Genomic DNA, 57,671 nt, shown 5'->3' on the forward strand with positions numbered 1-57,671 from the left:
TCCAGCTCCGCGGCGAGGTCGTTCATCAGCCGCTCGATCGCGAACGTCGCCTCCGGACGCCCCGCCCCGCGATAGGCGTCGGTGCGCACCGTGTTGGTGAACACGTTGGTGGTCTCGAACCGGTAGGCGTTGAACTTGTAGATCCCGTTGAACATGTTGGCGCCGAGGATCGGGATGGCCGGCCCGACGATGCCCATGTACGCGCCCATGTTCGCGAGCAGGTCGACGTGGAGGGCGGTGACCTTGCCCTCCTTCGTGGCGGCCAGGGTGAGCCGCTGCACCTGATCGCGACCGTGGTGGGCGACCTGGAGCGATTCGCTCCGGGTCTCGGTGTACTTGACCGGCTTGCCGAGTCGCTTCGCGATCGCGAAGGTGACGAACTCCTCCGGCGTGACCTGTAGCTTGCCGCCGAAGCCGCCGCCGACATCGGGGGCGATCACCCGCACTTTGCTCTCCGGCGTCCCGGTCGCGAGCGCGACGAAGATGCGCAGGAAGTGCGGCACCTGAGTCGCGGACCAGAACACGTACTGCTCGCCGGTGGGGTCCACCAGCAACGAGCGAGGCTCCATGAAGGCCGGGATCAGCCGCTGCTGTCGAAACGTCCGCTGCAGCACGATGCCGTCGGCTCGCGCCTTGTCGATCTCCTCCTCGACGTTGCCGCCGGTGCCGTGCTCGGCGGAGTCGTAGACCCAGTGGGTCGACACGTTGGTGCCGAAGTCCTCGTGCACGTACGGCCCGCCCGCGGCCGCGGTCTCGAGATCGAGCACCACCGGCAGGTCGTCGTACTCCACGTCGACGCCTTCGCTCGCGTCCCGGGCGGCCGCCGCGCTGCGGGCCACCACCACCGCGACGATCTCGCCGGCGAAGTTGACCTCCTCCGCGGCGACCGGCTTGTATTCCGGCACCTTGTCCTCGGCGGTCAGCGGCCAGGCGCAGGGCAGCGCGCCGACGTCGGCGAGATCCGCACCGGTGTAGACGGCGACCACGCCCGGCGCCCCCTTGGCCTCGCTGACGTCGATCGAGGTGATCTTGGCATGGGCCAGCGGGCTGCGGACCATGGCGAGGTGCAGCATCCCGGGCACGGACAGGTTGTCGGTGTAGCGGGAGCGGCCGGTGATCAGCCGCCGGTCCTCCTTGCGCAGCCGACCGCGGCCGACCTCGGCGGGCGGGCGCTCGTCGACGGCGGTCATCGGGCGCTCCCCGCTGCCTGGCGGACGGCCTTGACGATGTTCTGGTAGCCGGTGCAGCGGCAGAGGTTTCCCTCCAGCCCGTCCCGGATCTCCTCGTCGGAGGGGTCGGGGTTCTCGCGCAGCAGGCAGACCGACTGCATGATCATCCCGGGCGTACAGAATCCGCACTGCAGACCGTGGTTCTCGTAGAACGCCTGCTGCATCGGGTGCAGGTCACCGTCGACGGCGAGGCCCTCGATCGTGGTCACCTCGGCACCGTCGGCCTGCACGGCGAGCACCGTGCACGACTTCACGCTCAGCCCGTTCAGCAGCACGGTGCAGGCACCGCAGCTGGTGGTGTCGCAACCCACCAGCGTGCCGGTCTTGCCCAGGTTCTCCCGCAGATGTTGCACCAGCAGCGTTCTGGGCTCCACCTCGTCCTCGTAGGTGACCCCGTCGACAGCTACCGAAATCCGCATGCCCCACCCGCTTCCGAACCCACTGTCGCCACGGAGCGCGGGAATGCGCGGCTGGCTGGCGACGTCGCCGGCCTGTTACAGCGTCAATCTAGCCCGACCGAGATGATCATGCAGCCCCGGTGGATTATCCCGGGGGGCGAACCTCCGAGGCCACGTGGTGGATGCGGCCGGTCACCTCGGTCAGCCGGCTGCCGTTCCCGCCCCAGCGCTGCCCGACGATCTCGGCGGCGATCGAGACCGCCGTCTCCTCCGGGGTCCGGGCGCCGAGATCCAGGCCGATCGGGCTGGACAGCCGGGCCAGCTCCTGCTCGGTGAGCCCGGCCTCGCGCAGCCGCTGCAGCCGCTCGTCGTGGGTCCGCCGCGAGCCCATGGCTCCGACGTAGCCGACCTCGGGCAGGCGGAGCGCTATCTCGAGCACCGGTACGTCGAACTTGGGGTCGTGGGTGAGCACACAGATGACGGTCCGGGCGTCGATCCGGCCCGCCTCGATCTCGGCCGCCAGATAGCGGTGCGGCCAGTCCACCACCACCTCGTCCACCTCGGGGAACCTCGCCCGGGTCGCGAACACCGGACGAGCGTCGCAGACCGTCACCCGATAGCCGAGGAACGTCCCGAGCCGGGCCACCGCCGCGGCGAAGTCGATCGCACCGAAGACCAGCATCCGCGGCCGGGGTGCGTAGCTGGCGGCGAACACCCGCATCCCGGCACCACGCCGCTGCCCGTCCGGGCCGTACGTGAGCAGCTCGGTCTTGCCCGCCGCCAGCAATCCGCGGACGTCGTCGGCCACAGCGGCGTCGGCGCGCGGGCTGCCCATCGTGCCCTGCGGCGCGGAGTCCTCGGCCGGCCTGATGATCATCCGCGCGCCCAGCCGGGCGGGGTCGGGATGATCGACGACCGTGGCCACGGCCACCGGACGGGAGCCGTCGATGTCGGCCGCGACCTCGGCCAGCTGCGGGAACGTCTGACGCGAGACCGGCTCGACGAACACGTCCAGGATCCCGCCACAGGTGAGGCCGACCGCGAACGCGTCGTTGTCGCTCACCCCGTAGCGCTGCAGCACCGGCCGGCCCGACCGGACGACCTCCTGCGCCAGCTGGTAGACGGCGGACTCGACGCAGCCGCCGGACACCGAGCCGACGGCGGTGTCGTCCGGGCCGACCAACATCGCGGCCCCGGGCTGCCGCGGCGCGGAGCTCCAGGTGCCGACCACGGTCGCCAGCCCGATCGCGTCGCCACCTTTCCACCATCCGACCAGGTCCGGCAGCACGTCACGCATCGGCAAGCACCCCCAAGAGCTCGGCGAAAGCGGCCAGGGAGTGCCCGGCCACCAGTGCGTCCAGATGGGGCAGGCAGGCCCGGATCCCGGCCTGGATCGGAGCGTACCCCGGCTTTCCCCGATGCGGGTTCATCCAGATCACGGCGTGCGCGATCAGCCGCAGCCGGCGCAGCTGCTCGCCGAGCAGCTCCGGGTCGCCGCGCTCCCACCCGTCGCTCGCGATCACCACGACCGCGTTGCGGGCCATCCCCCGCCGCCCCCACCGGTCGGCGAACGCGCCGATCACCTCGCCGAGCCGGGTGCCGCCCGACCAGTCCGGGACGAGCCGCCCGGCCGCGGTCAGCGCGTCGTCCGGCCGCCGCAAGCTGAGCGCGGTAGTGACCCGGGTCAACCGGGTGCCGATGGTGAACACCTCGGCCTGTCCCGGCAGCGCCCTGACGATCCGGTGCGCCAGCCGGAGCAATGCGTCGGCATAGGGCTCCATCGACCCGGAGACATCGACCAGCAGCACGATCCGGCGGGGCCGTGGGGCCGGCCGCCGATAGCGGAGCCGGGCCGGCTCGCCCGCGGCCCGGAGCTGGGCCCGCAGGGTCCGCCGCAGATCGATCGCGCCGCGTCGGTACGGCCTGCGGCGCATCGAGCGGCGTACCGGCGGCACCACCACGAGGGTCTCGAACAGCTGCGCCAGCCAGACCCGCTCCGGCTCGGTCAGCTCGGCGACGTCGCGGTGACGTAGTCGCTCCGCGTCGCTCGCCCGGGCCAGCAGGGCGTCCGCGGGCTCCGCGCCCGACGACATCTCCAGGCCGCCGGCAGTTCGCGGTCGCGACGCAGTGGAGGCCGGTTGGGCGGGCCTGACGTCGCCGGGCAGCTCGGAGAACCAGGCCGCGAACGCCCGATCGTAGAGCTCGTTGTCGTCGGGCGAGCAGCACAGCGTCGCCCGGCCGGCCCAGTACGTCGCCGTCCGGTCGTCCAGGCCGACCAGCGATACCGCCTGCAGGAAGCCGCTGGTCCGATCGGGGGTCACTGCCATTCCGGCTCTCCGCAGCGCCGCGGCGAAGCCGACCAGCAGCTCCTCCGGCGCCCGGGACCCCGCAGCGTCGGGCACCGCTAGCCCGCCAGGATGGCCGCCAGCGCGCGGCGGGTGCGCTCGGCGTCCTCGCGGTACTTCAGCACCGCACCGAGCGTCTCGGCCGCGGCGGCGACGTCGAGCTCGGTGCGCCCGAGGTGGTGCAGCGCGCGCGCCCAGTCCAAGCTCTCGGCCACCCCCGGCGGCTTCAGGATGCCGTCGCTGTGCCGGATCCGCTGCACCGCCGCCGCCACCTGGGCCGCCAGCCGGGGGCTGACCTCGGGCAGCCGGGTCCGGATGATCTCGATCTCGCGGTCCAGCGTCGGATGGTCGATCCAGTGATAGAGGCAGCGGCGCTTCAGCGCGTCGTGCAGCTCTCGGGTCCGGTTGGAGGTGAGCACCACCGCGGGAGGGACGGCCGCCCGCACCTCGCCGTACTCGGGAATGGTGACGGCGAACGTGGACAGCACTTCCAGCAGGAACGCCTCGAACTCGTCGTCGGCCCGGTCGATCTCGTCGATCAGCAGCACGGAGTTCGGCGTCCGGAGGGCCCTCAGGATCGGCCGCTCCAGCAGGAACCGCTCGTGAAAGAGCGACTCCTCCAGCGAGGACTCCTGAGCCTCCGTGCCGGTCGACGCCTCGACCACTCGGATGTGCAGGATCTGCCGGGCGAAATCCCAGTCGTACAAGGCCTGGCTGGCGTCGATCCCCTCGTAGCACTGGAGTCTGATCAAGGTCGCGCCGGTCGCCGCCGCCCAGGCCTCGGCGAGCGAGGTCTTGCCGGTCCCCGGCTCGCCCTCGAGCAGCAGGGGCCGGCTCATCGTCGCCGCCAGATACACGACCGTCGACAGCCCCTCGCCGGGCAGGTAGCCGGTGCTGCGGAGCGCCTCGTCGACACCCGCCGGTCCGGCCGGGGCGGAACTCACCACGATGTCGTCACGCCCGTCCCCTCCCCGCCGGCCACGCTGGACTCGGTCGCCGGACCGGCATCACTCGTCGCGATCCCGGCCGGTGGCCAGGTCCCCACATTCCACACCATCGAACCCGTGTCGGGCGAGGTAGTCGCCGGCACCACGATCCCCGGCGAGCTCGGCGACGACGGACGGCAGATGGTCCCGGCCGAGCAGGACGGGGTGTCCCGGGCGGCCACCGTACGTCGCCCGGGCCAGCACGCCGGTATCGGCCGGCGCCCGGTCCAGGACTCTGCGCACCACCGGCACCGAGACGTCCGGGAGGTCGACCAGGTGCACCAACGCCGCCCGCCACGGCCGAGCGCCGACGGTGACGAGGCCGGTCCGGAGCGAGGCTCCCATGCCCGACTCCCAGTCCGTTGCGACCGCGACGGTGACGCGCCGGTCGGACTCCGCGTCGTCGATGATCGCCAGGGCCTGCTCGGCCGCGCAGCCGAGTACCACCAGCACGGCCGCGCATCCGCCGTCGAGGAGAACCGCGATCGAGCGCAGCAGCCAGAACGTCCCGCCGGGGTCGACGCGGAGCGCCTTGGGGCCACCGGCGCGCCGGCCCGCACCGGCCGCCAGCAGCACGCCGACCACCTCGCCGGAGTCCTGATCGCCAGTGGGGCCGGAGCCGTTGGGATGCTCGAGCGGCGCGGTACTCATCCAGACGATGGTGAGCCGACCACGCGGGAACGGCAAGCGGTGGAGGCGCGCATGTCGGTGCCCTCGGCCAGAATGAGCGGCATGCAGCTACCCGTGATGCCGCCGGTCGCACCGATGCTGGCGAAGGCCGTGCCGCAGATCCCGACCGGTGAGCTCTCCTACGAGCCGAAATGGGACGGGTTCCGCTCGATCGTGTTCCGCGACGGCGACGAGGTGGAGATCGGCTCGCGCAACGAGAAGCCGATGACCCGGTACTTCCCCGAGGTGGTCGAGTCGATCAAGGCGAACCTGCCGGAGCGCTGCGTGATCGACGGCGAGATCGTCGTGGTGGTCGGCGACCGGCTGGAGTTCGAGGTGCTGCAACAGCGGATCCATCCGGCCGCCAGCCGGGTCAAGCTGCTCAGCGAGACCACCCCGGCCCGGTTCATCGCGTTCGACCTGCTGGCCCTGGACGACGAGGACTTCACGAAGCGGCCGTTCGCCGAACGCCGGGCGGCGCTGGAACGGGCGATGAGCGCGGCCCGGGAACCGATCCACCTGACGCCGACCACCCGCGACCCGGCCGAGGCCCAGGACTGGTTCTCCCAGTTCGAGGGGGCCGGGCTGGACGGCGTGGTCGCCAAGCCGCTCGCGGGGACCTACCAGCCGGACAAGCGGGTGATGTTCAAGATCAAGCACCAGCGGACCGCGGACTGCGTGGTGGCCGGCTATCGGGTGCACAAGAGCGGTCCGGACGCGATCGGCTCGCTGCTGCTGGGGCTCTACAACGACGCGGGCGAGCTGGCCTCGGTCGGGGTGATCGGTGCCTTCCCGGCAGCCCGGCGCAAGGAACTGTTCGCCGAGTTGCAGCCGCTGGTCACCACGTTCGACGACCACCCGTGGGCCTGGGCGGGACAGCTGGCCGAGCCGGAGGGGCGGGCCCGGACCCCGCGCAGTTCGGAATACAGCCGGTGGAACGTCGGCAAGGACCTGTCCTTCGTGCCGCTGCGGCCCGACCTGGTGGTCGAGGTGCGCTACGAGCACATGGAGGGGACCCGATTCCGGCACACCGCCCAGTTCAACCGGTGGCGGCCGGATCGGGATCCGCGCTCGTGCACGTACGAGCAGCTGGAGGAGCCGGTGCGCTACGACCTGGCCGACATCCTCTCCGCACCGAACTAGCGGCACTTCTGCCGGGTGGTGGGGGTACGTCAGGGCGTGGTCGGGCGTTCCGAGCGGAGCCTGCGGAGCGAGGAGGGCGGGACGTACCCCCAGCACCCGGCAGAAGCCCACTGACTCAGCCCGGTCTGCTCTCCAGCGACTCGCGGGACTTGGCGATGGCGAAGCCCCAACCCTGGGCCAGCGTCGGCTTGGGCGGCACCGCGACCTCGTCCGGGTTGGTCACGACGTCCAGCAGGACCGGCCCGGCGGTCGCGAAGGCCCAGTCGACGGCCTCGTCCAGCCGGTCGGGCTCGGTCACCCGCCGGCTGGTCAGGCCCATCGCGGTCGCCACCGCGGACAGGTCCGGGTTGTCCAGCTCGGTGCCGAACTCGGGCAGTCCGCCCTGCTCCTGCTCCAGCTTGACCATCCCGAGCCGGCCGTTGTCGAAGACGATGATCTTCACTGGCAGCCGGTAGCTGACGGCCGTCCGCAGGTCGCCGAGCAGCATCATCAGGCCGCCGTCGCCGCTGAACGAGACCACGGTTCGGTCGCGGTCCAGCGCCTGGGCGCCGAGCGCCATCGGCAGCGCGTCGGCCATCGAGCCGAGGTTGAAGGAGCCGACGAGGCGGCGGGTGCCACGCATCGCCACGTAGCGGGCCAGCCAGGCCGTCGACATCCCGGTGTCGGCGGTGAAGATCGTGGAGTCGGGCGCGATCCGGTCGACCGCGGCGGCCACCGCTTCGGGCCGGATCCCTTCGGACGGGTTGTCGAAGACGGCCCGGACCTTGCCCACGAGCGTGTCGTCGTGATCGGGGTTCAGCAGCGACTGCTGGCGCTCGTGCCACTCCCGGAACGCCTTGGTCGCCCGCTCCAGGTGCGACCGCTCCTCGCGCCGGGTCAGTCGCGGCACCAGCGCGCACAGGGTCGCCGTCGCGTCCCCCACCAGGGCATGGCTCACCGGCGTGCGTCGGCCGATGTGCTCGCCGCGAGCGTCGAGCTGGATCACGGTCTTCCCGCTCGGATACCAGTCTCGGTAGGGAAAGTCGCTGCCGAGCACCACCAGCACGTCGCAGGAGTCCATCGCCTTCGCCGCGGCAGGGTTGCCGATCAGTCCCGACTGGCCGACCTGGAACGGGTTGTCGCGCTCGAGGCCCTCCTTCGCCTTGAGCGTGAGCACCATCGGCGCGCCCAGGATGTCGGCCAGCGCGAGCACCTGCTCGCGGGCGCCGAGCGCCCCGTGGCCGACCAGCAGGGTGACGTCACCGGTGTCCAGCGCCTGCACGGCGGCGCTCAGCTGGTCCTCCGGCGCCGCGGCCGGCACCGAGCGGGGGGCGAAGCTGGGCAGTGGCGTATGCCGCGGCAGGTCGAGCTCACCGACGTCGCCGGGCAGGGTGAGCACGGCGACGCCGCGCAGTGCGTACGCAGCGTTCACCGCCTGCTCCAGCAGGTGCGGCAGCTGCGATGGCGACATCAGCGTGTGCGCGAACACGGACACGTCCGCGAACAGGATGTCGTTGTCGACCTCCTGGAAGAAGTCGGTGCCGATCTCCCCGCTCGGCACCTGGCCGCAGATCGCCAGCACCGGAGCGTGGGACTTCTTCGCGTCGTACAGGCCGTTCAGCAGGTGGATCGAGCCCGGCCCGACCGTACCCATGCAGACCCCGACGGTGCCGCTCAGCTGGGCCTGGGCGCTGACGGCGAAGGCCGCGGCCTCCTCGTGCCGCACCCCGATCCACTCGATCCGGCCGTCCGCCCGGATCGCGTCGGTCAGCGAGTTCAGCGCGTCGCCGACCACGCCCCACACCTGCCGAACGCCGTGCTCGGCCAACGCTCCGACGATCAGTTCTGCCACCTTCACGGCAGCACCTCCCCGTTCTCGATGCCTTCGGCCCCGCGCACCGCCGTGGGTCCGAAATGGTCCGCACTGGCCGCGGCCCACTCCGCCGCCCAGGTGGCCGGCGGGTCGGACAGCAGTTCCCCCGGGCCGAGCCACTCGTACAGCTCGGCGTAGGAATGCGTCCGCGTGGCCGTGACGTTGCGGCGCAGGTGGTGCGGCGTGAGGTCCGCCGGAGTCCGGCACCCCATCGCGGCCATGATCTTGACCGCCCCGGCGACGGTGCCCTGCTGGTATCGGTAGACGCGCTCGCTCTTGTCGGGCACGTTCAGGGCGCGGGCCCGGCGCGCGTTCTGCGTCGCGACGCCGCTCGGACACTTGTCGGTGTTGCAGCGCTGTGCCTGGATGCAGCCGGCCGCCATCATCATCGCCCGTGCCGCATTGGTGTAGTCCGCACCCTGGATCAGTCGCTTGACGATGTCGTTCGCGGCCGCGACCTTGCCGCTCGCGCCGATCCTGATCCGGTCGCGCAAGCCGGTGCCGACCAGTGCGTTGTGCATGGTCATCAGGCCGTGCGTGAGCGGCGTCCCGACGTGGTCCTCGAACTCCAGCGGCGCCGCACCGGTGCCGCCCTCCGAGCCGTCCACGATGATGAAGTCCGGCGTGGTGCCGACCTCGAGCATCGCCTTGCAGATGGCCAGCACATCGGTCCGCGAGCCGACGCAGAGCTTGAAGCCGGCCGGCTTGCCACCGGCCAGCTCGCGCATCCGGGCGATGAACTCGATCAGCTCGACCGGGGTGGAGAAGACCCTGTGCGACGACGGGCTGACGCACTTCTCCCCCATCGGCACGCCGCGGATGTCGGCGATCTCCTTGGTCACCTTCGGGCCCGGCAGCACGCCGCCGATCCCGGGCTTGGCGCCCTGGCTGAGCTTCAACGACACGGTCTTGACCGCGTCGTGGGCCGCCTTCTCGGCGAACAGGTCCGGGTCGAACCCACCGTCCTTCGTCCGGGCGCCGAAGTAGCCGGTCCCCAGCTCCCAGACGATGTCCCCGCCGTTCTCCAGGTGGTAGTCCGACAGCCCACCCTCGCCGGTGTCGTGGGCGAACCCGCCCTTGGCCGCCCCGGCGTTCAGGGCCCGGATCGCGTTCGCCGACAGCGCGCCGAAGCTCATCCCGGACACGTTCAGCAGCGCCATCGAATACGGCCGGGAACAGTCCGGGCCGCCGATCATGATCCTGGGTGGGTCCTTCGGCTCCGGCACCGGCGCAACGGAGTGGACGAGATACTCATACCCCACCTCGTTGACGTCCCGTTCGGTGCCGAAGGGCTTCTCGCCGTGGATGCCCTTCGCTCGCTCGTAGATGATCGAGCGGGTGTTCCGGTCGTACGGCCGGCCGTCCCAGTCTCGCTCGATGAAGTACTGCTGCAGCTCCGGCCGGACGTCCTCCAGCAGATAGCGCAGGTGCCCGACCACGGGATACCTGCGAAGGATCGTGTGCTTGCGCTGCAACAGGTCCCAGGCCGCCAGCCCGGTGACCCCGGCCGCCGCGGCGACCCCGGCCCAGCCCAATGCCCGGCTTTGCTCAGACTCCATTCCGACTCCTCCACCCCTCCCGAGGCCCGGCGGACCCCATCTCGACCTACCCAGCGCGGGCACGTCGAGACAGCTAGCCGGGCTATCGGTCGGCGTTGGCGGGCTCGGAGCGGTGCTCGGATCCGTTCGGCGCGGTCCAGCCGTGCTGGGTCTGCGGCCTCGCGAAGAACGCCGCGGCCACGGCGCCGACCAGGACGACCACTGCGGGCAGCACGATCGCCTGGGCCATCGCGGTCGCGAAGCCGGCGTGCAGGAACTCGGGCAGGCCCTGCTCGCCGAACTGTGCCGTGCTCGCACTGCCGCCGCCCGGCCGTTTCGGCAGCTCGGCGGCCAGCCGGGCCTGGATCAGTGCGGCGATCGACGCCGAGCCGAGAACGCTGCCGACCTGCCGGGTGGTGTTGTAGACGCCCGAGCCGGCACCGGCCTGCCGCGGCGGGAGGTTGCGCGTGGTGGCGTTGGCGATTGGCGCCCAGACGAACGCGTTCGAGAAGCCCATCAGCGCGGCGGGCAGCAGCAGCCACAGCACGCCGGCCTGCTCGTTGATCAGCCAGGCGTACCAGAACAGGGCCGCGGACAGCAGCACGACGCCCATCACGGCGAACCAGCGCGGGTTGTACTTGTCGATCAACCGGCCGCTGACCGGGGCGAGCACCAGCGCGAGGACCGCGGTCGGCACCATGATCAAAGCCGACTGGGTGGGCGTCAGACCCCGGACCAGCTGGACGTAGAAGATGATCGGCAGCGACATGCTGGCCACGGTGAAGCCCACGGCGGTGATCGCCACGTTGCCGAGCGAGAAGTTGCGGTCGGCGAACAGGGCCAGCGGCAGCAGCGGTTCACCCTTCTGGAACCGCTGCCAGAGCAGGAACGCGACGAGCACGACGATGCCGGTGATGATCAGGCCCCAGACCGTGATGGGGCCGACGATCGTGCCCCAGTCGTACGTCTCCCCCTCCTGGATCCCGAACACCAGCAGGAACATGCCGATCGCGGACAGCGCCACGCCGAGGAGATCGAAGCGGTGCGCGTTGGTCGGCAGCACCGGGACGAACCGCGACGCCAGCACGAAGCCGACGATGCCGACCGGGACGTTGACGAAGAAGATCCACTCCCAGCCGAGGCCGTCGACCAGCAGGCCACCGGCAATCGGCCCGACCAGCATGGCGACGCCGGCGGTCGAGCCCCAGATCGCCATCGCCGCGCCGCGCCGGTTCGGCGGGAAGATCCTGGTGATCACCGCCATCGTCTGCGGCGTCATGAACGAGGCGCCGAAGCCCTGCAGGGCCCGGGCGGCGATCAGCAGCCCGATGCTCGGGGCGAGCCCGCAGAGCAGCGAGGCGATGGTGAAGACCGCCAGCCCGCCGAGGAACATCCGGCGCGGCCCGAACCGGTCGCCCAGCCGGCCCGTGATCAACAACGGAACGGCGTACGCCAGCAGGTAGGCGCTGGTCACCCAGATCACCTGGTCGATGCCGGCGTCGAGGCCCTTCATGATCGCCGGGTTGGCGACCGAGACGATGGTCGAGTCGACCAGGATCATGAAGAAGCCGATGACCAGCGACCACAGGGCGGCCCAGGGTCGGTCGACGGCCGGGGCCTGATGGTGGACGGTGCTCATGGCTGTTCCTTCTGGTGGTGATGAGTCTGTGGATTCGAGGGGTCCTCCGGCCAGGTCAGCTCGCCGGACTCGAGCCGCGCCACCGTCCGCTCCAGCCAGCGCACCTCGGCGGCCAGCACGTCGCGCAGGTAGGTCAGATCCAGCCAGTAGGCCTCGGGTAGCCCCTGCGCCGTCACCGACTCGAGCCCGGCCTCGTAGGAGGCCAGGTCGCCCCGCACCCGGAACAACCGGCGGCGGAGCAGATCGGCCAGCACGGCGGGCTCCACGATGTCCGCCTCGGTCAGCGCCAGCGGGAACGCCGGATACTCCTCCTCGGGGATCGACAGCAGCCCGATCAGCTGCTCGCGGAGCACGTCGCGGCCTTCGTCGGTGATCTCGTAGCTGGTCCGCTCCGGCCGGTTCCCCTCCCGCTCGGTGCCGATCGCCCGGACCAGGTCGTCGTCGGCCAGCCGGGCGACGGTGTGGTACAGCGAACCGGGCCGTACCTTCACCACCCGGTCGACGTGTCGAGACAGCAGGGTCTGGAACATCTCGTACGGATGCATCGGACGCTCGGTCAGCAACGCGAGCGCCGCGATCCCCAGCGGCGTCAGCTTGACCTTCCGGATCCGCATCTTCATGACAGGCTACTCCTCAACGATTATTCCAGCTGGAATATACCGCGTGAAGCATGCAGAGACCAAATGCAGCTCGTGCTTCTCTCGCAAGACCGAAGTGGCCGTCTCCGTCGAGGCGGGCTACCTGGCGGCGCCGCCGGCCTCCGTGCCGCGTCGCCGGTGGATTCAGACCCGCGGCACCAGGATCTGGGCGAGGAACGCGCCGTACAGCCATTCGCAGAACCGCTCCGGCGCCCAACCCGCCTCGACCACCAGCCGGTGATACAGCGCCGGATCGACGAGCACCCAGAACACGGCGGCGGCCTCGTCGGGGGTCAGCTCCGGCCGCAGCACGCCTTTGCCCAGCAGGTCGCGGACCGGCCCGTCCCGCATGCCGTCCAGCCGCTCCCGCTCCCAGCGCCGGTAGAGCTCGCGGGCCTCGTCGTCCACCTCGGCGGCCCCGCGCAGCGCCAGCCACAGCGCGCTGACCCGGCCGCCCGTCTCGGTGACGAAGGCGGCATACAGCCGGAGCTGTTCGTACGGATCCGGCTCCGCGATGACCGCCCGGAGGCCCTCGCGGTCGATCATGGCGACCGGCTCGTCGTCGCCTGCCATCGCGTAGTCGTAGGCCAGCTTGAGCAGCGCGACCTTGCCGCCGACCGAGGTGAACACCGTCTTGCGACTGACCCCCGCCTCCTCGGCGATGGCGTCGACGGTCGTCGCGGCGAACCCCTGGCGGGCAAACAGCCGGCCGGCCGCGGCCACGATCTCGCGCCGCGTTCGGCGGGCCTGCTGCTCACGCAGGCTGCTGACGTACGTCCGCTTCTTGCCGTCTTCGATCATTTGGAGTTACTCTCAGTGTCATGAACTCACCTTGAGTGTGTTCATATTGACCCTAGCAGGAGGCGGCGATGCACATCGTCATCATCGGGTCCGGCCCGGTCGGGATGACCGCCGGGCTGCTGCTCGCCCGGGCGGGCCACCGGATCACCCTCGTCGACCGGGACGCGGGCCCCGTCGCCGGTGACGACTGGGAACGGGTCGGGGTGATGCAGTTCCGGCTCCCGCACGGGTTCCGGAGCCAGTGCCGGACCCTGCTGCGCGATCGGCTACCGGACGTGTACGAGGCCATCGTGGACGCCGGTGCCGTCGTCGTCGCGCCGCCGGGCGCCCCCGACGACGCGGCCATGCTCAGCGTGCGCCGCTCGGTGCTGGAGCGGTCGATCTGGGAGTCCGCCTCCCGCGAACCGGGCATCAGTCGCGTGGTCGGGCACGTCGATCGGGTCGAGGTCGTCGACGGCCGGGCGGTCGGGATCGTGGTCGACGCCCGCTTCCTCGCGGCCGATCTGATGGTCGACGCGAGCGGACGGGCCGGGCGGCTCAGCGCGCCGCACCGGCCGATCCGGCGCCGGGTGGACTGCGGCATGGCGTACGCGGCCCGGCTGTATCGGCTCCGCCCGGGCGCAGAGCCCGGACCCGGGGCCGAGTTCGTGTTCAACGCCCAGCACCGCGGATTCCTCATCCTGGTCTTCCCGCACGACCACGGCACCTTCACCGTGTTGTTCGTCCGGCCGAGTGAGGACCGGGAACTCGCCATGCTGCGCGACGCCGGCGCGTTCGAGGCGGCCTGCCGGGCCGTGCCGGGGCTGGCCGAGTGGACCGACCCGGAGCGCAGCGAGCCGATCGACAGGGTCCGCGCCGGCGCGGGGCTGACCAACGAGTACGGCCGCCAGCCGACCGTGGCGGCGCTGGTGGCGATCGGCGACGCCGTCTGCACGACGAATCCGGCCGGCGGCCGGGGCACGGCCCTCGGCCTGCAGAGCGCCGCGGCGCTGGCGGACCTGGTCGCGGCGGACGTACCGATCGAGAAGCTGGGCGCCGAGCTGGACCGGTGGGGCGAGGCCGAGCTGCTGCCGTGGTATCTGGACCACGTCGAGTGGGACACCACCCTGTTGGCGAGCTGGGCCGGCCGGCCGGTGGACCCGGACGGGCCGATCGGGCTGGAGGTGCTGGTGGCGGCGGCACGGGACCGGCACCCGGAGTGGATGGCGACGCTGAACCTGTTCTTCGGAATGGCGGTCAAGCCGGCGGCGCTGGCGCCGCTGCGCGACGAGGTGCGTGCGATGGTGCGCGCCGGCTGGCAGCCCGCCGAACCGGACGGACCGACCCGCGACGAACTGGCCGCGCTGATCCGGGCGCAACTCGAGCAGCCGATCCCGGCCTGACCCGGCGAGTTGTCAGGTTCTCAGCGTGCTATGGCTCGCCGAGAACCTGACAACTGGCGGGAATCGCGCTGTGACAGGCTGAGCCCGTGGCTGATCTGCCGGTGCTCGATCCGGTCGAACGGCGGGTGCTCGGGGCCCTGCTGGAGAAGCAACGCACGGTGCCCGACACGTACCCGCTCTCGATGAACGCGCTGCGGACGGCGTGCAACCAGACCACCAGCCGCGACCCGGTCACCAACTACGACGAGGCGACGGTGCTGGACGCGCTGAACCGGCTGCGCGACCGTGAGCTGGTCCGGTTCGTCAAGCCGACCGGCCTGCGGGTGGTGAAATACCACCAGCGGCTGGAGGAGCGGCTCGAGCTGGACGAGGAGCGGGCGGCGCTGCTCACCGTGCTGCTGCTGCGCGGTCCGCAGACCCCCGGCGAGCTGTTCACCCGGGTCGAGCGGATCCTCGTCTACGCCGACAAGGAGGGCGTCGAGGAGGTGCTCCGCGAGATGGCGGCGCTGGACCCGCCGCTGGTCGCCGAGCTCGATCGCCAGCCCGGGCAGCGGGACCGCCGGTGGACCCAGCTGCTGGGCGCCGAGCCGGTCGAGGCCGCCGCGCCCGAACCGGCCGTCGACCGGGAGCAGGTGCTGGCCGGCGGTGCCGTGGTGCGGGACCGCAAGGTGGTGGCGGAGTACGACCGGTTGGCCGAGACGTACGCCGTCGCGCTCGGCGACGAGCTGGACGAGAAGCCGTTCGATCGGTGGTTCCTGGACCGGCTGGCCGCCGACGCCGGCGACGGTCAGGGCCTCGACGTCGGCTGCGGTCCGGGGCAGGTTGCCGGCTATCTCGCCGGGCGGGGCACGGCGATGACCGGGCTCGACTTCTCGGCGGCGATGCTCGTCCAGGCGCGCGAGCTGTTCCCCGAGGTGACCTTCAGCCAGGGCAGCTTCACGGTGCCGCCGATGCCGCGCGGCGGCGACCCGCGCGACCCGGGCTGGTCGCTGGTCACCGGGTGGTACGCCTTCGTCCACCTGGCCGCGTCCGAGCTCGGCCCGACGATCAGCGCGCTGACCCGGGTGCTGCGCCGCGGCGGGGTGCTGGCGCTGGCCACCCACGTCGGCAACGCGGTCGAGCATCCCGGCGAGCTGTGGGGTGAGCCGACCGATCTCGACTTCGTGCTGCACGACCGCGACGCGGTGGTGATGGCCGCCGAGGCGGCCGGGCTGACCGACCTCGAGTGGTACGTCCGCAGCCCGCTGCGGACCGAGGCCCAGACCCAGCGCCTGTACCTCCGCGGCTACCGCGCGACCTGAGCTTGACGCGTTTCCGCCGCTCGATCGCCGTTTCGAGGCGAAAAACGACCTGGAAGCCGTTCGAGCGGCAGATTCGCGTCAAACTCGCGACCGGAGGCGCCGGACCGACCAGGCGGGATCGGGGAGAGAATGACCAGATGCTCGTGGCCTTCTCGATAGCTCCCAGCGGTACCGGTGACGCGTCGGTCGGCGACGCCGTCGCCGAGGCCGTCCGGATCGTCCGCGCGTCCGGCCTGCCCAACGAGACCAGCTCGATGTTCACCACGATCGAGGGCGAGTGGGACGAGGTGATGGCGGTGATCAAGGACTGTGTCGACGCGCTGGCCGCCTCCGCGCCGCGGGTGTCGCTGGTGCTCAAGGCCGACATCCGGCCGGGCTACACCGGCCAGCTGAGCGCGAAGGTCCGGCGGGTCGAGGACGCCCTGGCCGGCGGGAACGGCTGAGGGAGATCGGCGAGCCGGCGACGTACGCCTGGGTGGGCGTCTCCGCAGCGCCTCGCTGGCTCGGATCCGTCGCCGCGGCGTCCTAAACTGCTCCGGTGCCGCCCAACTCCGACCCGGTCGTCGCCGCCGACGCGGTCACCGTCCGCTTCGGGTCGACCGAGGTGCTGCGCGGGCTGTCGCTGCGCGCGGATCGAGGACGGGTCACCGCGCTGCTCGGGCCCAACGGGGCCGGCAAGACGACGTTCCTGCGGTGCTGCACCGGGCTGATCGCGCCCAGCGGCGGCTCGCTCCGGGTGCTGGCCGAACGGCCGGGCACCCCGGCGGTGACCGCTCGAGTCGGGTTGATGCCGCAGAGCACCGGCGCCTGGTCCGGAATCAGGGCGGCGGACCTGCTGCGCTACCTCGCCGGGCTGTACGCCCACCCGTTGCCCGTCGAAGCGCTGATCGAGCGGCTCGGCATCGGGACGTACGCGGACATCCCCTACCGGCGGCTCTCGGGCGGCCAGCAGCAGACCGTGAACCTGGCCGGCGCCCTGGTCGGCCGGCCGGAGCTGGTCTTCCTGGACGAGCCGACCGCCGGGCTGGACCCGCACGCCCGACGGACCAGCTGGGACCTGGTCCGCGAACTCCGGGCCTCCGGGGTGAGCGTCGTCCTCACCACCCACGCCATGGACGAGGCCGCCGCGCTCGCGGACGAGGTCGTCATCGTCGACCGCGGACGCGTCGCGGTGAGCGGTACGGTCGCCGACCTGACCGCCGACGGGACCTCGCTGGAGGACGTCTTCCTGCGGCATACCCACGCGGAGGCCGGCCGGTGACCGCGCTCGATCTCAGCCCCGCCCCGGGCGCTGCGCCTGCCGGGCAACGGGTCCGGGTGCACGCCCTGACCGAGGCGAAGCTGTTGGTCCGCAACGGCGAGCAACTGCTGCTGGCACTGGTGATCCCGATCGGGATCCTGGTGCTCGGCCGGATCCTGGGTGGTGCGTTCGGCGAGTTGTCGGTGCTGGCGCCGTCGGTGCTCGCGCTCGCGCTGTGGTCGTCGGCGTTCACGTCCCTGGCGATCGCGACCGGGTTCGAGCGGCGCTACGGCGTGCTGGAACGGCTGGCCGCCACCCCGCTCGGGCGGAGCGGACTGCTGACCGGCAAGGCGATCAGCGTCGGCCTGATTGCGGTCGGCCAGGTGCTCGTCTTGGCCCTGGTCGCGCTCGCCCTCGGTTGGCGGCCCGCGTGGTCGGCCGCGTCGCTGCTGGTCTCGGTCGTTGCGGGCGTGCTCGCCATTGCCTGCTTCGGCGCGCTGGCACTGCTGCTGGCCGGGCGGCTGCGGGCCGAGGCGACCCTCGCGCTGGCGAACGTGATCTATGTCATCGGTCTCGCCGGCGGGGCGTTGCTGCTTCCGGTGAACCGCTATCCGGCGGCCGTCCGGCCGGTGCTGGAGCTGCTGCCGACGGCGGCGCTGGGCGAGACGTTCCGCGCCGGCGCGGTCGGGATCGCGCTCGGCTGGCCGCTGGTCGTGCTGCTGGTCTGGACCGTTCTCGCCGGCGTGGCGGCCCGGAGAGGATTCCGATGGATGTCATGACTGTGTTCGATGGCCGCGCTCCGCGCTCCGCGTCGGCCACGGCCTGCGCGAAGTCTGGCTCCGTCGTCGCGAATTCCGACGACGGAAAGACGTGTCGCCAGAGTTCGCTCCCCACTCCCGAGAGGCTTCGCCCGTGACCCACCCAGCTCTCCGGGTGGTCGGGGCGCCGCGCGCGCTGCGGCGGTGGGCGATCGCCAGCCTGGTGGCCAACATCGCGCTGGTGGTCACCGGCGGCCTGGTCCGGCTCACCGGCTCCGGCCTGGGCTGTCCGACCTGGCCGCGCTGTACGTCCGACTCTTATGTCAGTCATCCGGCCCTCGGCATCCACGGGGCGATCGAGTTCGGCAACCGGATGCTCACCTTCGTGCTGATCGTCATCGCTGTGCTGACCTGGGTCAGCGCCATGCTCTACCGGCCACGGGACCGGCGGCTGCGCTGGCTCACCGCTGGGATGGCGCTCGGCATCCCGGCCCAGGGCGTGGTCGGCGGCATCACGGTGCTGACCAAGCTGAACCCGTTCGTGGTGGCCATCCACCTGCTGCTGTCGTTGGTGCTGGTCGCCCTCGCCGTCTGGCTGGTCCGGCTGACCTGGGCGCTGGGCGCTGCACCGGCATCGCCCTGGGGGGTGCGGTTCGCCCGGATCGCGTTCGTCGGGATGTGGATCGCGGTCTGGCTGGGCACGGTGGTCACCGGCAGCGGCCCGCACGCCGGCGACGAGCACTCGGTCCGGACCGGCTTCGACCCGGCGCTGGTCTCCCACATTCACGCGATCGCTGTCTATCTGACCATCGCGGCCACCTTCGGCGCGGTGTTCGTGGTCCGCAACACCCCGTCGCTGCTGCTGCTCGCGGTCGAGGTGGTGCAGGCCGGGATCGGGCTGAGCCAGTATCACCTCGGGCTGCCGATCGGTCTCGTGCTGCTGCACCTGCTCGGGGCCGCGCTGGCCATCGCAGCGGCGACCAACCTGATGCTGTCGGTCACCGGCCGCGCGGGCGATGACCGCTCCGGATCGGTCCGCCCCGACGCCGTCACCGACACCGTCCCGCGCTGACGCAGGGCCCTGCCCGCCCTCTCCCCCGGCGCCTTCGCCCCCGGCGGCCCTCTCCCCCGCCGCCCGTCCGCCTCGTCACCCGCCCGCCTCGTCACCCGCCCGCCTCCTCACCCGCCCATGGAAACTGTGCGGCTGTTGCGTCGCCGGCCGGCGTGTCGCTGCAACAGCCGCACACTTTCCGCGACCGGGGTGGGTGTTGGGTGGGGCGGTGTCAGGCGAACAGGCGCTGGGTGATCGAGGCCGGGGTGGGCATGGCGGCGATCTCGGCGCGTACGTCCTCCGCGGCTCCGCGGAAGACCGGCTCGTGCAGCAGCCGGTCGACCAGCCCGCGGACTGTCGGCGGGTCGATCGTGGCCGGGTCGTGGGACAGCCCCACGCCGCGGTCCACGACCCGCTGCGCGGACAGCGGGTTGTCGGCGAACGCCGGCAGCACCAGCTGCGGCACGCCGTAGAACAGCGGCGCCGCGGTCGTACCCGATCCGCCGTGGTGCACCAGCACCGCACACCGCGGCAGGAAGGCCGACAGCGGCAGATAGCCCACCGAGCGGACGTTCTCGGGAAGCTGCCCCAGCCCGCTCAGGTCCGCCTTGCCGGCCGCCAGCACCACATCGACGTCGAGGTCGGCGAGCGCCTCCACCACCACTCCGAGACTGCTCGTCCCGCTCACCGACGGGACGACGGTGCCCAGGGTGACTCCGATCATCGGCCGCGGCTGCGGCTCGAGCGCCCAGGCCGGGAGCACGGTCCCGCCGTTATAGGGCACGTACTGCATCGGCCACCACGGAACCTGGTCGACGTCGTCCGGCTGGTCGGCAGCCAGCCCGCCCATGCTCGGGGCGCGCGGGTCGATCCGGGCGACGAGTCGCGGCGGGTCGTCCGGGATGCCCAGCCGGGCGCGGAGCGGTCCAGCGACGTCCTCGCCGCCGAACGGGTTGCCCCGAGCCCGCCAGCCGGCGTCGCGGGAGGACCATCCGACCCGGTTGCCGATCTCGAGCGCAGGCAGACCGAGCACGGAGGCGGTGAGGGTGCCGGTGAGGTGGTCACCGGTGTAGGCGATCAGGTCGGGCTCGAACGCCCGCGCGGCCGCGATGGTCGGCTCGGTCATCACCGCGCAGAACATCGCGAACGGCGGTCGCTGCCGGCTGGCCGCGACGATCTCCGGCGGGGATCCCGCCGGTACCGCATCGGGTCGGCCGATCAGGCCCATCAGCGCGGCCCAGCGCTCCCGGTCCGGATGGACGTCGACGACCGGCAGGCCGGCCTCGGCGCCGACCTCGGCCATTTCGCCGGCGGTGGCGAGCAGCACCTCGTGCCCGGCCGCTCGGGCCGCCCAGATCAGCGGGACGATCGGCAGCATCAGGCCGTACGCCGGCGCCGCCGCGAAGAAGATCCGCACCCGCCCCAGTCTGCCCGCCCGCTCAGCCCGGCTCGCCCGGCCCGCCCTAGTCTCCCCACTCGCTCAGCCCGGCTCGTCCCACTCGGGCCGCCCCGCTCGGCCCGCCGCCCCGGTCTCCTGCCCCGCTCGGCCTGCCTGCCCGCTCGGCCAGCCTGCCCCGCTCGGCCCAGGAAAGTGTGCAGCTGTTGCATGCTTCGCCGGCGTGTCGATGCAACACCTGCACAGTTTCACGTTCCGGGGTCGGAGGTTCCGCGTTCCGGGTCGGGGGGGGTTCCCGTTCCGGGGTCGGGGGGTTTCCCGTTCCGGGGGGCGGGCGATTTCCGTTCCGAGGGGTGGCGGACAACCTGGTCAGAACCGGGTGCGGGTCAGCTCACGGAGGCTCGCGCTCAGCTCGGTCGCGACGATCCAAGGATCGGCGAGCACGTCAGGGTCGGCGACGACGGTGATCCCGAGCGTGCCGGCGTACGACAGGGTGGCGAAGCTGACCGCCACGTTGCCGGGCGCCACCGTGATGGGCACGATGCCGCGCACCGCCGAACCGGCCAGCCGCAGCCGCTCGCCCGGCCCGCGGAGATTGGTCTCGAAGGTGTGGACGAAGCGCTGGTGGTCGATGAAGAGCCGGAACAGACCCACGCGGGCGAGCAGCCGGAAGGCGACGCCGAGCGGGCCGCTGGAGGAGGCCCGCGGGACGCCCCCGATGTCCCGGCCGAGCGACACGATCGCGGCCAGCCGGGCGGCGTCGTCGGTCAGGGTGGGTACGGCGACGGCCCGGACGCCGGTGACGTTGCCGAGCTCACCGGCAGTGGCCGTACGGCGGCCGGAAACCGGCACGGACACGACCAGCCGATCCGGGGTCGGGCCCCGCAGCCCGATGGTCCGCGCCAGCGCGCCGGTGACCGCGGCGAGCACCACGTCGTTCACGGTTCCGCCGGCGAGCCGGGCAGCGGCGACCACCTCCGCGAGCGGCACCTCGGCGACCGCGACCCGGCGCCGCGGGCCGGTCGGGACGTTCAGCCAGGTCCTCGCAGCCAACCGGGGACGTCCGCGGCCGATCAGACCCAGCTCACGCAGACCGGACACGGCGGCGCGCGCACGGGGAGGTCGAGCCGAGGGCCGATCCGGTGGCGAAGCCGCGGGCCGCGTCGGGAAGGGCCGATCAGGTGGGTCGGCGAGCGCCGCCAGAACCGCCAGGCCGCCGAGCCCGTCGGTCAGCACGTGGTGCAGCACGATCACCAACGCGCCGACCGTGCCGTCGTCGCGCAGCACCAGCGTCGCCGACCACACCGGCCGATCGTGGGGTAACCGGCGCGTCGCGAGGTCGGCGGCCAGATCCAGCAGGGCGGCTCGCCCGCCGGGCGACGGCCAGTGAGCGGTTGCCAGCTGCCGGTCGAGATCGAATCGAGCGTCGTCCACCCAGCGCGGCGACCGCGGCCATCCGGGCCGGTCGAGCCGCTGCAGCAGCCGAGGCACCCGTCCGATCCGGTCCAGCAGGAGGCCGGTGATCGTGGCGGGCGACACCGACCCGCAGGGGTCGAGTTCGATCAATGCCGCGATGTTCATCGGTGCCGGACCGCGGTCGGTGGCGAGGACCGTGCGGTCGCCCGGGCCCAGCCGTGTCGTCGCGGGCGCTGTCACGACTCCAGCGGACATCGCGCCGCGGGGTGTCCACCAGGGTCCTCGGTCCCTCAGGCCCAGGAAGCTGGTCGCAAACCGGCCGCGAGAGCCCGCCGCCGCCCGGGCAAGATCCCGCCTCCCCCGGCGAAACTGTGCAGCTATCGCAGTCGCGCTCGGCGTGTCGATGCAATACGCGCACAGTTTCCGCGCCCGGGGGGCCGGGGGCCCAGGAGTGGCCGGCGGAGCTCAGGGATGGGCGACGGCGCGGACGGCGGCGGCGACCCGGGCCACGCCGTCCGGGCGGAGCACCAGCGTGTAGTGGTTCAGGTCCGGCACGGTCTCCATCACCAGACCCGGCTCGGCGGCGGCCCAACGCTCCCGCTCGGCCGGCGGGTACAGCCCGGGCGGCTCGTTCATCAGCCCGCGGTCGACCAGCAGCAGCCGGGCCGGTCCAGCGAAGGCCCCGAACAGACCGCCGCCATCCGGCCGGACGAACTCGTCCGCGAGATCCTGCAGCGCCGACTCGGCCACTACCGACGACCTGAGCTCCGGCTCGTCGCCGACCAGGTCGTAGTCCAGATAGGTCTCGATCGCGGTGCCCCAGGCGGGGTCGAGCGCGGGGTGCGGGCGCCAGAACTCGCGGTACGCAGACCGGCTCGGGAACGTCCTCCGCAGCCGCGCCATCGCCGGCCCCAACCCCTGCTCCGCCACCGTCGCGAGGTCGAGCCCGGCCGGCAGCACCAGCGGCAATCCGCCGTCGATCAGCACCACACCGCGCACCAGATCCGGTCTGGTCCTGGCCACCTCGGTCACCACGAACCCGCCCATCGAGTGCCCGGCCAGTACCACCGGCCCCGCGTTGTCGATCGGGGCGTTCTCGATCAGGGCGATCACGTCCGCCGCGTGCCGGGCCATCCCCCACGGACCCGGCAGCACGCTGCTCCGGCCGCGGCCGCGGAGGTCCGGCGCCAGCACCCGGAACTCCGGCAGTGCCTCCGCCACGACGGCGAGGCTGAGATGGTTGGAGGTGATCCCGTGGATCAACACCACCGTCGGCGCACCCGGCGGACCCCAGCCGCCGACCGTCAGCTCGCCGCCGTCCACCGGCACCGTGAACCGTTCGTACGTGCTCACTGCGCCGTCCACCCGCCGTCCATCGTGTACGAGGCACCGTTCACCATCGCCGCGTCCGGGCCGGCCAGCCAGCCGACCAAGGAGGCGACCTCGTCCGGCTCGACCAGCCGCTTGATCGCGTTGTGGGCCAACATGATCGTCTCCACCACCGCGGACTCCTCGATCCCGTGGATCCGCGCCTGGTCGGCGATCTGCTTCTCCACCAGCGGCGTCCGGACGTAACCGGGATTGACGCAGTTGCTCGTCACCCCGTGCGGCCCACCCTCCAGCGCGGTCGTCTTGGACAGCCCCTCCAGCGCATGCTTGGCGGTCACGTACGCGGACTTGAACTCCGAGGCCCGCAGCCCGTGCACCGAGGAGATGTTGATCACCCGGCCGAAGCCGCGGTCGTACATCCCGGGCAGCGCGGCCCGGATCAGCCGGAACGGCGCCTCGACCATGATCATCAGGATCCGGTGGAACGCCTCCGGCTCGAACTCGGGGATCGGGCTGACCCGTTGGATACCGGCGTTGTTGACCAGTACGTCCACGTCGATCGTGCGCCCGTCCACCGTCCCCGGGTCGGAGAGGTCCACCACCCAGACGTCCCCGCCGATCTCGTCGGCCACCGCACGCGCACCGGCCGGATCGAGGTCCGCGATGGTCACGTGCGCGCCGAGCGAGGACAATCGGCGCGCGATCGCCGCCCCGATCCCGCTCGCGCCCCCGGTGACCAGCGCCGACCGTCCGGCCAGCGCCGCGATGTCGGAAGTTGTCATGATCGACATCTTGCCGCGCCGCCGAACTGCCGTGCCGGCTGGATACGATCCGGCCCGTGAGCACCGATCTGTTGCCGGGCATCGCCGCCCGGGCCGTCGAAACCTCCCGGCTGACCAGCAACGTGTTGTATCGCAGCGAGGTCGAACCGGGCGGGACCCCGCTCGTCTTCGTCCACGGCAACTGCTCGTCGGCGCTGTTCTGGCAGCCGCTGATGCTGTCGCTGCCGGCCGCGATCGACGCCTACGCTGTAGACCTGCGCGGCTTCGGCGACTCCGAGACCGCGCCGGTGAACGCGACCCGCGGGCTGTCCGACTTCAGCGACGATGTGGCCGAGGTGGTCGCCGCACTCGGGCTGGCGACTCCGCACCTGGTCGGCTGGAGCATGGGCGGCGGGGTCGTGATGCAGTACGCGCTGGACCATCCGGTGGCCGGCCTGACGCTGATCTCGCCGGTGTCGCCGTACGGCTTCGGCGGCACCGCGCTGGACGGGAGCCTGCTCACCCCCGACGCCGCCGGCACCGGCGGCGGCGGCGCGAACCCGGACTTCGTGGCCCGGCTGGAGTCCGGTGACCGCGGCGCGGACGCCCCCACCTCACCCCGCAACACCTATCTCGGGACGTACGTTAAACCGGGCTTCACCAGCCCCTTCGACGAGCTGTGGGTGACCTCGATGCTGAGCACCAAGACCGGCGTCGACAACTACCCCGGCGACAGCGTCGGCAGCGAGAACTGGCCCGGCTTCGCTCCCGGCACCCGTGGTGTGCTGAACACGATGGCGCCGACGAACCTGAACCTGACCGGGCTGGTCGACCTCGAGCCGAAGCCACCGATCCTGTGGATCCACGGCGTCGACGACGTGATCGTCTCCGACACCTCGCTGTTCGACCTGAACTACCTCGGCCAGCTCGGCGTGATTCCCGGCTGGCCGGGGCCCGACGTGGCCCCGCCGCAACCGATGGTCAGCCAGACCCGCGCTGTCTTCGAGCGGTACGTCCTCGCCGGTGGATCGTACGAGGAGATCGCCGTCGAAAACTGCGGGCACTCCGCCCATCTCGAGCATCCCGACGCCGTGCGGACCGCGTTGCTGGACCTGCTGGCCCGAGTCTGAGCCCGCCCAGCCGCCCGGATCGGAACAGCGGAGTAGATCCTCGGTCGAGTAACCCGAAGGATCTACTCCACTGTCGGCAGACCTATCAGAAGAACGTCCGCAGATCGCCGACCAGCACGTCCGGCGCCTCCAGCGCGGCGTAGTGGCCGCCGCCGTCGAGCTCGGACCAGTGCACGATGTTGGCGTTGTCCCGCTCGGCCAGCGGCCGGATGGTCTGGAAGTCGTGGGCGAAGACGGCCACCCCGATCCGGCCCGTGCTGACGGTTGGCTCGGCACCGGAGTGCGCCTCCGCGTAGTGGTATCGCACGGCTGTGGCGGAGGTGTTGGTCAGCCAGTACAGCGACACCTGGGTCAGCACCTGCTCCTCGCTCACCCGGCTGGTGCCGTTGCCGAAGCTCTCGAACAACTCGTTGTAGGCCAGCTGGCCGACCGGTGAGTCCGACAATGCGGCGGCGATCGTCTGTGGCCGAGTGCCGTTCATCTGGTTGTAGCCGGCCACCGACGCGAACCAGCCGGCGAACTCGAGCGCGGCGTACTCCTTCGGTCCGAAGGCCTCGAACTCGCTCGGGTCGCCCGACGGGAACGAGAACAGCTGCAGCACGTGCGCGCCCAGGAACCCGGGCGGGTCCAGCACGGCCAGCTCGCGCCCGACCATCGCGCCGCCGTCGCTGCCGTGGATCCCGTAACTGTCGTAGCCCAGCCGCCGCATCAGCGCGTCGTACGTCCGCGCGACCTTCGCCATCGTCCAGCCGTCGCCGACCAACGGCGTACTGAAGCCGAAGCCCGGCATCGACGGGATCACCAGGTGGAACGCGTCCTCGGCCCGGCCGCCGTGCGCGACCGGGTTCACCAGCGGGTCGATCAGCTCGATGAACTCGACGAAGGAGCCGGGGTAGGTATGGGCGAGCAGCAGCGGGGTCGCCTCGGGCTCGGCGGAGCGCACGTGCACGAAGTGGACGGTCTGACCGTCGATCTCGGTGACGAAGTTGGGCACGGCGTTCATCCGCGCCTCCTGGGCGCGCCAGTCGAAGCGTTGCCAGGCGGCCACCATCCGGCGCAGGTACGAGACCGGGGTGCCGTAGTCCCAGCTGTCGGCGGGCGCCTCCGCCGGGAAGCGGGTGTGCTCGAGCCGGTGGTGGAGGTCGTCGAGAGCGTCCTGCGGGACGGCGATGGTGAAGGGGCGGATGGTGCCGGTCTCGGTGTTCGTCATGTCTCGACGGTAGGGTGCAATTAGGTACGTTTCCTTCCGCATTAGAGCGACGATCTCGAGGAAGTTGTCGATGCAGAGCACCTCCGGCCGCCTGCTCGCCCTGCTGGGCCTGCTGCAGTCGCGCGCGCACTGGACCGGCGCGGAGCTGGCCGAGCGACTCGGCGTCACCCCGCGAACGGTGCGCAACGACATCGACCGGCTGCGCGAACTGGACTATCCGGTGGAGGCGGTCCGGGGGCCCGCCGGGCACTACCGGCTCGGCGTCGGCGCCAAGATGCCCCCGCTGCTGCTGGACGACGAGGAGGCGGTCGCCGTCGCGGTCGGCCTGCGCGCCATCACCGGGATGGCCGGGGTCGAGGAGACCGGCGCTCGTGCGCTGGCCAAGCTGGAGGCGGTGCTCCCGCACCGGCTGCGGCGCCAGGTCGCCACCGTCCGCGAGGCGGTGCAGACCGGACCGGAGAACACCGGCAGCAACGCGCCCGACCCGGAGGTAACACCCGGCACGCTGCTGGCCGTGGCGGCGGCGATCCGGGACCACGAGGAGCTCCGGCTGATCTACCGAGCGGACGAGCGGCTGCAGGTCGAGCCGTACCGCCTGGTCAGCTGGCAGCGCCGCTGGTACGTCGTGGCCCGGGACCCGCGAACGGGATCGTGGCAGAGCCTCCGGCTGGACTGGATCGAGCCGCGGACGCCGGGCGGCCGGCGGTTCACGCCGACCGAGCTCCCCGGCGGCGACTACCCCGGCTTCGTGCTGCGGACGACCGCAGCGGCCGGCTGGAGCGTGCACGCGCGGATCACCGTGGCGGCGCCCGCCGACGAGGTGCTGCGCCGGATCAACCCGACGGTGGGCGTGGTCGAGGCGATCGACGACGCGACCTGCGTCCTGGTCACCGGCGCGGACAGCGTCGAGACGGTCGCCGCCTACATCGGCATGCTCGGGCTGGACTTCAGCGTCACCGAGCCGGCCGAGCTGGTCGAGGCATTACGGGTCGTCTCGGACCGCTATGCGCGCGCGATCCGCGCGGCACCGGAGTAGGCCACCGACGCGAGCCCGATCTGGAGCGCTACGTCTCGGTCGGGTGCTTGGCCTGCCCGGTCGCGTGCGCCTTGTCCAGACCGTCGGTGGACAGGGCGCCGAGCTCGGGAAGCCCCATCCGGTGGCTGGCCGTGGCCCGCTGACGGCGTGCCCGCAGCACGAACACGGTCACGACGACCGCGATCACGACCACGGCGACGACGATCCAGACGATCGCTGCTGTGCTCATCCTCGATTGCCTCCAGTTCGGTTGGTAGGCACAGTCCGAGAGTCACCCAAGCGCGCCGCCGAGCAGTCTCGGGGGCTGTGGTCTATAGCTCAACTATTCGTCGCCGAGCCGGTCCGCTCAACACCTGCGCCGGTTGGGATCGATTCGTTACCAGCCGGAGTCGCCCCCCAGGCCCGATCAGGCGGTCGCAGCCCGCCGACCGCGGATCAAGATCACGGCGACCGCGAGCAACCAGAGACACCACACCACGTACCCGGCGAAGTTGCTCAGGCTGGCCGCCGCCACGACCGGGATGACGACGCCGGTGGCGATCAGCACGGCCGCCGCGACACCGGTCACGGCCAGCCATCGCGGCAGGCCGAGCCGGCGCAGCGCGACGACGACCAGCACGGTGAAGGTGGCCGTCAACGCGTAGCCGAGCGTCTCGCCGATCGCCTTGCCCAAAATGGTGTGCCACCGGCTGAAGCTCTCGACCGCGGCCGCGTGCCGGGCCGGGTCGAGCGCGGCCGCGCTGATCCCCGGGACGATGGTCAGCCAGCGCTGCAGGCCGACCACCTGGACCAGAGCCGCCGCGACACCGACGACCGCGACCGCCCGACCCAGCCGCCCTGCCGCCAGCCGGCCGATCCAGATCCCGGCGGGCGCCATCAGCCCGGCGCTGACGGCCAGCACGCCGAACCAGAACATCACCGCGCCCTGGTGTGCCCGATACAGGGCGAGGATGTCGTCGACCGGCTCGGCCAGGATCTGTGGGTACTGGAAGATCGAGCCGAGCGCGGTGAATCCGGCGATGGCCAGCAGGGCGGCCAGGCCGAGCGCGCCGCCGGCGAGGCGCGCGTCGCGGCGCGCGGTGGAGTCCCGGGTCGCGCCGGGGAAGTTCGTGCTGATCGTGGTGTCCGAGCCCGGGGTCTGGGCGTTTCGGCTGGTCATGGCTGCTCCTCGAGTGTGATCGGTGGTTCGGGTTGGTCGGTGTTTCGGGTTCGTGCGTTAGGGGACGGGCACGGTGGCGCGGTCCCGGTACCAGGCGACGGTGTGGGCCAGGGCGTCCGCCATCGGGGTGGCCAGGTTCCCGAAAGCACGCCGGAACTTGGTGTCGTCGACGACCCACGGTTCGCTGAACTGGTAGAGCGTGTGCAGGTATTCGCGCAGCTCCGGCCTGACCAGCCCGAGCACACGCAGAGCGGTACGTCCGGCGGCGAGCAGCCGCGGTCGGTGTCCGGCCAGGTCGTAGACCTGCTCGACGACGCTCCGGGTGGTGAGCGCCGGTGCGACCGGAAGGTGCCAGACCTGACCGGTGGCCCCGGCTGCGCCGCCCAACGCGATCAGCGCAGCCGCGACGTCGGGGGTGTGGGAGTAGCTGTGCGGCTGGTCCGGATCGCCCATCAGCTGGGCGGTCGCGCCCCGGACGGCCGAGCCGAAGATCGCCTCGCCCAGGGCCGACTGAGTCGTACCCGGACCGAAGTAGTCCGACGCGCGACCGATGGCCACCTCGACCCGGCCGGCCCGCTGGGCGCCGAGCAGCTCGCGGGTCATCGCCGCCCGGGTGGCCGCCTTGGCCGAGGTCGGGTTGTCCGCCGCGGTCTCGACCAGCGGGCGACCGTGGGACGGGCCGTACGCGTACAGGTTGTCCAGCACCACGAGCCGGGCACCGGCCGCCGCGGCGCCGGCGAGCACGCCGCGCTGCAGCGGCGGGAACTCCTCGGCCCACCGGTCGTAGCGAGAGGCGTTCAGGCAGAAGTAGACGATGTCGGCGTTCCGGCAGAGCTCGGTGGTGGCGACCGGATCCGTGGCGTCGGCGGCGACGACCCGGGCGCCGGGCAGGTCGCCGCGTCCGGTTCGGTTGACGGCGATCACCTGCTCCCCTGCCCGGACGAGCAGCTCGACCAGGGTGCGGCCGACCTGGCCGGTGCCGAACACGACGTGGTGACTCACGACATACTCCTTTCTGGGTTGACGAAACGGCGGGATGGCGACGCGGAGTGCCTCGCGGCCAGCCAGGCCGCCGGCACCTGATCGGGGTACGCGGCCAGGTGCTCGCGCACCAGCACGTCGAACAGGTCGTGGTCGCCACGGAGGAACGCGTCGGCCAGCGCGACGAGCTGGCGGTCGCGGGCAGCGCCCGCGGCGGCGGCTCCCCGATCGAGGTACCCCCGCTCGCCCGACAGCACGGCCGCGACCACCAGCACGCCGGGATCGGCCGAGGTCGGCGCCGCGGCGAGCACGGCGTCGACGGCATCGAGGTCGCCGGCGATCACCCGAGCGACGAGCTCGCGGGACGACTCCGACCGTCCGGCATCATCCGCGACGGCGGCGGGGCGAGGATCTCGGCTGGGCACGCGACGACGGTCCCGCACAGCGCTGACGACGCGCTGACGGCGACTGACGACGGGTGGCACGACGACCGGGCCGCCGGTCCGGACCGCGTTCAGCTGTCGGGCGCACGGTTAGTGTCGGGGTCATGCGCATCGTGGTGATCGGCGGCAGCGGGCACGTCGGCAGCTTCCTGGTTCCCCGGTTGGTCCGCGCCGGCCATCAGGTGGTCGCCCTGAGCCGCGGTGCCCGCGCGCCGTACGTCGACGACGAGGCCTGGTCCGACGTCGAGCAGGTCGTGGTCGACCGGGAGGCCGAGGACGAGGCCGGGACGTTCGGGCCGAGAGTCGCGGCGCTCGAGGCCGACGCCGTGGTGGACATGATCTGCTTCACGCCGGCCTCGGCCACCGCCCTGGTGGAGGCCCTCCGCGGACACACCGGGCACCTGCTGCACTGCGGCACGATCTGGCGCTACGGACCGAGCGTCAAGCTCCCGATGCGCGAGGACGACGGCTCACCGCCGTTTGGTGCGTACGGCACGCAGAAGGCCGCCATCGCCGAGCTGCTCGAGGCCGAGACCCGGACCGGCGGCCTGGTCTCGACCGTGCTCCAGCCCGGGCACATCAGCGGTCCGGGCTGGGTGCCGATCGGCCCGCTCGGCAATCTCGACCCGAGGGTCTGGTACGCGCTCTCCGCCGGCGAGGAGATCGCCGTTCCCGGTCTGGGCGTCGAGCTGATGCACCACGTTCACGCCGACGACGTCGCGCAGGCGTTCCAGCTCGCCGTCGAGAACCGGGCTGCGGCGGCCGGTCAGTCGTTCAACGTGGTGGCGCCGTCGGCCCTCACCGTCCGCGGCTATCTGGCCATCGCCGCCGGCTGGTTCGGGCGCACCGCACGGACCCGGTCGGTCAGCTGGCCGGAGTTCCGGGCGGGCACCACGCCCGAGTTCGCCGACTCCAGCTGGGAACATCTGGCGCGCAGCCAGTTCGCCTCGATCGAGAAGGCACGCAGCCTGCTCGGCTACCGGCCCGCCTTCGAGCCGGACGCGGCGGCCCTGTCCGGTATCCGCTGGCTGATCGACCACGACCGGCTCGAGGTAGCCGCACCGCTGGTCGGCTAGCCGGCCACAACACCGGACGCTGCGGCTAGGCTTCCCGTCTGCCCGGTGCCGGGATCCGACAGTGCCGGGTCCGGCCGGGCGCCGCGCGACGCTTTGGAGCAAAGGAAGGTCGGGGCAACCGTGGAGGTGCTGCACGCCTGCTGGCTGGGCGCCTCCGCGGGGGCGGTGGGCCGGATCGGCGTCTGGGCGGAGGACTCCGCGAAGCCGGCGGCTGCGCCGGCGGGCCGCGGGCGGCCGCCGCGGCTCCGCGACCATCCGTACGCGCTCGACCGCGACGTGCTCCGCGCCCGGCTGCCCGCGGCCGTCGACGCGACAGCGCACGATCTTGGTCTCCGGCTGCCGACCCGGGCCGGCGGGCCGCTGCCCTCCCCCGAGCTGATCCGAGAGACGCTGCCGCCCGAAACCGGCGCGTTGCGGACGGCGGACTGGCGCATTCCCGCGCTCGCGATCGACATCGACGATGCCCTCCGACTGATCGGTGGGATTCCGGTCCCGGGCGGTATCGGTGCGGACGGTCCGTCCGCCGCGAGCGAGCTCCGCTCCTTCGACGCGCTCGGCGCATCGGTCCGCCATCTGCTCGACCTGGCCGACTTCGCTGCCGACCTGGTCCGGCGCGGCCGGCTGCTGCCGACGCTGCTGACCGATCCTCCGGCGGCCGTCTGGCGGCCGGTGCTGACCGGTCGCGACGCGGCCTGGACCCGCGTTCTCGCGGCGGCGAGCCCGCCGGCGCTGCTGGCCGCGGGCGGCGACCGGACCGCGTGGGCCGACCTGCTCGACGCGCTGGTCGACGCCGGCGCCCGGGTCCTCCTCGGCCGGCACTCGCTCTCCGTGGGCCCGCGCTCCGAACGCGCCGCGGTCGGCGCCTGGCTGGCCGGCCTGAGCGGCCGGGAACGGTCGCTCGACCTCGCTCCGGCGGAGGCGGCCGAGCTCGAGGCGCAGCTCGCCGACTGGCAGCGCGACGCCCTCGGTGGCGACGTACGCGCGTGTTTCCGGCTGGCGGAGCCGGCCGCCGAGGCCGACGAGTGGCAGCTCCAGCTCGGCCTGCAGGACGTCGAGGAGCCCACGTCCGTGGTGGACGCGACAGCGATCTGGACCTCGCGCGGCGATGCCCTGCCCGGCCTGGGCCGCCCGCTGGACGCGCCGCAGGAGACGTTCCTCGCCGAGCTGGGCAAGGCGGCCCGGCTGTATCCGGCGCTGGACCGCGCGCTTCGGGTCGCGCGTCCCGACGTGCTGGTGCTCGACACCGGCGGCGCCCACGACTTCCTGCGCGACGCGGCGCCCACCCTGTCGACCGCGGGCTTTGGCGTCCAGCTGCCGGGGTGGTGGAGCAATCCGGCGTCGCGGCTCGGGCTCAAGATCACCGCCTCCACGCCGAGCCAGCCCGGCATGGTGGAGGTCGGCTCGGCCCTCGGTGCGAACGCGCTGGCCGGCTTCCGCTACGACCTCGCCGTCGGCGACGCCGTGCTCACCGCCGAGGAACTGGCCGAGCTGACCGCCGCCAAGTCGCCGTTGGTGCGGCTGCGCGGGCAGTGGATCGAGCTGGACGCCAAGCGGCTGGCCGCCGGTCTGCGGTTCGCCGGCCGGACCGAGCAGGCGAGCATCGGCGACCTGCTCCGGCTCGGCCTCGGCACGGCGGTGGACGACGACGAGCTCCCGGTCACCGAACTCGCCGCCGACGGCTGGCTCGGCGAGCTGCTCTCCGGCGACGCCGTCCGCCGGCTCGAGCCGGTCGAGCCACCGGTGTCGTTCACCGGCACGCTGCGGCCCTATCAGGCCAGAGGCCTGTCCTGGCTGGACTTCCTGGATCGCGCCGGGCTGGGCGGCGTCCTCGCCGACGACATGGGGTTGGGCAAGACGGTCCAGCTGCTGGCCCTGCTGTCGGCCGACCTCGGCCGGCCGGCCGGCGCCGAGCCGCGGCCCAGCCTGCTGATCTGCCCGATGTCGCTGGTCGGCAACTGGCAACGCGAGGCCGCCCGGTTCACTCCGGAGCTGCGGGTACACGTGCACCACGGCGCCGAGCGGGCACGGGGCAAGGCGTTCACCGCCGCCGTCGAGGCCAGCGACCTGGTGATCACGACGTACGCCCTCGCGGCCCGCGACGCCGCCGCGCTGCGCGCGGTCGGCTGGCGCCGGGTCGTGGTCGACGAGGCCCAGGCGATCAAGAACGCCGCCACCAAGCAGTCCACCGCGATCCGCTCGATCCCTGCCCGGACACGGATCGCGGTGACCGGCACGCCGGTGGAGAACAGGCTCGCCGACCTCTGGTCGATCCTGGAGTTCGCCAATCCGGGCCTGCTCGGCACGGCGACGGGGTTCAAGAAGCGTTATGCCGAACCGATCGAGCGGCATGGCGACGATGAGGCGGCGGAGCGGCTGCGGACGTACACCGCGCCGTTCATGCTGCGCCGGGTGAAGACCGATTCCTCGATCATCTCCGACCTTCCCGACAAGCTCGAGATGGACGTGGTCTGCAACCTGACCGCCGAGCAGGCCGCGCTGTACCAGGCCGTCGTCGACGACATGGTGGACAAGATCGAGAAGTCGGAGGGGATCGAGCGTCGCGGGCTGGTGCTGGCGACCATGACCAAGCTCAAGCAGGTGTGCAACCACCCGTCCCAGTTCCTCCGCGACGGCGGCCGGCTGCCGGGGCGCTCTGGCAAGCTCGAACGTCTCGACGAGATCCTGACCGAGGTGCTCGCCGCGGACGAGCGGGCCCTGCTGTTCACCCAGTACGCCGAGTTCGGCGCCATGCTGCGCGGCCACCTGAGCGCCCGGTTCGGTCGGGAGGTGCTGTTCCTGCACGGCGGCGTCGGCAAACCGGCGCGGGACAAGCTGGTGGCCCGCTTCCAGTCCGACGACCGATGGGCCCCGCCGCTGTTCGTGCTGTCGCTCAAGGCCGGCGGCACCGGGCTCACCCTGACCGCGGCCAACCACGTCGTGCACGTCGACCGCTGGTGGAATCCCGCCGTCGAGGACCAGGCCACCGACCGGGCGTTCCGGATCGGGCAACGACGCTCCGTGCAGGTGCGAAAGTTCGTCTGCGCGGGCACGGTCGAGGAGAAGGTCGCCGCCATGATCAACACCAAGCGCGGCCTCGCGGCGAAGATCGTCGGCACCGGTGAGCAGTGGCTGACCGAGCTGTCGACCGACGACCTCGCCGCGCTCTTGCGGCTCGAAACCGGAGCGGTGGTGGAGTGATGGCGCGACGCTTCGACGACCGGGAACGGTGGTACCCGCCGTCCAAGCCGCGCAAGGTCACCGGCGGGCTGAAGGCGAGGACGCCACGCGGCGCCATCGGCAGCACCTGGTGGTCGCAACGGTTCGTCGCCGTGCTGGAGTCGTTCGCCCTCGGCAGCCGGCTGACCCGGGGCAGGACGTACGCCCGGCAGGGTCAGGTGCTGTCCCTGGAGGTCGGCTCCGGCCTGGTCCGATCGCGGGTGCAGGGTTCGCGCGCCCAGCCGTACGAGGTGCGGATCGGGCTGGCACCGTTCGGCGAGCTGGTCTGGGCCAAGGCTGAGATCGCGCTGTCCGAGCAGGCCCTGCCGGCGGCGAAGCTGCTGGCCGGCGAGGTGCCACCGGAGCTGGAGGAGATCTTCGCCGCGGCCGGGTCTCCGCTGTTTCCCGGCAGCGTGGAGGAACTGGAGCAGGACTGCAGCTGTCCCGACTGGGGACTGCCCTGCAAGCATCTCGCCGCCACGTTCTATCTGCTGGCCGAGGCGTTCGACGACGACCCGTTCCTGATCCTGCGCTGGCGGGGACGCGAACGCGACCAGCTGCTGAGCCGGCTGCGCGAGCTCCGCGGCGATCGGTCCGGCACGCCGAGCGGGGACGAGCCGACGACCGGGTCGCCGCGAGCCGCGATCGGCACCGCGATGGCGCTGGACACCCCGATCGAGCCCACCGCTGCCGAGGCGGTGTCGATCGACGGCGAGCGGTTCTGGCAGCCGCCACCGGCCCTGCCGCAACCGCCACCCACGCTCAGTGTGGACCCCTGCCTGATCCTGCGGCAGCTCCCGACCCCGTCCGGCGGGCTCGGCGGTGACCGGTTGGTCGTTGCGCTGCGCGAGGCGTACGACCGGTTCGCGGCCGATCGCGGTGAGGGCTGACCGGTTCAGGGCGAGGAGCGGAGACTGGGCGCATGACGCAGCGGTGTCCCGTGCGCAAGCTGGTGCCGGCCGAGCGGGAGGACGGGCCGGCGCTGGAGCGGATCGAGCGGAACGGGGAGACGACCTGGGTGATCCGGTCCTTCGAGCTCGCCCGGCAGCTCCTGCGGCAGCCGGACAGCACCCGGCAGGCGGGGTTCGGCGCGGACCAGATCTTCCAGCCGAGCAAGGGCATGCGGCCGCCGATCCTCTACCTGGAGGGTGAGCAGCACCGGCTGCAGCGGCGGGCGTCGGCCAGGTTCTTCGCGCCGGCGGTCGTGGAGGGTTACCGGCCGATGATGGAGGAACTGGCCGACCGGCTCGTCGGCCGGCTGCGCGCCGACAAGCCGCTCGATCTGAGCACGCTGAGCATGCCGATGGCGGTACAGGTCGCCGCGCGGGTGATCGGTTTGACCAACTCCTCCATGGCCGGGATGAGCCGCCGACTCGGAGCGTTCTTCGACGGCGATCCGCTGGCCACCGGGCGCAGTCCCGCGGCACTGTTCCGCGCCGCGCAGGTGGGCACCCGGACCGTGCGGTTCTACTACCTGGACGTGAAACCGGCGATCCGGGCGCGGCGTCGAGTGCGCCGAGACGACCTCATCAGTCAACTGATCGACCTCGGCTTCACCGATCTCGAGCTGCTGACCGAGTGCGTGACCTATGCCGCGGCGGGCATGGCCACCACCCGCGAGCTGATCATGCTCGCCGCCTGGCACCTGCTCGACGACACCGCACTCCTCGCTCACTATCGGGCCGCCGACGTGCAGGCGCGCCGCTCCCTGCTGGAGGAACTGCTCCGGGTCGAGCCCGTCGTCGGCTACCTCCGGCGACGCACCGGCCGACCGGTCACGCTGGACGGACCCGACGGACCGGTCACCATCGAGGCCCGAACCGCGATCGACGTACGCCTGCGGCAGGTCAACGCCGACCCCGACATCGTCGGCGACGACGCGACGACGATCTGCCCGGGACGGACCCTCCCCCGCTCGGTGCCACCCGTCGTGATGAGCTTCGGCGACGGCCACCACCGCTGCCCCGGCGGACCACTCGCGATCATGGAGACCGAGATCTTCCTCAGCCGGCTCTTCACCCGCGACCTCGTCGCGGACGGCCCGCCCCGAGTCCGGTGGAACCGGGTGTCGCAGGGCTACGACCTCGACCGGTTCATGATCCGTCTGGCCTGAACCGCCGGCCCCAGGAAGCATCAGAGCAACCAGGCAGTCTTCCGGGTGCCGTCCCACCGGCGGCACCCGGTGACCCGGGCGAGCACCGGTGTGTCGGCGGTCCGGCCCAACGTCGTCAGCATCGCCCCGAGCCGATCGGGCGGCACCCGACGGGCCAGGGTCACGTGCGGGCTCCAGCGGCCGGGCCCGAACTGGCCCGCCGAGTCGGCGCCGCACGCCTGCGCCACCCGGGCCTGCAACTCCAGCAGCGGGATCGAGGCGGTCATCTGGCGGACCAGAATGCACCGCCCGCGGCGGGGACCGAACAGCATCAGCGCGCCGATCTGCAGCTCGAGGTCGAGTTCGGCGACTAGACCCGGAAGGGCCGCTTCGGCGGCCTCCGGCACCGCGTCGGCAGCGAACAGCGTCACATGTGGGCGATGGTTTTCGTCGGCTCCGGTACGCCGTTCGCTGGGCATGCCGGCATCGGCGAGCAGGTTCCACTGCCGACGTACGGCCTCCTCGGCCCGCCCGTCCAGCAGCAGTTCGATCGACTGCGCCACCGCGAACCGGCCGGGCTCAGCGGAGCAACGGGTCGACCGCGGCGGCGACGAAGACCAGCGCCAGGTAGGAGTTCGACCAGTGGAACAGCCGCATCGGCTTCAGCGCGGCATCGGTCAGCCCGGCCCGGGCCCGCCGGAGCAACTGGATCGACTCCGCGATCAGCACCGCCCCCGCGACGGCGGCCACGACCGGATAGAGCCAGCCGGTGTCGGCTACCGGCCAGAGCGTCAGCGAGACCGCCACCGTCACCACGGAGTAGATCAGGATCCGCCACGCGACCGCTGGCGCTTCCTTCACCACCGGCAGCATCGGTACGTCCGCCGCGGCGTAGTCCTCCCGATAGCGGAAGGCCAGCGCCCAGGTGTGCGGCGGGGTCCAGAAGAAGACGATGGCGAACAGGATGAACGGCGCCAGCGCCAGCGAACCGGTCACCGCGGTCCAGCCGATCAGCGGCGGGAAGCAGCCCGCGATGCCGCCCCAGACGATGTTCTGGGAGCTGCGGCGCTTCAGCCAGAGGGTGTAGACGAAGACGTAGAACGCGTTCGCCGCCAGCGCCAACCCGGCCGACAGCCAGTTGACGAACAGCCCGAGCCACAACGTTGCCAGCACGCCGAGCGCGACGCCGAAGACGGTCGCCGCCCGCGGTCCGACCAGATGCCGGGGCAGCGGACGGCGCCGGGTGCGGCGCATCCGCTCGTCGATGTCGCGGTCGAGCACGGAGTTGAACACGTTCGCGCTGGCCGCGGCGAAGCAGCCGCCGATCATGGTGTTCAGCACCAGCAGCAGCGAGGGCACCCCGCCCGCGGCCAGGAACATCGCCGGCACGGTGGTGACCAGGAGCAGTTCGATGATCCGCGGCTTGGTCAGCCCGAAGTACGCCGAGACGACGTCGCGCATCCGAGCCCCGGCGGCCGTCGCCTCCGCGGCCGCAAGGGCCGGCAGCGAGCGGTCGGCCGATGCATCGCCCACCCGGTCCGCGGACACGGGACCGGACATGTCGATGCTCGTCACGACAGGTGAGTCTATGGCCCCGACCGCCGCGGGGGTCAAAGTGCCACTTCGATAGGCTCGCGATATCGCCGCGAGGCAGCACCATGCGCCGGCGACCACGTGCCTGCGAGAGCGGAAGGACCGCGAAGCTGTGACCGAGACCACAACCCCCCAAACCGTTGACGGCGACAGCCTGTATCCCGACGGCTGGACCGACCTCGACTCCCGTGCCGTCGACACGGTCCGGATCCTGGCGGCCGACGCCGTGCAGAAGGTCGGCAACGGACACCCCGGGACCGCGATGAGCTTGGCGCCGGTGGCCTACCTGCTGTTCCAGAAAGTGATGCGGCACAACCCGGCCGACACCCATTGGCCGGGCCGTGACCGCTTCGTGCTGTCTTGTGGGCACTCCTGCCTCACCCTCTACATCCAGCTCTACCTGGGCGGCTTCGGCCTCGAGCTGAACGATCTCGAGGCGCTGCGGACCTGGGGCTCCAAGACCCCCGGACACCCCGAGTACGGCCACACCGACGGTGTGGAGATCACTACCGGACCGCTGGGCCAGGGACTCGCGAACGGCGTCGGCATGGCGATGGCGGCGCGGCGGGAACGGGGCCTGCTCGATCCCGACGCGGCGCCGGGCAGCTCGCCGTTCGACCACCAGATCTATGTGATCGCCTCCGACGGCGACATCGAGGAGGGCGTCACCTCCGAGGCGTCCTCGCTCGCTGCCACCCAGCGGCTGGGCAACCTGACGGTCATCTACGACCACAACCACATCTCGATCGAGGACGACACCAACATCGCCCTGACCGAGGACACCGCCGCTCGCTACCGCGCCTACGGCTGGCACGTCCAGGAGCTGGACTGGACCAACGGCGGCACGGAGTACAAGGAGAACGTCCGTGAGCTGGACGAGGCGCTGCGGACCGCCCGGGAGGTGACCGACCGACCCAGCTTCATCAGCCTGCGGACGATCATCGGCTGGCCCGCGCCCAACCTGCGCAACACCGGCAAGGCGCACGGCAGCGCGCTCGGCAAGGACGAGGTGGCGGCTACCAAGGAGCTGCTGGGCTTCGACCCCGACAAGACGTTCGAGGTCGGCGACGACGTCATCGCCCACACCCGCAAGCTGGTCGATCGCGGCGCCGAGGCGCTGGCTGAGTGGCAGAGCTCGTTCGACACCTGGGCGGCGGCCAACCCGGCGGCGAGCGAGCTGTACGGCCGGATGGTCAAGAACGAGCTGACGCCCGGGTGGGAGGACGCCGTGCCCAGCTGGGACGCCGATCCCAAGGGCATCGCGACCCGGGCCGCGTCCGGCAAGGTGCTCGGCGCGCTGGCCGACAAGCTGCCCGAGCTGTGGGGCGGCTCGGCCGACCTGGCCGAGTCCAACAACACCACGATGGAGGGTGTCCCGAGCTTCTTGCCGACGGACCGCCAGACGAAGATGTTCCCCGGCAATCCGTACGGCCGGACGCTGCACTTCGGCATCCGTGAGCACGCCATGGGCTCGATCATGAACGGCATCAAGGTGCACGGCGGTACCCGGCCGTACGGCGGCACTTTCCTGCAGTTCTCCGACTACATGCGCCCCGCGGTCCGGCTCGCCGCGCTGATGCGGCTGCCGGTGATCTATGTCTGGACCCACGACTCGATCGGTCTGGGCGAGGACGGCCCGACCCACCAGCCGATCGAGCACCTCGCGGCGCTGCGCAGCATCCCGGGCCTGGACGTCGTCCGCCCGGCCGACGCGAACGAGACCGCCGCCGCCTGGGCAGCCGTGCTGAAGAACAAGGACCGCCCGGCCGGGCTGTGCCTGAGCCGGCAGGCGCTGCCGATCGTGCCGCGCGGCACCGACGGCTACGCCGACACCAGCGGCGTGGCCAAGGGCGCGTACGTGCTGAAGGACGCCGAGGACGGCGCCCCGGACGTGATCCTGATCGGCACCGGGTCGGAGGTGCAGTACGCGCTGGCCGCCAGCGACATCCTGGCCGCCGAGGGCACCAAGGCGAGGGTCGTCTCGATGCCGTGCCGGGAGTGGTTCGACGAGCAGGACCAGGGGTATCGGGACGCGGTGATCCCGCCCGACGTAAAGGCACGGGTCAGCATCGAAGCCGGCGTGTCCGTCGGCTGGCGCGATCTGGTCGGTGACGCCGGCCGGATCATCAGCATCGACCACTACGGTGCCAGCGCGTCGGCCGGGAAGCTGTTCGCCGAGTTCGGCTTCAGCGGTGACACCGTCGCCGCCGCGGCCCGCGAGAGCATCGAGGCCGCGACCAAGCCGGGCGAGCCGCCGGCGCCTGCGCATCCGGCGGCCAGCGGCCCCAAGACGACCGCGGATCTGGAATCCGATCCCGGCGTCACCATCAGCTGAACCAGCACATCGAGAAAGGCTCATCAGCATGAGCGAACGACTGAAGGCCCTCGCCGACGCGGGTGTCTCCATCTGGCTGGACGACCTGTCCCGGGACCGGATCAACACCGGCAACCTGGCCGATCTGATCGAGAACTCCAACGTGGTCGGCGTCACCACGAACCCGACGATCTTCGCCGCGGCGCTGTCCAAGGGCAACGCCTACGACGACCAGATCCGCGAGCTGGCCGAGCGCGACTCCGATGTCGCCGACACGATCAAGGCGCTCACCACCGACGACGTCCGCAACGCCTGTGACGTGCTGGCTCCGGTCTACGAGGCGAGCAACGGCTTCGACGGCCGGGTCTCGATCGAGGTCGAGCCGGGTCTGGCGATGGACACCGACGCGACCATCGCGCAGGCCGCCGACCTGTTCAAGATCGTCGACCGGCCGAACGTCCTGATCAAGATCCCGGCGACCAAGCCCGGTCTGCCGGCGATCACCGCCTCGATCGCGGAGGGGATCAGCGTGAACGTGACGCTGATCTTCTCCCTCGACCGCTACCGCGGTGTGATCGACGCGTACCTCTCCGGCTTGGAGCAGGCCGCCGCCAACGGTCATGACCTGTCGAAGATCCACTCGGTGGCGTCGTTCTTCGTGTCCCGGGTGGACACCGAGGTGGACAAGCGGCTGAAGGCGATCGACAGCGACGAGGCCCGGAGCCTGAAGAGCCAGGCCGCGATCGCCAACGCGCGACTCGCGTACGCGGTCTTCGAGGAGCAGTTCGCCGGTGACCGCTGGGAGGCGCTGGCCGCGAAGGGCGCGAACAAGCAGCGTCCGCTGTGGGCGTCGACCGGGGTCAAGGATCCCGACCTCCCCGACACCTTGTACATCACCGAGCTGGTCGTCGCCGACACGGTCAACACGATGCCGGAGAAGACGATGCAGGCCTTCGCCGACCACGGCGAGATCGAGGGCGACAAGGTCAGCGGCACCGCCGACCAGGCGCAGTCGGTGCTGGACCGGCTGGCAGCGCTCGGGATCGACTACGACGACGTGGTGGAGGTGCTCGAGTCCGAGGGCGTCGACAAGTTCGACAAGTCCTGGTCCGAGCTGGTCGAGACCGTGCAGACAGCGCTCGACGACGCCAAGAAGGGCAAGCCCGACCCGGGCGGCTCGAAGGCCGGCGACATCGACACGGGCCAGTCCGAGTGATCCTCGGCCAACGCGAGAACCCGCTCCGGGACGCACAGGACCGGCGACTCCCTCGGATCGCCGGTCCGTGCGTACTCGTGATCTTCGGCGTCACCGGTGACCTGTCGACGAAGAAGCTGATGCCGGCGGTCTATGACCTGGCCAACCGCGGACTGCTTCCACCCGGCTTCGCGCTCGTCGGCTTCGCCCGGCGCGACTGGGCCCATCAGGACTTCGCCAAGATCGTGCACGACGCGGTTCGTCAGCACGCCCGGACCCCGTTCCGGGAGGAGGTCTGGCGGCAGCTGTCCGAGGGCATCCGGTTCGTGCCCGGTGAGATCGGCGACGACGCCTCGTTCGACAAGCTGCAGCGCACCATCAACGATCTGGACGAGGCCCGGGGCACCGGCGGCAACCACGCCTTCTACCTCTCCATCCCGCCCGGCCTGTTCCAGACCGTGGTCGACCAGCTCCGATCCCACGGCCTGGCCGACCAGCAGGCGGGCCGCTGGAGCCGGGTGGTGATCGAGAAGCCGTTCGGGCACGACCTGGCCAGCGCCAAGGAGCTCAACCGGATCGTCTCGGAGGTGTTCCCGCCCTGGTCGGTGTTCCGGATCGACCACTATCTGGGCAAGGAGACCGTCCAGAACCTGATGGCGCTGCGGTTCGCCAACCAGATGTTCGAACCGGTCTGGAACAACAACTACGTCGACCATGTCCAGATCACGATGGCCGAGAACATCGGGATCGGCGGCCGGGCCGGCTACTTCGACGGCATCGGCATCGCCCGCGACGTGATCCAGAACCACTTGCTCCAGCTGCTCGCGCTGACCGCGATGGAGGAGCCGAACTCGTTCGAGGCCGGCCAGCTGCGCAACGAGAAGCAGAAGGTGCTGGCCGCCACCCGGCCGCCCGCCCGGATGGATCTGCACACCGCCCGCGGCCGCTACGCCGGCGGCTGGGCCGGTGGCGAGAAGGTGAGGGGTTACCTGGAGGAGGAGCGGATCCCGGCCGACTCCAAGACCGAGACGTACGCCGCCATCCGGGTCGACATCGACAACCGTCGCTGGGCCGGGGTGCCGTTTTATCTGCGCACCGGCAAGCGGCTGGCTCGCCGGGTGACCGAGATCGCGCTGGCGTTCAAGCGGGCACCGCACCTGCCGTTCACCGCGACCGACACCGAGGAACTCGGGCACAACGCGCTGGTGCTGCGGATCCAGCCGGACGAGGGCATCACGCTGCGGTTCGGGGCGAAGGTGCCGGGCACCCAGATGGAGATCCGCGAGGTCAACATGGACTTCGCCTACGGCGGGTCGTTCACCGAGGCCTCGCCGGAGGCGTACGAACGGCTCATCCTGGACGTCCTGCTCGGCGATCCGCCGCTGTTCCCGCACCACGAAGAGGTGGAGCTGTCCTGGGAGATCCTCGACCCGGTGCTGGACTACTGGGCGAGCCTGGACGAGCCGCCGCAGGACTACCAGCCGGGTGGCTGGGGACCGGCGCTGGCCGACGAGATGCTCGCCCGCGACGGGCGGGCCTGGAGGCGACCGTGATCATCGAGCTGGAGAACACCACCTCGGCCCAGATCAGCTCGGCCCTGGTGAAGGCCCGGCGCAGCGCCGGCAGCCCGGCGATGGGCATGGTGCTGACGCTGATCATCGTGGCCGAGCAGAAGGAATACGAGGCCGCGCTGCAGGCCAGCATGGAGGCCGGCCGGGAGCATCCCTCGCGGATCCTGCTCGTGGTCACCGGCGGCGGCCGGAAGCCGACCATGAACGCGGAGGTGCGGATCGGCGAGGGCACCCCGGGCGAGGTGATCGTGGTCCGGATGAGCGGGGCGATCGCCGATCACCCGGCGTCGGTGATCCGGCCGCTGCTGCTGCCGGACTCTCCGGTGGTGATCTGGTGGCCGGGCAAGTGCCCGGCCAACCCGACCAACGACGAGCTGGCGCAGCTGGCCGGGCGGCGGTTGACCGACGCCGCGAACGTGACCCGCCCGCTGCAGGCGCTGACCACCCGGGCGGAGAACTACCTGCCGGGTGACACCGACCTGGCCTGGACCCGGCTGACGCCGTGGCGGGCGCTGCTCGCGGCCGCCCTGGACCAATACCCGGCCCGGATCAAGTCCGTCGCCGTGGAGGCCGAGCGGTCGAACCCGTCGGCCGATCTGCTCGCGGCCTGGCTGCACCTGCGGCTGAAGCTGGAGGTGATCCGGCGGACGAGCAGCGGCCCCGGCATCACCGCCGCCCGGCTCGGCACCGCCGCCGGCGACATCGCGATCACCCGGCCGGACGGCTTGCTGGCCTCGTACGCGGTGCCGGGGCAGCCGGAACGCCTGGTCGCGCTCAAGCGCCGCGACATCACCGAGCTGATCAGCGAGGAGATGCGCCGGATGGACTCCGACGAGGAGTACGACCGGGTGCTCAAGTCGCTGCTCGGCACCCGGCGGAAGGCGGCTGCGCAGAAGGCGGCGCGGCGGGCCCCGGCCGGTGTCAGCGCGGCCGAGATCGCCGACGAGCCGGGCACCGAGGTGCCGGCGCCGAAGACGACCCGGCGGCGGACGCAGAAAGCGGCGGCCAGCGACCGGCAAGCGGAGAGCACCGACAGCGCGAGCGCACCGGCGAAGCGGGTGAGCAAGCGGGCGCCCGGCGCGAAGGCGCCCACGAAATCACCGGCGAAGTCGCCCGCGAAGTCGGCCGCGCAGAAGACAGCGGGGACGAAGAAGGCCGCCGCGTCGACGTCGTCGACTCGGAAGGCGGCGACCAAGAAGGCACCGGCGAAGAAGGCAGCCGCCGCGAGGAAAGCATCCGCAACCGCGGCATCCGCGACGAAGGCCGCGAGAAGCACGCGAACCCGGAAGCAGTCGTGAGCGGCTACGAGGTCGTCGTCCACAACTCGGCCGACGAGGTGGCCGAGGCGCTGGCGCACCGGCTGATCGCCCGGCTGGCCGAGCTCCAGCGCGACTTCCGGGTGCCGCAGCTGTGCCTGACCGGCGGCCGGATCGCGACCCGGGCCTACGGTCACCTGGCCGAGGAGGGCGCACACGCGGCCGTGGACTGGAGCCGGGTCGAGCTCTGGTGGGGCGACGAGCGGTTCGTTCCGGCCGGCGACGCCGACCGGAACGCCGACTCGACCCTGGACCTGCTCCGGCCGCTCGGCTTCGACCCGGCGCGCGTCCACGTGATGCCCAGCAGCGACGCGGGAATGGAGCTGGACAACGCGGCGGACGCCTACGCGCGCGAGCTCGGCGACACCGTATTCGACATCTGCCTCCTCGGGATGGGTCCGGACGGGCACGTCGCGTCGATCTTCCCCGAGCACCCGTCGTCGTACGCGGAAGGCGAGGTGATCGGGGTCCGTTCCTCGCCGAAGCCGCCGCCGGAGCGGATCAGCCTCACCCTGCCGGTGATCGACCGCTCGCACGAGGTCTGGTTCATCGTGAGCGGCGCGGACAAGGCGGCTGCGGCCAAGATGGCGCTGCTCGGCGCCGGGCCGGTCCAGGTGCCGGCCGGCGGCGTCTCCGGAGTCGACCGCACGCTGTGGCTGCTCGACCGCGAAGCCGCCGCCCAACTCCCCCCGGACCTCGCCGCCCGTCCCGGTCTCAGCTGACTGCCCGCCAGATCCGCCCGGACCCGGCCCCGGCCTGCCCCGCCGGCCTCCCCCTTCGGCTTGACCTGCCCGGCCAGCCCCCAAACCGCCCGCCCCGCCCCGACCCGGAAACTGTGCAGCTGCTGCAGCTTTCACCGGCGTGTCGGTGCAACAGCGGCACAGTTTCTGTCGCACCAGCACGCACCCGAGCCTGCGGACCCTGCGCCTGCCCGGCCCGCGCCCCGTCCCGTCCCGTCCCGGAAACTGTGCAGCTTCCACCGGCGTGTCGATGCAACAGCGGGACAGTTTCCGACGTCGTCTGTGCGTACTGGATCCAGGAGCGCGGCCACTCCCTCCGCTGCGACTCGATCGCCACCCTGAGCCTGCCCCGTGAGCGACGACCCAGCCCGAGAACGGTCGGCCCCGGGCGGCAGCTTTGCGGCGGCAACGTCACAGCGGCGGCCGCGCGGTGCCGTTCGCCATCAGCGCGCCGCGCCGCGCTCGGTTCGAACCCGCCGCCAGCGAGCGGGTCTTCGACTCGTTACCAGGGCGGATCCGCGTCCGGAAGTGCCTCTCGGGGCTTCCAGCGCCGGATCAGGATCCTCGGATGGACGATGGGGCGTTGCTGGCGGTCGATCCACTTTGGTGGGATCCAGGCCGGCAGTCCGTCGCGGTCGATCCGGCAGCGCCAGCCGCGGCGTTCGAAGTCGTGATGGTGATATCGGCAGACCAGGGTGAGATTGCTCAGGTCGGTCGGTCCGCCGTCGAGCCACGGGACCACGTGATGCCGCTCGCACCATGATGGCTCGACGTCGCAGTTGGGAAACGAGCAGCCGCCGTCGCGCGCGAACAGCGCCAGGGTCTGGGCCGGTGAGGCCAGCCGGCGGGACCGGCCCAACGCGAGTACGTCGCCCCGCGAGCCCTTGACGCACCAGGCGACCTCGGCCTGGTCGGCGAGATCGATCACGGACTGAGCCGCGACCGGGGTGCAGTCGGCGAAGGACCCGGAGCCGGCACCCGAGCTCAGCTTGTCGGCGTCGATGGTCACGACCAAGGTCGTCGGCGTACCGCCCGCATCGGGCAGGCTCCCCGATCGGAGCAGTCGATCGCAGATCTGCCCGATCGCGTCGTGCACCCTCTGTCCTCGTGTCCGAGGATCCGGCTCGATCGCGCGCCGGCCGTTCGCAGTGCCGACACCGGCACCTGCATCCCGTCCCGAGCCCGATGGATCGCCACCCGCTGAGTCCGGATCTGCGTCTTCTGGAACCGTCTCGCCGTCTCCGATGCAGAAGCTTGTCTGCTGCGGAGCAGACAGCGGGTCCAGGATCACCTTGAGCTTCTGCCCGACCTCCGGCGTCAGCCGAAACTCGCCGCGAAACGACCCATCCTTTGCTGTCCGGAGATGAAAGAACCTGCGGAGCTGCTGATGCTCGTCGTCGGGCAGGGTCCCGTCGGGATCGATGGCCTCGACCACCCGCGCGGCAAGCCCGCGAAGATCCTCCGGACCGGCCGCCCGTGCGGCCTCGACCAAGATCCGTTCCCCGGACTCGACCTCTCCGGGATCGAAGCCGCGCCCGTCGACCTTGCGCAGCTCGGTGTCGATCACGCCGACCTGCTCGGGAGTGATCTCGCCGCACCGCTGCGCGTTGGCCAGGTGCGGGCGCCAGACCGACAACGGCTCGCCGGTGAGTGAGCGGCGCGGCCCGAGATGCTCCGCCGCCCGAACCCGGCGGCCCGCCTCAGCTGCCGAGATGCACAACGAGGCCGTCAACACCCGATTGATCGAGCGCTGGCACAGCGCCGCGGGCAGCTCGCTCTCGACCGCGTGTGAGATCACCGCGTGGTCGATCAGCGGGATCCGGTTGCGGACCTGCTCCACATCGCGCATGAACTCAACCAGGTCGGACGGGTCCAGGTCGCAGAGGGCGCCGTCCTCGACCAGCTTCACCAGATGACCCAGCGAGGTGGCGAAAGCGTCCAAAGCATGTTGTAGCGGCGTCGCTGCAACTGCCTCGTCCGGATTCATGGACCCATATTAGTCGAACATACGTTCGAAGACAAACACCAGTTCGAGTGCCGCACTGCCATCTCGCAAGACATCGGTGACGGTTTTGGATCACGACATCGGTGACGGTTCGGGTGGTCTTGGTGGCGACACTTCGGCCGCGAGGCTTCGGCGGTGGCTGCCCATGAACCCATCGATCCTCGTGTCCGTCTCGCGATCGCGCAGTGGCCTGATGATGCCCCGCGTGGCGCGGTCACAACCTTCTGTGCCGAGCACGGCATCTCACACAAGTCGTTCTACGAGCTGCGCAATCGAGTCACGGTCGACGGGCCGGCGGCGGTGCTGGAGCCCAGATCGCGGCGGCCGCGGTCGAGTCCGTCGAAGCTGAGCGACCAGGTCAAGGACCAGGCCGTACGGGTGCGTGCCGCTCTGGAGGCATCCGGGTTGGACCACGGCCCGATCAGCGTGCACGACAAGATGGCGGCGATGGGTTTGCCGCAGGTGCCCTCGACCGCGTCGCTAGCGCGGATCTTCCGGCAGGCCGGAGTGGCTCGTCTGGAGCCGAAGAAGAAGCCCCGCTCGGCGTGGCGTCGGTTCGTGTATCCGGCACCGAACGCGTGTTGGCAACTCGATGCGACCGAGTACGTGCTGACCGGTGGGCGTACGTGCGTGATCTTCCAGCTGATCGACGACCACTCCCGCTACGCGGTCGCCTCCCACGTCGCGTGGGGCGAGACGTCCGAAGCAGCGATCACCGTGTTCGACAAGGCCGTGGCCGCCCACGGGGTGCCGCAGAGGTTGCTGTCCGACAACGGCGCCGCGCTCAACCCGTCACGCCGCGGCCACCTGGGCCAACTCGTCGCCCACGTCTCGAGCCTGGGTGTCCAGGCGATCACCGGTAAACCGCACAAGCCGACCACGCAAGGGAAGAACGAACGGTTCCACCAGACCCTGTTCCGCTCCCTCGACAAGCAACCACTCGCCAACACGTTGGCCGACCTGCAGGCCCAGGTCGACGCGATCGACCACCTCTACAACACCGCACGCCCCCACCAAGGTCTTCCCGGGCGGGTCACACCCACCACGGCGCGGGAGGCCACCGAGAACGCCGAGGCTGCTCGCTCCAAACCCGAGGAGCCCTTCCTTCTTCGTCCAGGCGGCCATCAAACGCTCCCAGCCCGTGCCCGTGCCGACGGACCTGCCCACCGGGCACGAGCGTCAGGAAGCTGACCAGCGCCGGCACCTTCACGCTGGCCAGGGTCACCCACCTGGTGGGCGGACAGCACGGACCCAGCAAGTCCTGGTCATCGTCAACGGCGACCACATCACCGTCGCCGACTTCGACGGCGTGATCCTCGCCGAGCACACGCGACCAGCACCCAGCATCACCTACGTCGGCAACGGCCAACCCCGCGGACCACGCCCGAAGACTCCCAAAGCGTCACGGAAGTCCTGACACCCCAACCGTCTCCGATGTCCTGATCCACAACTGTCGCCTATGTCCTGAGACATCACACATCAGTTCGAGTGCCGCGCGCGGATGACTCTTGCGAGCGTGAAGGCGCCGGAACCCGCAGCTTCCCGACGCTGGCGCCGGCCGGACGCCTGCCGGCACGGGGTGCGAGCTCGAAGCGCACCCGCTCCGTGAGGGTCGTCCCGGAGGAGGCCCGCACACGACGTTCGCACCGGTGCCGTGCGGCGCTCACCGTGCCGAGTCGGTGCCGGACGATCGTGCACTGGACGCCCGGACCGGCCGAGAAGCCGTGGCGTCGGTCAGGACCGAGGCTGCTCGGGGCTGTCGACCCGGGAGTGCATGGGCGCCCGCGTGGCCTCGATGTGCTCGGCGGCCAGCCGGGCGGCCCGCTCGGGGTCGCGGTCTCGGATCGCCTCGTACAGCGCAATGTGCGCGTCGTTCCAACCGGAGGACTCGGTGTCCTGCCCGAGCCGGAAGAAGCGCCGCACCTGAGAGATCAGCGGCCCCATCGTCGTCTCCAGGATCGGGTTGTGGGCGCAGCGCACGATCTCGAGGTGGAAGTCGACATTGAGCCGGGCGGCGGCGGCCAGGTCCCGGCGCTCGATCGCGGCGGCCGCCTCGTCGAGCGCGTCCCGAAGATTCCGCAGGTCGGCGTCGGTCCGGTGCTCGGCAGCCCGGCGGGCGGCCATCGGCTCGAGCGCGACCCGGACGTCGGTGAGCTGGTCGGCATAGTCGTCGGTGAACGGAGCCACCATCGCACCGCGCCGCGGCGCCACGACCAGCAGACCCTCGGCGGTGAGTTGCTGGATCGCCTCCCGGATGACGATCCGGGATACCTCCAGCTCGGCGGCGAGGTCCCGCTCCACCACCCGCTCACCCGAGCCGAGCTCACCGTCGATGATCTTGTCGCGCAGCTCGACCACGACCGCCTCGCGTAGGGACTGATGGCGCGCGCCGACGGTCGCGCCCCGCTGTGTCGTCACACCGTCTCCGCTCCGGGTCGTGGTCCGTCCGCCGCGAATATATCCCCGACTCGACTCTTGCCAGCTCCGACCCGTTGGTTTATGGTATACCAAATACCAAGTGAGGACGGCGCATCATGGCCACCGCTTCATCGCTTCTGCTGCACGACGTACGCCTCTGGACCGAGCCGGACACCCCGGTGGACGTCATCTGCGAGTCAGGGCGGATCACCGCCGTCGCGCCGTGCGACCCCGCCGGCCACCGATTCGCCTACCAGCCCCCGTTCGCCCAAGAGTCCGACCATGACGGCCAGACCCGGATCGAGAACGGACGCGGCCTGCTGGCGCTGCCGGCGTTCGTCGACGCCCACGCCCACGTGGACAAGACGCTGTGGGGTACGCCGTGGGTCCCGCACAGCGCCGGGCCCCTGCTCACCGACCGGATTGCCAACGAACGCGCCCGCCGGACGGAGTTCGGGCTGCCGAGCACGGACAACGCCGAGAGCCTGATCCGGCAGATGATCTCGGCCGGTACGACCGCGCTGCGGACCCATACCGACGTCGACCCGGGCATCGGACTAGCGGGCATCGAGGTCGTCGCGGCGGCGGCCGAGCGGCTCACCGGCCTGATCGACATCCAGCAGGTCGCGTTCCCCCAGGGCGGCGTCATCCGCAGCCCGGGAACCCTCGACCTGCTTGCCGCGGCCGTCCAGGCCGGTGCCGCGGTGATCGGCGGGATCGACCCGGCCGGCGTTGACAACGATCCGATCGCTCAGCTCGACGCGCTCTTCGGGTTGGCCGCCGAGCACGGCGCAGCACTCGACTTCCACCTGCACGACGAGGGAACCCTCGGCCTCTGGGAGACGTACCGGATCATCGAGCGCACGGTCGTCTTCGGTCTCCAGGGCCGGGTCGCCATCAGCCACGCGGACGCGGCGAGCGCTGCGGCCGGCCCCGACAGAGACCAGCTGGCCGACGCCCTTGCCGAGGCCGGAGTGGCGCTGGTGACCGCGGCGGTCTACGACGTCGCCGTCCCGTCGCTCCCCTATTTCGCCGAGCGCGGTGTCACCGTCGCCTGCGGCAACGACGGCATCCGCGACCTGTGGGGGCCGTACGGCACCGGCGACATGCTCGAGCGCGCGATGCATGTCGCCTACCGCAACGGCCTGCGCCGCGACGACGAGATCGAGCTCGCGATCGAAGCCGCGACCACTGGCGGCGCCCGCGTCCTCGGTCTGCCGGATCGTCGGCTGGAGGTCGGCGGCCCGGCCGACCTCGTCCTGGTGGACGCGCTCACGGCGGCGCACGCCGTCGCCGCCCGACCGAGCCGCGAGCTGGTCGTCCATGCCGGCTCCGTCGTTGCCCGCTCCGGAGCGGTCCAGACCGAGCTCGAGAGCGTGCACCGGTGATGCGCCTCGATCGAGCCAGCGCCCCGCGCCCTCCGTGAACGCGCTCGGCCGCCGAACCCAAATTCCCGTCCTCACACCGTCGTGAACCCCGAAGGAACCACTCAGATGAGAGCACGCACAGCACTTCTCGCGGCCGCCGTGGTCGCGTCCCTCGCCGCCCTCAGCGCCTGCACCAACGCATCGCAGGACGTCGGCGCCCAGACCGGACCGTCGGCCGGCGCGGGCGGTGCGGCCGGCGCGGGCGGTGCGGCCGGCGCGGGCGGCGCGAGCCGGCCGGCCGAGTCGTCCGGCGCCGCATCGACCGCCGTCTCGGCCAAGGCCGCCGCCCTGGTCCCGGCCGATGCCAAGGGCAAGACCCTGCACTTCGCCACCGACGCCTCGTACCCGCCGTTCGAGCAGTTCGACGCCGGCAACAAGAACATCGTCGGCTTCGACGTCGACGTCATGCACGCGGTCGGCGCCAAGCTGGGCGTCACGTTCCAGCCGGTGAACGCCGGCTTCGACAGCATCCTGACCGGCCTGGCCGCCGGCCGGTACGACGCCGCGGCGTCCAGCTTCTCCGTCACCCCCGAGCGGGAGAAGGTCGTCGACTTCGTCACCTACCTGCAGGGCGGCGCGGGCATCGCGGCGCCCAGGGGGAACCCGCAGCAGCTCGCGATGGACTGGCAGACCCTCTGCGGGCACACCGTCGCCGCACAGAAGGGCACCACGCAGGCCATCGAGCAGCTGCCCGCGCTGAGCAAGCAGTGCACCGACGCCGGAAAGCCGGCGATCACCATCTCGCTGTTCCCGTCGCAGAACGACACCATCTTGGCCATCGCCAGCGGCCGGGTCGACGCGATGATGGGCGACAGCACGGCGATCGCCTACCAGGCCAAGCTGGCCGGCGGTCGCTTCGAGCTCGCTCCGGGGGACGTCTACGAGGCACGCCCGACCGGCATCGCACTGCAGAAGAACTCGCCGCTGAAGCCGGCGGTCGAAGAGGCGGTCAAGGAGCTGTACGCCGACGGCACGATCGCCGAGATCGCGGCCACCTGGTCGGTTCCGGCGAGCAACTTCGCACCGAACCCGGGAGTCTGAGATGAGCGCGCCGACCATTACGCCGCCCGTGACGGCGGAACCGACACTGAAGGTCGTCCCGCGACGCCATCCCGGTCGCTGGATCGCGGCCGCAGCCCTGCTGTTCGTGGCCGGGTCCTTCCTGATCAGCTTCTTCACCAACGAGCGGGTCGGCTGGGACGTCGTCTGGGCCTTCCTGCGCGACGTCAACATCGCCAAGGGCCTGGGCACCACCTTGTGGCTGACCGCGGTCTGCATGGTCATCGGCATCGTGCTCGCCGTGGTGCTGGCGATCATGCGGCTCTCCGACAACCCGGTGCTGTCCACCATCTCGTTCGGCTACATCTGGTTCTTCCGCGGCACGCCGGTCCTGGTCCAGCTGCTGTTCTGGTTCAACCTGGCCGCGCTCTATCCCGACATCACGTTCGGCCTGCCAGGGATCCATCTCAACTCCAACCAGTTGATCAGCCCCGCGATGGCGGCGATCCTCGGCCTGGGGCTGAACGAGGCCGCGTACATGGCGGAGATCGTCCGGGCCGGCATCCTCTCGGTCGACTCCGGTCAGACCGAGGCATCCACCGCGCTCGGACTCACCCGGCTGCAGGCCATGCGTAGGGTCGTCCTGCCGCAGGCGATGCGGGTGATCATCCCGCCGACCGGCAACGAGACGATCGGCATGCTGAAGACCACCTCGCTGGTCAGCGTGCTGGCCGTGCCGGACCTGCTCTATTCCAGCCAGCTGATCTACGCCAAGAACTTCGAGACCATCCCGCTGCTCATCGTTGCCAGCATCTGGTATCTCGCGGTGACCAGCGTGCTCGGGGTCGGCCAGTACTACCTCGAACGCCACTTCGCCCGCGGGGGCCGCACCCAGCGGGTCTCCCGGCTCGAACAACTCACCCAGCGAGTCCTTCGTCATCGAAAGGCGGCCTGACCATGCCCGTGATCGAGACCTCCGGCAGCACCGAGCCGGTGCACGCGGCACCCCAGCGACTGATGGTGCGGGCCCACGGCGTGGTCAAGAGCTATGGCACCAACCATGTGCTCAAGGGCGTCGACCTCGACGTCGCGCCCGGTGAGGTGGTCTGCCTGATCGGCCCGTCCGGCTCCGGCAAGAGCACCTTCCTGCGGTGCATCAACCACCTCGAGCGGGTCGACGCCGGGCAGATCTGGGTCGACGGCGATATCGTCGGGTACGTCCAGCGCGGCGACGCGCTGCACGAGCAGTCCGACAAGGCCATGTGCCAGACCCGGGCCACGATCGGGATGGTCTTCCAGCACTTCAACCTGTTCCCCAATCTGCGGGTGATCGACAACATCACGATGGCTCCCCAGCTCGTCCTCCGCCGGCCGAAGGCGGACACCGTCCGGCTGGGCGAGGAACTGCTGGAGCGAGTGGGCCTGGCGGAGAAGCGCAACGCCTACCCGCGGCAGCTGTCCGGCGGCCAGCAACAGCGGGTCGCGATCGCCCGGGCCCTCTGCATGCAGCCCAAGGTGATGCTGTTCGACGAGCCCACCTCCGCGCTGGACCCGGAACTGGTCGGCGACGTCCTGGCCGTGATGCGCGATCTCGCCCAGAGCGGGATGACCATGATCGTCGTCACCCACGAGATGGGCTTCGCCCGCGACGTGGCGGACCGGGTCGTCTTCTTCGACGGCGGCACGATCGTCGAGAGCGGTTCGGCCGAGCAGGTCATCACCGAGCCACGCCACGCCCGGACGCAGGCGTTCCTCCGGGCGGTGCGCTGATGCCCGCGCTGACCCTGGCCGACGACGAGATCGGTGCCCGGCTCGATCCCGGCGAGCTGATCGCGGCCGTCGAGCAGGCTCATCGCGACCACGCCGACGGCGTCGCGTTCGTCCCACCCCGGCACGCCGTGCGCATCGACGGGTCCTCGGCGGCGTTGGTCCCGATGATCGCCGCGTCGTCGCGGTGGCGGCTGGCCGTGGTGAAGACCCTCATCGACTGCCCCGACAATGCGCGCCTCGGGCGACCGGTCCAGCAGTCGACCATCCAGGCCTTCGACATGGACACCGGTGAGCTGCGGGCCAGCCTGCCGGGAGCGTACGTGACCAGGTGGCGGACCGCGGCCGCCTCGGCGGTCGCCACGAACGCCCTGGCCGCCCCCGCCAGCTCACGGCTGGGCTTCGTGGGCGCCGGCGCGCTCGCGCGGACCCACCTGGCGGCCATCTCGACCGTCCGCACGATCCGGGAGGTGACGGTGTGGAGCCGGACCGCTACGACCGCCGCCGGGTTCGCCGACGAGGCCCGCGCCCTGGGCTTCGCCGCCGTCGTGGTGCCCGATGTCAAGGGGGTCTTCGACCGCTCGGACATCGTGTGCACGCTGACCCCGTCGAGGGATCCGTTGATCCGTGGTGAGTGGCTCCGGCCGGGCCAGCACGTGAACGCGGTCGGCGCACCACCACGCTCCGATCATCGCGAGCTCGACAGCCTCGCCGTCCGCCGAGCGCGCGTCGTCGTCGACACGGTCGAGACCGCGCTGGCCGAGTCCGGCGACGTCTTGATCCCGTTGGCCGAGGGCGTGATCGGTCGGGACGACGTGGCGACCGAGCTCGGTCAGGTGCTGACGGGACGGCGGCTCGGCCGTACGGCGAACGAGCAGATCACCGTCTTCGACTCGGTCGGCGTCGGCCTGCAAGATCTCGCCGCGGTGGCCGTCCTCCTCCGCGCGGCCCGCGTCCCCGCGGCCGTCTGAGCTACCCGCCCGGCGCCGTCCCGCCGCCTGCGGACCGTTCCCCTATCGCGAGTGTCCGGAAATATCGGCGACACGCCGAGGTCGGCACGCCAGACGAGGTCGAGTGTCCGAAAACGTCGCGACGGCGGCGGCAGCGCGGTGCGCGGCCGGTCGAGCGAGGCCGAGGGTCAGTAGATGACCTCGCCGGCGGCCCGGCGAGCGCGGAGAGCGGTCAGCGCCTCGGTCAGGATGTCGGCCGCCTCCTGATCGGAGCGGCGCTCCTTGACGTAGGCGAGGTGGGTCTTGTAGGGCTCGATCTTCGGCGGCGGCGGCGGGTTCAGCGCGTCGCAGTTGGCCGGCAGCCCACAGCGCGGGCAGTCCCAGGTCTCGGGGATCTGAGCATCGGCGGCGAATGCCGGCTTGGTCTCGTGACCGTGGGCGCAGAAGTACGAGACGATCAGCCGCGGCGCGGCGTCGCCGCGCTCGGCCTCGCCCATCGGGCCTGCCCCGACACGGCTACCACGAATGGCGCTGCCACCAGCCACTTCGGTTCTCCTCGACTTCTCGCTCTAGGGTCTGTGGGACTCTTGTCGTTGGGATTCGGTGCGTTTCGGGTCGTTCACGGACCTACTGCCGGATCGGCTGCTCAGCCGCCCAGCTTGTACAACAGGTTCAAGGCGACGATCGAGGCCAGCCAGACCACGCCGATGATGATCGTCAACCGGTCCAGGTTCCGCTCGGCGATGCTGGACCCGCCCAGCGAGCTGGAGATGCCGCCGCCGAACAGGTCGGACAGGCCGCCGCCGCGACCCTTGTGCAGCAGAATCGACAAAGCCAGCGCGAGACTGGTGATCACCAGCACGATCGAGAAGATGATGATGGGCACGGTCATACGGCGTTGCTCACTCCACAGTCGTCGATCGAGCAGTGTGCTGTCCAGCAGCGGTCAGGCAGATGCACCGCACAAGCCTAACTCACCGGATCGGGTACGTTCGCTTCTCGCGCTCAGGCGGTGGGCAGGTCGTAGTAGCGGGCGATGCCGGCGAACTCGTCGACCTGCAGGCTCGCGCCGCCGACCAGGGCGCCGTCGATGTCCGGCTGGGCCATGATCGCGCCGACGTTGCTGGCCTTCACGGAGCCGCCATAGAGGATCCGGGTCGCGTCCGCGGTGGCGTCGCCGTGGTGCCGGCGCAGCCAGTCGCGGATGGCACCGCAGACCTCCTGCGCATCCTCCGGGGTCGCCACCTCGCCGGTGCCGATGGCCCAGACCGGCTCGTAGGCGATCACCAGCGCCCCGATCTGCTCGTCGGTCAGCTCCGCCAGCGCGCCGCGCACGTGACCGAGCGTGAACTCGACGTGCTGCGCCGCCTTGCGGACCTCCAGCCCCTCGCCGACGCAGACGATCGGCACGAGGCCCTTCTTGATCGCCTGGATGGTCTTGGCGTTGACGGTGTTGTCGTCCTCGTCGTGATACTGCCGGCGCTCGGAGTGGCCCACCACGACGTACGTGCAGCCCAGCTTGACCAGCATGTCGGCCGAGATGTCACCGGTGTAGGCGCCGCCGTCGAACGGCGACAGGTCCTGCGCGCCGTAGGCCAGCTCGAGCTTGTCGCCGTCGATCAGGGTCTGCACCGACCGCAGGTCGGTGAACGGCGGGATCACCACGACCTCGGACTTGGCCGGGTCGTGCCGCTTGTCCTGCAGCGTCCAGGCCAGCTTCTGCACCAGACCCACGGCTTCCACGTGGTTGAGGTTCATCTTCCAGTTGCCGGCCATCAGCGGCTTGCGTGCCATGCGGGGTTCAGCCTTCCTGCTCGTCCAGGACGGCGAGTCCGGGGAGTGTCTTGCCTTCGAGGTATTCCAGACTGGCGCCACCGCCGGTCGAGATGTGGCCGAACGCGTCGTCGGCGAAGCCGAGCTGACGCACGGCCGCGGCCGAGTCGCCGCCACCCACCACCGACAGCCCGTCGACCTCGGTCAGCGCCTGCGCGACCGCCTTGGTGCCGCCGGCGAACGCCTCCCACTCGGCCACACCCATCGGGCCGTTCCAGAAGACGGTGTGCGCCGAGCGGATCGCGTCGGCGAAGGCCGCTGAGGACTCCGGCCCGATGTCCAGGCCGAGCTGGTCGGCCGGGATCGCGTCGGCCGGCACCACGGTCGGCGGCGAGTCCGCCTTGAACTCCGGCGCGACCACGATGTCGGTGGGCAGCACGATCTGCTTGCCGCTGGCCTCGGCCTCGGCGAAGTAGCCCTTGACGGTCTCGATCTGGTCTGCCTCCAGCAAGCTCTTGCCCACCTCGTAGCCCTTGGCGGCAAGGAAGGTGAACACCATGCCGCCGCCGATCACCAGCGTGTCGGCGGTCTTCAGCAGGTTCGCGATCACGGCCAGCTTGTCGGAGACCTTGGCACCGCCGAGCACGACGACGTACGGCCGCGCCGGGGTCTCGGTCAGCTGCTTCATCACGTCCACCTCGGTCTTCACCAGGGTGCCGGCCGCGTTGGGCAGCAGCTTGGCCACGTCGTACACCGATGCCTGCTTGCGGTGCACCACGCCGAAGCCGTCGGAGACGAACACGTCGCCGAAGGCGGCGTACTTCTCCGCCAGCGCGGCCCGCTCGGCCTCGTCCTTGGAGGTCTCCCCCGGCTCGAACCGGACGTTCTCCAGCATCGCGACCTCGCCGGCGGACAGCCCGGCGACGACCTCGGCGGCGGAGTCTCCGACGGTGTCGGAGGCGAGCTTCACCTCCACGCTGAGCAGCTCACCGAGCCGCTTCGCGGCCGGAGCCAGCGAGTACTTGGGGTCGGGCGCGCCCTTCGGCCGGCCCAGGTGCGCCATCACGACGACCGACGCGCCGGCGCCGAGCAGCTGGGTCAGTGTCGGCAGCGACGCCCGGATCCGGCCGTCGTCGGTGATCGTGCTGCCGTCGAGCGGGACGTTCAGGTCGCAGCGGATCAGCACCCGCTTGCCGGTCAGGTCGCCGAGATCGGAAACAGATTTCACGATGATGTCCTCTTCTCCGCGAGAGCGCGGCCCGCACGCGCGCTGAGCCTGTCGAAGCGCAGAGCAGCCCTTCGACAGGCTCAGGGCACGTGCTGTGGATCAGGTCAGAGCGACTTGCCGACCAGGCCGACCAGGTCGACGAGGCGGTTGGAGTAGCCCC

At 71.3% G+C, this 57,671-nt stretch carries 53 protein-coding genes (2 of these 53 cut by a window edge); 24 read left to right on the forward strand and 29 right to left on the reverse strand.

The features are described from left to right. The 6 genes from ABD747_RS15750 to ABD747_RS15775 form a co-directional block, all read right to left on the reverse strand. Positions 1–1,190 carry the 5' portion of a xanthine dehydrogenase family protein molybdopterin-binding subunit gene (locus ABD747_RS15750; protein WP_344806218.1) on the reverse strand. 1,240 nt of this gene lie to the left of the window's left edge, so 1,190 of the gene's 2,430 nt are visible here — the first part of the coding sequence; its start codon is at positions 1,188–1,190; the stop codon falls past the left edge of the window. Next, positions 1,187–1,648, reverse strand: coding sequence for a (2Fe-2S)-binding protein (locus ABD747_RS15755; RefSeq protein WP_344806220.1), 462 nt, complete (start codon positions 1,646–1,648; stop codon positions 1,187–1,189). The genes ABD747_RS15750 and ABD747_RS15755 overlap by 4 nt, the downstream gene beginning before the upstream one ends. A 124-nt stretch (positions 1,649–1,772) precedes the next feature. Next, positions 1,773–2,924 (reverse strand): XdhC/CoxI family protein, encoded by a 1,152-nt coding sequence (locus ABD747_RS15760; protein ID WP_344806222.1) that lies wholly within the window; start codon positions 2,922–2,924, stop codon positions 1,773–1,775. Continuing rightward, the gene (locus ABD747_RS15765; protein ID WP_344806224.1) at positions 2,917–4,029 is read right to left on the reverse strand and encodes a vWA domain-containing protein; all 1,113 of its coding nucleotides are present in this window, start codon (positions 4,027–4,029) and stop codon (positions 2,917–2,919) included. The genes ABD747_RS15760 and ABD747_RS15765 overlap by 8 nt, the downstream gene beginning before the upstream one ends. A 2-nt stretch (positions 4,030–4,031) precedes the next feature. Next, a complete protein-coding gene (locus tag ABD747_RS15770; RefSeq protein ID WP_344806226.1) occupies positions 4,032–4,916 on the reverse strand; it encodes an AAA family ATPase in 885 nt (294 codons plus the stop codon). A 63-nt stretch (positions 4,917–4,979) separates the two neighbouring features. Continuing rightward, positions 4,980–5,609 (reverse strand): nucleotidyltransferase family protein, encoded by a 630-nt coding sequence (locus tag ABD747_RS15775; protein WP_344806228.1) that lies wholly within the window; start codon positions 5,607–5,609, stop codon positions 4,980–4,982. A gap of 81 nt (positions 5,610–5,690) precedes the next feature. Between ABD747_RS15775 and ABD747_RS15780 the strand changes: the two genes are divergently transcribed. Then, entirely contained in the window at positions 5,691–6,770 is a 1,080-nt protein-coding gene (locus ABD747_RS15780) for an ATP-dependent DNA ligase (protein WP_344806230.1), read from the forward strand. Between the two features lie 115 nt (positions 6,771–6,885). Here ABD747_RS15780 and ABD747_RS15785 read toward each other — a convergent pair whose 3' ends face one another. The 5 genes from ABD747_RS15785 to ABD747_RS15805 all read right to left on the reverse strand — a co-directional run bounded on the left by ABD747_RS15785 (position 6,886) and on the right by ABD747_RS15805 (position 13,238). Continuing rightward, the gene (locus ABD747_RS15785) at positions 6,886–8,607 is read right to left on the reverse strand and encodes a thiamine pyrophosphate-dependent enzyme (RefSeq protein ID WP_344806232.1); all 1,722 of its coding nucleotides are present in this window, start codon (positions 8,605–8,607) and stop codon (positions 6,886–6,888) included. Continuing rightward, the gene (locus ABD747_RS15790) at positions 8,604–10,181 is read right to left on the reverse strand and encodes an FMN-binding glutamate synthase family protein (protein WP_344806234.1); all 1,578 of its coding nucleotides are present in this window, start codon (positions 10,179–10,181) and stop codon (positions 8,604–8,606) included. The genes ABD747_RS15785 and ABD747_RS15790 overlap by 4 nt, the downstream gene beginning before the upstream one ends. Positions 10,182–10,263: 82 nt before the next feature. Then, the gene (locus ABD747_RS15795; RefSeq protein ID WP_344806236.1) at positions 10,264–11,799 is read right to left on the reverse strand and encodes a DHA2 family efflux MFS transporter permease subunit; all 1,536 of its coding nucleotides are present in this window, start codon (positions 11,797–11,799) and stop codon (positions 10,264–10,266) included. After that, positions 11,796–12,419, reverse strand: coding sequence for a PadR family transcriptional regulator (locus ABD747_RS15800; protein WP_344806238.1), 624 nt, complete (start codon positions 12,417–12,419; stop codon positions 11,796–11,798). The genes ABD747_RS15795 and ABD747_RS15800 overlap by 4 nt, the downstream gene beginning before the upstream one ends. A gap of 162 nt (positions 12,420–12,581) precedes the next feature. After that, a complete protein-coding gene (locus ABD747_RS15805; RefSeq protein ID WP_344806240.1) occupies positions 12,582–13,238 on the reverse strand; it encodes a TetR/AcrR family transcriptional regulator in 657 nt (218 codons plus the stop codon). 68 nt (positions 13,239–13,306) lie between these two features. Here ABD747_RS15805 and ABD747_RS15810 point away from each other — a divergent pair, with 68 nt between their 5' ends. From ABD747_RS15810 to ABD747_RS15835, 6 genes are all read left to right on the forward strand, one after another. Beyond that, positions 13,307–14,620: an FAD-dependent oxidoreductase gene (locus tag ABD747_RS15810; RefSeq protein ID WP_344806242.1), complete on the forward strand. Its 1,314-nt coding sequence runs from the start codon at positions 13,307–13,309 to the stop codon at positions 14,618–14,620. A gap of 86 nt (positions 14,621–14,706) precedes the next feature. After that, positions 14,707–15,921 (forward strand): DUF480 domain-containing protein, encoded by a 1,215-nt coding sequence (locus tag ABD747_RS15815; protein WP_344806244.1) that lies wholly within the window; start codon positions 14,707–14,709, stop codon positions 15,919–15,921. A 137-nt stretch (positions 15,922–16,058) separates the two neighbouring features. Beyond that, on the forward strand, positions 16,059–16,364 hold the full coding sequence (locus tag ABD747_RS15820; protein ID WP_344806246.1) for an MTH1187 family thiamine-binding protein: 306 nt from the start codon (positions 16,059–16,061) through the stop codon (positions 16,362–16,364). A 95-nt stretch (positions 16,365–16,459) separates the two neighbouring features. Then, the gene (locus ABD747_RS15825) at positions 16,460–17,182 is read left to right on the forward strand and encodes an ABC transporter ATP-binding protein (protein WP_425562543.1); all 723 of its coding nucleotides are present in this window, start codon (positions 16,460–16,462) and stop codon (positions 17,180–17,182) included. Beyond that, a complete protein-coding gene (locus ABD747_RS15830; RefSeq protein ID WP_344806248.1) occupies positions 17,179–17,940 on the forward strand; it encodes an ABC transporter permease in 762 nt (253 codons plus the stop codon). Before ABD747_RS15825 ends, ABD747_RS15830 begins: the two co-directional genes overlap by 4 nt. Positions 17,941–18,073: 133 nt before the next feature. Next, a complete protein-coding gene (locus ABD747_RS15835; RefSeq protein WP_344806250.1) occupies positions 18,074–18,991 on the forward strand; it encodes a COX15/CtaA family protein in 918 nt (305 codons plus the stop codon). Positions 18,992–19,202: 211 nt separating this feature from the next. Here ABD747_RS15835 and ABD747_RS15840 read toward each other — a convergent pair whose 3' ends face one another. From ABD747_RS15840 to ABD747_RS15855, 4 genes are all read right to left on the reverse strand, one after another. Beyond that, entirely contained in the window at positions 19,203–20,387 is a 1,185-nt protein-coding gene (locus ABD747_RS15840) for a glycosyltransferase (RefSeq protein ID WP_344806252.1), read from the reverse strand. Between the two features lie 348 nt (positions 20,388–20,735). Further along, complete coding sequence (locus ABD747_RS15845; RefSeq protein ID WP_344806254.1) at positions 20,736–22,022, reverse strand: wax ester/triacylglycerol synthase domain-containing protein; 1,287 nt, start codon at positions 22,020–22,022, stop codon at positions 20,736–20,738. 225 nt (positions 22,023–22,247) lie between these two features. Next, complete coding sequence (locus tag ABD747_RS15850; protein WP_344806256.1) at positions 22,248–23,135, reverse strand: alpha/beta fold hydrolase; 888 nt, start codon at positions 23,133–23,135, stop codon at positions 22,248–22,250. Continuing rightward, a complete protein-coding gene (locus ABD747_RS15855) occupies positions 23,132–23,893 on the reverse strand; it encodes a 3-hydroxybutyrate dehydrogenase (RefSeq protein WP_344806258.1) in 762 nt (253 codons plus the stop codon). The genes ABD747_RS15850 and ABD747_RS15855 overlap by 4 nt, the downstream gene beginning before the upstream one ends. Positions 23,894–23,949: 56 nt before the next feature. On the opposite strand from ABD747_RS15855, the gene ABD747_RS15860 reads away from it, so the two are divergent. Then, positions 23,950–25,002: an alpha/beta fold hydrolase gene (locus ABD747_RS15860; protein ID WP_344806260.1), complete on the forward strand. Its 1,053-nt coding sequence runs from the start codon at positions 23,950–23,952 to the stop codon at positions 25,000–25,002. Positions 25,003–25,087: 85 nt separating this feature from the next. Here ABD747_RS15860 and ABD747_RS15865 read toward each other — a convergent pair whose 3' ends face one another. After that, positions 25,088–26,212, reverse strand: a complete 1,125-nt coding sequence (locus ABD747_RS15865) for an epoxide hydrolase family protein (protein WP_344806262.1) — start codon at positions 26,210–26,212, stop codon at positions 25,088–25,090. A 70-nt stretch (positions 26,213–26,282) separates the two neighbouring features. Here ABD747_RS15865 and ABD747_RS15870 point away from each other — a divergent pair, with 70 nt between their 5' ends. Beyond that, positions 26,283–27,248, forward strand: a complete 966-nt coding sequence (locus ABD747_RS15870; protein ID WP_344806265.1) for a helix-turn-helix transcriptional regulator — start codon at positions 26,283–26,285, stop codon at positions 27,246–27,248. Between the two features lie 28 nt (positions 27,249–27,276). On the opposite strand, the gene ABD747_RS15875 is transcribed toward ABD747_RS15870, so the two are convergent. The 4 genes from ABD747_RS15875 to ABD747_RS15890 form a co-directional block, all read right to left on the reverse strand. Then, the gene (locus ABD747_RS15875) at positions 27,277–27,477 is read right to left on the reverse strand and encodes a hypothetical protein (protein WP_344806267.1); all 201 of its coding nucleotides are present in this window, start codon (positions 27,475–27,477) and stop codon (positions 27,277–27,279) included. A gap of 177 nt (positions 27,478–27,654) precedes the next feature. Further along, the gene (locus tag ABD747_RS15880; protein ID WP_344806269.1) at positions 27,655–28,407 is read right to left on the reverse strand and encodes a DUF4386 family protein; all 753 of its coding nucleotides are present in this window, start codon (positions 28,405–28,407) and stop codon (positions 27,655–27,657) included. A 57-nt stretch (positions 28,408–28,464) separates the two neighbouring features. Beyond that, a complete protein-coding gene (locus ABD747_RS15885) occupies positions 28,465–29,409 on the reverse strand; it encodes an NAD-dependent epimerase/dehydratase family protein (RefSeq protein WP_344806272.1) in 945 nt (314 codons plus the stop codon). Beyond that, positions 29,406–29,813, reverse strand: a complete 408-nt coding sequence (locus ABD747_RS15890) for a hypothetical protein (protein WP_344806274.1) — start codon at positions 29,811–29,813, stop codon at positions 29,406–29,408. The genes ABD747_RS15885 and ABD747_RS15890 overlap by 4 nt, the downstream gene beginning before the upstream one ends. Positions 29,814–29,935: 122 nt before the next feature. On the opposite strand from ABD747_RS15890, the gene ABD747_RS15895 reads away from it, so the two are divergent. The 4 genes from ABD747_RS15895 to ABD747_RS15910 are packed head-to-tail and all read left to right on the forward strand — an operon-like array spanning position 29,936 to position 36,236. After that, positions 29,936–30,907 (forward strand): NAD-dependent epimerase/dehydratase family protein, encoded by a 972-nt coding sequence (locus ABD747_RS15895; RefSeq protein ID WP_344806276.1) that lies wholly within the window; start codon positions 29,936–29,938, stop codon positions 30,905–30,907. A gap of 45 nt (positions 30,908–30,952) precedes the next feature. Next, the gene (locus tag ABD747_RS15900) at positions 30,953–34,105 is read left to right on the forward strand and encodes a DEAD/DEAH box helicase (protein ID WP_344806278.1); all 3,153 of its coding nucleotides are present in this window, start codon (positions 30,953–30,955) and stop codon (positions 34,103–34,105) included. Further along, on the forward strand, positions 34,105–35,013 hold the full coding sequence (locus tag ABD747_RS15905; protein ID WP_344806280.1) for an SWIM zinc finger family protein: 909 nt from the start codon (positions 34,105–34,107) through the stop codon (positions 35,011–35,013). Before ABD747_RS15900 ends, ABD747_RS15905 begins: the two co-directional genes overlap by 1 nt. Before the next feature lie 32 nt (positions 35,014–35,045). Further along, complete coding sequence (locus ABD747_RS15910; RefSeq protein ID WP_344806282.1) at positions 35,046–36,236, forward strand: cytochrome P450; 1,191 nt, start codon at positions 35,046–35,048, stop codon at positions 36,234–36,236. Between the two features lie 20 nt (positions 36,237–36,256). Here the strand turns inward: ABD747_RS15910 and ABD747_RS15915 are convergent, their stop codons facing one another. Further along, entirely contained in the window at positions 36,257–36,778 is a 522-nt protein-coding gene (locus ABD747_RS15915) for a 2'-5' RNA ligase family protein (RefSeq protein ID WP_344806284.1), read from the reverse strand. A gap of 16 nt (positions 36,779–36,794) precedes the next feature. Continuing rightward, the gene (locus tag ABD747_RS15920) at positions 36,795–37,775 is read right to left on the reverse strand and encodes a heme o synthase (RefSeq protein ID WP_425562549.1); all 981 of its coding nucleotides are present in this window, start codon (positions 37,773–37,775) and stop codon (positions 36,795–36,797) included. A gap of 145 nt (positions 37,776–37,920) precedes the next feature. On the opposite strand from ABD747_RS15920, the gene tkt reads away from it, so the two are divergent. From tkt to pgl, 5 genes are read left to right on the forward strand one after another with little or no spacing between them, the layout of a single operon-like run. Further along, the gene (gene tkt, locus ABD747_RS15925; RefSeq protein WP_344806288.1) at positions 37,921–40,143 is read left to right on the forward strand and encodes a transketolase; all 2,223 of its coding nucleotides are present in this window, start codon (positions 37,921–37,923) and stop codon (positions 40,141–40,143) included. 28 nt (positions 40,144–40,171) lie between these two features. Next, a complete protein-coding gene (tal, locus tag ABD747_RS15930; RefSeq protein ID WP_344806290.1) occupies positions 40,172–41,338 on the forward strand; it encodes a transaldolase in 1,167 nt (388 codons plus the stop codon). Further along, positions 41,335–42,870 (forward strand): glucose-6-phosphate dehydrogenase, encoded by a 1,536-nt coding sequence (zwf, locus tag ABD747_RS15935; RefSeq protein WP_344806292.1) that lies wholly within the window; start codon positions 41,335–41,337, stop codon positions 42,868–42,870. The genes tal and zwf overlap by 4 nt, the downstream gene beginning before the upstream one ends. Further along, positions 42,867–44,186, forward strand: a complete 1,320-nt coding sequence (locus tag ABD747_RS15940) for a glucose-6-phosphate dehydrogenase assembly protein OpcA (RefSeq protein ID WP_344806294.1) — start codon at positions 42,867–42,869, stop codon at positions 44,184–44,186. The genes zwf and ABD747_RS15940 overlap by 4 nt, the downstream gene beginning before the upstream one ends. After that, complete coding sequence (pgl, locus tag ABD747_RS15945; RefSeq protein ID WP_344806296.1) at positions 44,183–44,926, forward strand: 6-phosphogluconolactonase; 744 nt, start codon at positions 44,183–44,185, stop codon at positions 44,924–44,926. The genes ABD747_RS15940 and pgl overlap by 4 nt, the downstream gene beginning before the upstream one ends. A 520-nt stretch (positions 44,927–45,446) precedes the next feature. Here the strand turns inward: pgl and ABD747_RS15950 are convergent. Continuing rightward, entirely contained in the window at positions 45,447–46,931 is a 1,485-nt protein-coding gene (locus ABD747_RS15950; RefSeq protein WP_344806298.1) for an HNH endonuclease signature motif containing protein, read from the reverse strand. Between the two features lie 153 nt (positions 46,932–47,084). On the opposite strand from ABD747_RS15950, the gene ABD747_RS15955 reads away from it, so the two are divergent. Continuing rightward, positions 47,085–48,140 (forward strand): integrase core domain-containing protein, encoded by a 1,056-nt coding sequence (locus tag ABD747_RS15955; RefSeq protein WP_425562544.1) that lies wholly within the window; start codon positions 47,085–47,087, stop codon positions 48,138–48,140. Between the two features lie 543 nt (positions 48,141–48,683). Here the strand turns inward: ABD747_RS15955 and ABD747_RS15960 are convergent. Further along, positions 48,684–49,367, reverse strand: a complete 684-nt coding sequence (locus tag ABD747_RS15960) for a GntR family transcriptional regulator (protein WP_344806300.1) — start codon at positions 49,365–49,367, stop codon at positions 48,684–48,686. A gap of 116 nt (positions 49,368–49,483) precedes the next feature. Between ABD747_RS15960 and ABD747_RS15965 the strand changes: the two genes are divergently transcribed. The 5 genes from ABD747_RS15965 to ABD747_RS15985 all read left to right on the forward strand — a co-directional run bounded on the left by ABD747_RS15965 (position 49,484) and on the right by ABD747_RS15985 (position 54,531). Beyond that, entirely contained in the window at positions 49,484–50,755 is a 1,272-nt protein-coding gene (locus ABD747_RS15965; RefSeq protein WP_344806302.1) for an amidohydrolase, read from the forward strand. A 105-nt stretch (positions 50,756–50,860) separates the two neighbouring features. After that, positions 50,861–51,835 carry an ABC transporter substrate-binding protein gene (locus ABD747_RS15970; RefSeq protein WP_344806304.1) on the forward strand — a complete coding sequence of 325 codons (975 nt, stop codon included), beginning with the start codon at positions 50,861–50,863 and terminating at the stop codon, positions 51,833–51,835. Position 51,836: 1 nt separating this feature from the next. Beyond that, complete coding sequence (locus ABD747_RS15975) at positions 51,837–52,748, forward strand: amino acid ABC transporter permease (RefSeq protein WP_344806306.1); 912 nt, start codon at positions 51,837–51,839, stop codon at positions 52,746–52,748. Between the two features lie 62 nt (positions 52,749–52,810). Next, entirely contained in the window at positions 52,811–53,563 is a 753-nt protein-coding gene (locus ABD747_RS15980) for an amino acid ABC transporter ATP-binding protein (protein WP_344806694.1), read from the forward strand. Beyond that, a complete protein-coding gene (locus tag ABD747_RS15985; protein ID WP_344806308.1) occupies positions 53,563–54,531 on the forward strand; it encodes an ornithine cyclodeaminase family protein in 969 nt (322 codons plus the stop codon). The genes ABD747_RS15980 and ABD747_RS15985 overlap by 1 nt, the downstream gene beginning before the upstream one ends. A 167-nt stretch (positions 54,532–54,698) precedes the next feature. On the opposite strand, the gene ABD747_RS15990 is transcribed toward ABD747_RS15985, so the two are convergent. The 5 genes from ABD747_RS15990 to gap all read right to left on the reverse strand — a co-directional run. Next, positions 54,699–55,055, reverse strand: coding sequence for an RNA polymerase-binding protein RbpA (locus tag ABD747_RS15990; RefSeq protein ID WP_344806310.1), 357 nt, complete (start codon positions 55,053–55,055; stop codon positions 54,699–54,701). 101 nt (positions 55,056–55,156) lie between these two features. Continuing rightward, complete coding sequence (gene secG / locus ABD747_RS15995; protein ID WP_344806312.1) at positions 55,157–55,402, reverse strand: preprotein translocase subunit SecG; 246 nt, start codon at positions 55,400–55,402, stop codon at positions 55,157–55,159. Between the two features lie 113 nt (positions 55,403–55,515). Beyond that, positions 55,516–56,304 (reverse strand): triose-phosphate isomerase, encoded by a 789-nt coding sequence (gene tpiA / locus ABD747_RS16000; protein WP_344806314.1) that lies wholly within the window; start codon positions 56,302–56,304, stop codon positions 55,516–55,518. A gap of 7 nt (positions 56,305–56,311) precedes the next feature. Then, on the reverse strand, positions 56,312–57,511 hold the full coding sequence (locus ABD747_RS16005) for a phosphoglycerate kinase (protein ID WP_344806316.1): 1,200 nt from the start codon (positions 57,509–57,511) through the stop codon (positions 56,312–56,314). A 104-nt stretch (positions 57,512–57,615) separates the two neighbouring features. Then, a protein-coding gene (gene gap / locus ABD747_RS16010) for a type I glyceraldehyde-3-phosphate dehydrogenase (protein WP_344806318.1) crosses the window boundary here: on the reverse strand, positions 57,616–57,671 show its 3' portion. 949 nt of this gene lie beyond the right edge of the window; only the last 56 of its 1,005 coding nucleotides appear in the window; its start codon lies beyond the right edge, outside the window; its stop codon occupies positions 57,616–57,618.

The organism is Microlunatus ginsengisoli (assembly GCF_039537205.1).
Classification (GTDB): Bacteria; Actinomycetota; Actinomycetes; order Propionibacteriales; family Propionibacteriaceae; genus Microlunatus; species Microlunatus ginsengisoli.

Bases quoted from the DNA above. Each gene is read 5' to 3' on its own strand.
- ABD747_RS15810 (WP_344806242.1), top strand. From the start codon at position 13,307: ATGCACATCGTCATCATCGGGTCCGGCCCGGTCGGGATGACCGCCGGG.
- ABD747_RS15805 (WP_344806240.1), bottom strand. From the start codon at position 13,238: ATGATCGAAGACGGCAAGAAGCGGACGTACGTCAGCAGCCTGCGTGAG.
- ABD747_RS15905 (WP_344806280.1), top strand. From the start codon at position 34,105: ATGGCGCGACGCTTCGACGACCGGGAACGGTGGTACCCGCCGTCCAAG.
- tpiA (WP_344806314.1), bottom strand. From the start codon at position 56,304: ATGGCACGCAAGCCGCTGATGGCCGGCAACTGGAAGATGAACCTCAAC.
- ABD747_RS15975 (WP_344806306.1), top strand. From the start codon at position 51,837: ATGAGCGCGCCGACCATTACGCCGCCCGTGACGGCGGAACCGACACTG.
- ABD747_RS15865 (WP_344806262.1), bottom strand. From the start codon at position 26,212: ATGACGAACACCGAGACCGGCACCATCCGCCCCTTCACCATCGCCGTC.
- ABD747_RS15790 (WP_344806234.1), bottom strand. From the start codon at position 10,181: ATGGAGTCTGAGCAAAGCCGGGCATTGGGCTGGGCCGGGGTCGCCGCG.
- ABD747_RS15820 (WP_344806246.1), top strand. From the start codon at position 16,059: ATGCTCGTGGCCTTCTCGATAGCTCCCAGCGGTACCGGTGACGCGTCG.
- ABD747_RS15795 (WP_344806236.1), bottom strand. From the start codon at position 11,799: ATGAGCACCGTCCACCATCAGGCCCCGGCCGTCGACCGACCCTGGGCC.
- ABD747_RS15895 (WP_344806276.1), top strand. From the start codon at position 29,936: ATGCGCATCGTGGTGATCGGCGGCAGCGGGCACGTCGGCAGCTTCCTG.
- ABD747_RS15985 (WP_344806308.1), top strand. From the start codon at position 53,563: ATGCCCGCGCTGACCCTGGCCGACGACGAGATCGGTGCCCGGCTCGAT.
- ABD747_RS15880 (WP_344806269.1), bottom strand. From the start codon at position 28,407: ATGACCAGCCGAAACGCCCAGACCCCGGGCTCGGACACCACGATCAGC.
- ABD747_RS15755 (WP_344806220.1), bottom strand. From the start codon at position 1,648: ATGCGGATTTCGGTAGCTGTCGACGGGGTCACCTACGAGGACGAGGTG.
- ABD747_RS15920 (WP_425562549.1), bottom strand. From the start codon at position 37,775: ATGTCCGGTCCCGTGTCCGCGGACCGGGTGGGCGATGCATCGGCCGAC.
- ABD747_RS15870 (WP_344806265.1), top strand. From the start codon at position 26,283: ATGCAGAGCACCTCCGGCCGCCTGCTCGCCCTGCTGGGCCTGCTGCAG.
- ABD747_RS15965 (WP_344806302.1), top strand. From the start codon at position 49,484: ATGGCCACCGCTTCATCGCTTCTGCTGCACGACGTACGCCTCTGGACC.
- ABD747_RS15980 (WP_344806694.1), top strand. From the start codon at position 52,811: ATGGTGCGGGCCCACGGCGTGGTCAAGAGCTATGGCACCAACCATGTG.
- ABD747_RS15855 (WP_344806258.1), bottom strand. From the start codon at position 23,893: ATGACAACTTCCGACATCGCGGCGCTGGCCGGACGGTCGGCGCTGGTC.
- ABD747_RS15950 (WP_344806298.1), bottom strand. From the start codon at position 46,931: ATGAATCCGGACGAGGCAGTTGCAGCGACGCCGCTACAACATGCTTTG.
- tal (WP_344806290.1), top strand. From the start codon at position 40,172: ATGAGCGAACGACTGAAGGCCCTCGCCGACGCGGGTGTCTCCATCTGG.
- ABD747_RS15910 (WP_344806282.1), top strand. From the start codon at position 35,046: ATGACGCAGCGGTGTCCCGTGCGCAAGCTGGTGCCGGCCGAGCGGGAG.
- ABD747_RS15760 (WP_344806222.1), bottom strand. From the start codon at position 2,924: ATGCGTGACGTGCTGCCGGACCTGGTCGGATGGTGGAAAGGTGGCGAC.
- ABD747_RS15970 (WP_344806304.1), top strand. From the start codon at position 50,861: ATGAGAGCACGCACAGCACTTCTCGCGGCCGCCGTGGTCGCGTCCCTC.
- ABD747_RS15800 (WP_344806238.1), bottom strand. From the start codon at position 12,419: ATGAAGATGCGGATCCGGAAGGTCAAGCTGACGCCGCTGGGGATCGCG.
- secG (WP_344806312.1), bottom strand. From the start codon at position 55,402: ATGACCGTGCCCATCATCATCTTCTCGATCGTGCTGGTGATCACCAGT.
- ABD747_RS15780 (WP_344806230.1), top strand. From the start codon at position 5,691: ATGCAGCTACCCGTGATGCCGCCGGTCGCACCGATGCTGGCGAAGGCC.
- ABD747_RS15875 (WP_344806267.1), bottom strand. From the start codon at position 27,477: ATGAGCACAGCAGCGATCGTCTGGATCGTCGTCGCCGTGGTCGTGATC.
- ABD747_RS15775 (WP_344806228.1), bottom strand. From the start codon at position 5,609: ATGAGTACCGCGCCGCTCGAGCATCCCAACGGCTCCGGCCCCACTGGC.